A 57,671-nucleotide genomic window follows, 5' to 3' on the forward strand; every position below is an offset into this window, starting at 1 on the left:
GTTTTAGCTGTGTAATTAAGACAACGGGTTTTGATCCGTTACTATGTCGTTGGTTCGAGTCCAGCTACCCCAGCCATTTATAAGAAAAACGCTAAGCATTTGCTTGGCGTTTTTTTGTTTTAGCTGTGCAATTAAAACAACAGGTTTTGATCCGTTACTATTCGTTGGTTCGAGCTCGTTGGTTAGAGTCCAGCTACCCCAGCCCTCTTTTAAAAAAATACTAAGCATCTGCTTGGTATTTTTAGGTTAGTTGTACTTTGGGCTCTAGACATCATTGTTAATAGACGGCAAACTTCCAACACAAATTCAAATACTTGTGAGTTAAACTTTGATTTCCGAAATCGTCGCTTTTATTAATAATATCCTTTGGGGTAACGGCCAAATACTCATTTATATGTTGCTGGCAGCGGGCGTATGGTTTTCCGTAAAGTTGGGCTTTATTCAAATACGCCACTTTGGCCATATGTTTTCGGTTATGAAAGGCAGCAATAAAAGTGACAAAGCCGGTATAAGTTCCTTCCAGGCTTTGTGTACCAGCTTATCTGCCAGAGTTGGCACTGGTAACCTAGCGGGTGTCGCCGTAGCGATCTCGCTAGGTGGTTCAGGGGCAATATTTTGGATGTGGGTGATTGCTATTCTTGGGATGGCTACGGGCTTTGCAGAAAGTGTTTTAGGACAACTTTATAAAGTCAAAGATACCAACGGAGAATATCGCGGGGGTCCTGCCTATTATATTCAACAAGGTCTCAATAAGCGTTGGTTAGCAGTTCTATTTTCACTCTTTTTATTTTTAGGTTACGGCTTTATATTCAGTGCCGTGCAAGCCAATACTATTACCGATGCGCTCAATCATGCCTATGACATCCCTACCCTATACGCTGGTCTAGTGATTATCATTTTAGCTGGCTTGATTGTTATAGGGGGCTTACGGGCGATTGCAAAGTTTGCCGAGTGGGTTGTGCCCTTTATGGCAGTGACTTATGTGTTAGTCACGCTGGCAATCACCTTTTTAAATATACAACTGGTTCCCGCCATGCTGTGGGACATTATAACCTCTGCATTTGGCCTTCAAGAAGCAGGGGCTGGTGCCATTGGTGCTGCATTTAAACATGGCGTGCAGCGTGGCCTCTATTCAAACGAGGCGGGCTCAGGTAGCGTACCTCATGCTGCGGCAAGTGCCACGCCAAACCCAAATCATCCAGTCTCCCAAGGTTATGTACAAATGCTTGGTGTATTTATCGACACGATGATCTTATGTACCTGTTCTGCTGTGGTCATTTTATTAGCTGGCGGAGCGTCAGGTGAAGGCATGGAAGGTATTCGCCTAACACAAGATGCCATGAGTTCGCACTTAGGTGCCGGCGGTGGTGATTTTGTTGCAGCTGCCATCAGTTTGTTTGCATTTACCTCAGTTGTAGCCAATTACGCTTACGGTGAAAGTAATTTACATATGTTTAAACTCGACAATAAATCTGGCCGAGCAGCCTACACAACCGGTTATTTGTTAATGATTTTATGGGGTTCAATGGCCGCGTTACCGGAAGTCTGGGCGATGGCAGACATGGCCTTAGGTTTAATGACAGTGATCAATATTACCGCCTTAGTTTGGATGACTCCCACTATAGTTTCTATCAGTAAGGATTATTTTGCGAAACGAGACAGTGGTAAAAAGATCACTTACAAAGCCGGAGATTGTGAAATTCAGGGTAAATCAGAAGACGGGATTTGGTAAAACATTGCTAACCTAGAAAATCCGCACTTAACAACAGTCTTTCGAGACAAGGTTTTTAAAACGGAAAAGGTGTTTGAGACAGTTAAGTGCGGATCTCATTCGGGTCACAGAGTACACCAATTAAGCCAACCTCAACTCGCTGCGCGTTTTTTGGGGCGCTACCTGTCTTTAAATTGCAGGCAATGGAGGGAGTTCGATGACTGATCATTTAGGTTCTTGTCTGTGCGGAACCGTAAGCTTTGCAATACATGGCGAGTTTGACAGTTTTTATTTGTGCCATTGTCATCACTGCCAAAAGGATACAGGTTCGGCTCATGGGGCAAACCTATTCTCACAGTCCGCCAAATTGGTCTGGCAGTCGGGTTCAGAGGCAGTGACTTCCTTTACACTTCCTGATACTCGTCACAGCAAGAGTTTTTGTAAGCTTTGTGGTTCAGCCCTGCCAAATACTCAAATATCAGGATTGCTCGTTGTCCCTGCAGGCTGTTTGGACACTGAATTATCTATATTGCCAACTGCACAAATTTTTTCATCAAGCAAAGTATCTTGGGGTGTTGAGTTAGAAAGTGTGGCACAGTTCAAGGGCTTGCCGGAGTAAACTCCGTTCTAATATAAATTGGCGTATTAGCGGACGCCCCCTGTCTGTGCCCCCGCAAAGCCATGGGTTAAAAATCTAGTCAATTGTGGAGGTTTCGTGCGAATTTTAATTAAGATTTTAATAGGTTTGTCCCTCATTGTTCTCTCTAATTTAATAATGGCTGAACAATGCAGTAAATCTTGCCAATTGGATCAGGTAAAAGCCTATTTTTCTGCACTAGATAAAGTTGCTAAGAAAGGCTCACTTCCTTCGGATATTGATACCCTTCTAGAGTTAACTCATGATGATGTTAAATATATTCACGTCGAATATCAGGCCAACTTTACCAAAGATACTTGGCGCAAAGCTTTTCTACGAAACCTCAAATTAGGTAGATATCAAAATACTGATAAAAACCAAATTCGTATTTTAAACTCTATAGCGGGTAAAAATCATTTAGCCGTTGAATACTCACACGGACTTATCCAAGAAAATGGTGAATGGGAAAAAACTGACAAGTACTTAGCCATTTTTGGCTTTACTGATGGCAAATTATCGTTAATCAAAGAGCTATGGTAACGATACCTAACACATATCATGGCTGACACGAAAACAAAGCGTGCTATTTATTAAAATCGAGATAAACATGAAATATTTGGGACTACTGGTGATATGGACTCTCTCCGCTAATATTTACGCTGCGAATAAAGAGATAGAAAGCCTTTACAGGGATAACAATGTTAATGGGGCAATTCTCATTGAATCTGCTGATGGCAAGATAAAATATCAACATAACGTTGACGACACAGAAAGCTTTATTCCTGCTTCAACATTTAAAATCCCCAATACTTTAATTATATTAGAGGAGGGCTTGATTAAGGATTCTTCTGATGTCATTGCTTGGGATGGTGTAGCGCGTGAATACGCTCGATGGAACGAAGATCAAACGCTTAAAACAGCCTTTCAGTACTCATGTGTTTGGTGTTATCAACGCTATGCAAAAAAGGTTGGTAATTTGAAATATCACGAATACCTGAGAGATTTTGACTACGGTAACCAATTAACTGGTAGTGAGATCACACAATTTTGGCTTGATGGTGATCTTAGAGTTTCTGTAAAAGACCAAATTGGCTTTTTGCGTAAATTGTATGAGGAGAATCTCCCAATTCAGAAACGACATATTAAAACACTGAAGAATATTATGTTGTCACAAAGCAGCAGCCAACTAAAAATCTGGTCAAAAACAGGTTGGTCCGGCAAGGACGGGTGGTATGTGGGTTATCTTATTGTTAACGAACAAACATGGTTTTTTGCAAACCACATCGAGATAAATCAAAGTTCAGACTTGCCGTTGCGAAAGAAGCTGACAATGGATACATTCAAAGCTCTCAAAATTATTCAACAATAATTGGCATAACAATCGTGTAGTGTCAGATTGGTATGCCGCTACGCTCCTAACTCGCCGCAAACGCGGGCGTTAATGTCAGGTTTAGAGCTGTAGCCCAATCATAAACCGGATATCCCCAATGCCTGATAATCGCACTGCAGCTAATCATAACTAGGACGACTGTCTTTGAGCAGTGTATCCAAGTCTTTTTGTGCTTGTTGGGGATTGGCTAAATCCCCTTGTTGCAACATTTCACATTCATCGTTAATCATCTGTTTAATTGTTACTGGGTAAAATCGGCAGTCTTCCGGACGGTCGTAGTAGATGTCGCAGGTATAGATTGTTTTATCAGGTTGCTGAGAATGTTTCCCTTCTCGCAAAAAAGGGCACAACGACAATTGTTTGCCACTTTGTGGTGAAAACCAAATCAAGCCCTTTTTAACGTATGCGGCAATATCAGGCTTAAACAGCTCCCACATATCGATGTCTTCATCTGATGCAGACAAGTCGCCATTACTGTATTTAATGCAGCACTTTCCACAGGAATTACACTCTTGCATCAGACCACTGCCGCGCTATCATGGTTATTTCCTGCGATTAGATTGTTTTTTCATACGTGCAGACTGCTCTGCCCTGTCGTTTTGACGTTTTTCTTTGCGGTCTTTTTTATCAGGTGTTAATGAGCCTGTTTTAAAACGTGCTTTTCGGTCGACTTTATCCGCCGCCTTTTTAGCCGCGACTTCTGCCATTTCTATGACTTCTTGTTCAATCATAGAGGGTGTTTCTAGGCTAATACGACCGATTTTCCCAGAGCGTAGTTCGTTAATTAATACTTCACATATTTTATGTAGATTAACTCGCCCGCCTGTCATTAAGGCTCCGCGTCGGGCCGCAGCCAGCTCTAGAAACTCTATTTCTGTATTGGGTATATTGTCTAAATCAAAACGCGCTTTGAGCAATTCAGGATAGGCTTTTATTAAGTAATCGGCGGCAAAAAAACCTACATCGTCATATTCCATAGCAGTGTCTTTAATCGCGCCAGTTGAGGCTAATCGATAACCACTGTTTGGGTTCTCTAATTTTGGCCACAATATGCCTGGCGTATCGAACAAGGTAATGCCATTGCCCAAATTGATGCGCTGTTGGGTTTTAGTGACTGCCGCTTCATTGCCTGTTTTGGCGATAACACGATCAGCCAATATGTTGATTAAGGTTGACTTACCTACATTCGGAATACCCACTATCATAGTATGGATAGCTTTTACGCTCGCGTCTTTTTCAGGTAACATTTTTCTGCACAACTCCAAGATTTGTTTCATCTTGGCGGGTTCTTCAGTTGTGGATGCAAAGGTTTTAACTGATCGTTCTTGCTCCAAAAACGCTTGCCATGCCGTTGTAACTTCGGAATCGGCAAGATCCGTTTTACTCAACACCTTGATACAAGGTTTGTCTCCTCGTAACTTTGCAATCATAGGGTTTTCGCTAGAATATGGAATGCGCGCATCCAGCACTTCAATTAGCACATCAACTTGTGGCAATGCTTCTTTAATTTCTTTTTGAGCCTTGTGCATATGCCCGGGATACCAATGAACTGCCATCTAATCTGCCTATTTAATTAATCTAAAAACGGGGAAAATAATAATCTGTGTATGGGTTTTACTCTGCGTAGTGCATCACTAGCTGAATAGTCAGCATTATAACTAATAAAGGTAAGATCCAGCGACCTAACTTACTCATTTGTTCGTTGGACATTCTAAAGTTGGAACGCTCTATTAAAGGAACAATGACCACTAAAGCAATCACCAACACAGCCAAAATAATTAATACCGTCATTTGTTGTTGTCTCTTTTATTAAATATCCATTTTAGGTTATAAACCCATCGCATATTTCATTGCATTCTGTTTTACAGGGCCTGCATGATTTGCCAACTTTAAACCTAGATTACGCAACAATTTAAGTGGTAAAAGATCATTACTAAAGGTGGAATATAACAAATCCATAGCGCTCATCATGATTAAATTATCTTTGCGGCGCGCTACTTGGTATTGATTTAGCCAAAGGCTGCAATGGCCAGGTTGTAAAACGATTGACCGATCATGTTTTGCGATTTGTTCCCGAATAACACTTAGCAGCGCAGCCACATCTTTAAAGCCTAAGTTTACCCCCTGACCCGCCAGCGGATTAATGGTATGGGCTGAATCACCTATTAATACGGTGTTGCCTTTAAAATATTGATTGGCATGCATACGAGTCAAAGGAAAGCTGGCCACATCAATCACCTCAAAATCAACCAATTCCGCCGGAAAATGCTGTAATACATGTTGTTTTAGCTTTGTCTTAGACAGGCTTTTTAAATGCTGTATATCCTTAGCGTTGTGATACCACACTAAGGCTCCGAAACCATCATATAACGGTAAATACGCCATGGGCCCATTTGGTGTGAACTGTTGCCAAGTAATGTCCTGTTGTCCAGCCTTAGTTTTAATTTGAATACCAAGAGCCTGTTGCGAGTACTCCCAACCCTGAGTGCCTATATTGGCCGCTTTTCTCACCGCAGAATGACCACCGTCCGCTCCTATCAAGACTTTCGCTTGAATAACCTGACCATCTTCTAAGGTGACACTCGCACTTTGGTGCGTCGTTATATTGGTTACTTTTAAATTTTTGTAAAAGTTCACTTCAGTTGTAGCTATAACGTTATGCAAACCTAATTGTACAAGGCGGTTTTCTATTATATTGCCGAGGTGTGACTGACCAATGTCGACACAATTAAAATCAGTACGGCACGACGGTTTATCCCAGACTGATAAGCGTTTATATGGGCACAAACGCATGCTCTTAATCTCGTCCCAAGCACCTATTTCTCGAAGCAATTTTTCAGAAGTTAAACTGATAGCAGAAACTCGCATATCAGGCGGTTGTTCAGGTTCGAATGTAGCAGGAATATTAGGCTCTATCATGGCGATCTTAAAGCCCATATTTGCTAATCCAAGAGCCATTGCTGACCCGACCATTCCTCCTCCCACCACACAAAAATCAAACACTTTGACTATCCTTATTTTACACTCAGCAATGATACCAAAAACACCGACGAGTTTACGCTAATACTCACACAATCACCTTAACCATTGCACTATCGATTCTCTACTAATACTGATAGGTACAGCTTTTGTTAAAAATAAAGGGGCGCATATAGTCGCTCTACAAACTAAATAACAAGCCAGGAAATATTGCAAACGCCTCGGTAACACACCCTCAAAAGCTAAATTGATCCACATGTGATTTATACAAGTCGAAACTCGGCTTTGCGACCTTTATCTTTACAGGCCAAAGAGCAACTAGCAAATACAACTGTCATAACGCGATTTCGAGAGTAACTGATTAATTTATCTACTAAAAATCTTGTTTACTGCGACTTTGCATTCTACCCTAGGATACAACTGTTGATACAAACCCATTGAGAAGAACGCCATGAAAAAAATAGCTGTTTTGACTTCAGGTGGTGACGCACCAGGTATGAATGCTTGTATAAGGTCAATTGTACTCACAGCTGAGCATTATGACCTTGAAGTAATAGGTTATAGACATGGGTATAATGGTCTAATTGACCAAGAATACAAACTACTGTCGGCTACCAATGTCACCAATATTATTCAACGTGGAGGCACGATTCTAAAAAGCGGTCGCTGTGACGATTTTCACACTGAAGAAGGTGGCAGAGCAGCAGCTAAAAACCTTCAAGAATTAAGTATCGATGCACTACTCGTGATTGGCGGTAACGGTTCTTTTCGTGGCGCTCACCATTTATGTAAATACTATACCGGCCAAGTAATTGGATTACCTGGAACGATTGATAATGACATTAGCTGCACTGATGCGACTATTGGTTATTACACTGCCATAGAAACCGCACTGGATTCCATCGATAAAGTACGCGATACCGCCGATGCTTTTGAGCGCATATTTTTGGTTGAAGTAATGGGAAGACATGCTGGTTTTATTGCGCTAAATGCAGCCGTGGCGGCAGCGGCTGATAGAGTGTTAGTGCCTGAAGATTGTCATGACATTGATCTTGAAGTGGATAACATTATTGAACATTTACATGCCGTTTATAATCAACGCGGTATTTCGAGTTTTATAGTGGTGACTAGCGAAAACTTGTTACCAGGTGGAGTCATAACCTTAGCCCAAATGATCACCGATAAAACTCAAATAGAGTGTCGCCCTGTCATTTTAGGGCATGTACAAAGAGGGGGTTCACCGGTTAGTCAAGACCGAATTCTAGCCACAAAGTTAGGAGCCTTTGCCGTCGAACAAGCCTTAGCTGGGCAAAACAATATAATGGTGGGTGAACTCAACAGCAAATTAGTCGCTCACCCTATTGAAGAAAGCTGGTTGCAAAAAAAGCCACTTGATAAGTATTTATTAAAGCTTCAGCAACAGTTATTTAATACCAAGTCTTAACCCAACGTCAAAGAAGCTATAGTTTAATCATTTCCTTAACACGATCTCGATGACTACGGCTTACTTTAAGTTCAGTGCCATTGTTCAATATCAGGTGGTATTCACCACTAATATGGCTCACCATTTTTTGTACAAACTTAATATTCACTATCGCAGAACGGTGCGCTCTCACAAATTTTTTCGGATCAAGGTCATTTTCTAACTCTTTCATTGTACGGCGCATAATGTGTGTTTTTTCAGTTGCATGAACACACATATAGTCGCCTGCCGCATCTATCCATTGAATGTCATTTATCGCTACGCGAGTCACCTCTGAACCGTCTTTTATTGCTAAAACGTCGGGGTAAGTGTTGGTGCTGATACTTTCTCCACTAGCAAGTTTTCGCAAAATATCTTCACAATCGTCCCCAGTAAAATCAGCAAGTAAGGTGGCAAGTTTTTGATTGTTACCGTCCTGCTGTTTTTGCTCTAAGGTCATAACCACCTTATCCACCGCATCTTTAAGACGGCTTTCGTCTACTGGTTTTAAAACATAATCTAGGGCGTGAACATCAAACGCCTTAATGGCATAAGAGTCAAAGGCGGTCACAAATACAATCAACGGCATAGGTTGCTTGAGTTCTTGCAGTTTGTTGATGACTTGAAAACCATTCAATCCTGGCATCTGAATATCTAGAAACACTAATTCGGGCCGTAGTTGTGGAATAAGCGTTACAGCTTCTAGCCCATTTTTGCACTCACCTACTATTTCAATATTTTCAAATTCAGCCAAACGCAAAGACAACCCCTTGCGCGCAAGGGGTTCATCGTCAACTATGACGGTGCTAATTCTCAATTTTTGACTCATTTGAGCTCTCACTTATTTCGTATGGAATGCGGATATTGACTTTGACGCCAGTAGGATAATTATGGGAAATAACAAACGAATAGTTATTCACATACAGGGCTTGTAATCGATCTTGGATATTATGTAAGCCCACTCCCCCACTCTTACTAGTCGGCAAATGACCGTTTTTGATTTCCGCTCCGGGACCATTGTCACTGACGTTTAGCATCAGGTCACGACCAAAGGTTTTGGCTGAAATACTGATGCGTCCACCTTCTTCTAATTTAGAGATAGCAAACTTAATAGAGTTTTCGATAATAGGCTGCAATATTAAACTTGGCACCAAAGCACTTTTAGTCTTTTCTTCTATGTCCCACACCACTGTAAGTCGATCTTCAAAGCGTACCTTTTCAATTTCCAAATACAGCTCTAGTGCTTTAATCTCTTGGATAAGAGGCACTCGCCTAATAGGATCTTTATCCAAAGAATACCGTAAAAAATCACTCAAACGACTTACCATAGCTTCGGCTGTTTTGTTCTCTTTCATCAAAATAAGCGTTGAAATCGCATTGAGGGTATTAAATAAAAAATGTGGGTTGAGTTGGTATCTGAGCATTTTAATATGAGCTTGATGCGCCATTGAAGAGGCCTTAAGCACATTTTGCTTTTCTCTAAGTAACATCTGATAGTTTTTGACACCAAAATATCCACCGGTCCAACATCCGATCATAATTAAAGAATTAATAGTGTCTTTGAAATACCAATACCATTCATCTGGCCGATAGCCCTTTTTGTAAATTTCCCAATTATTGACATTTTTGACTAATGTCCAGATTAACGCTGTAAAATACAAACTTGCGCCAATTAGAATAATCATTTTAAGTGGAGATAAAGTAAGGGCTTTACGATACACATACCTAAGAGGGATTGTCAGCAACCAACCTGCGTAGGCGTTAAGTATGATGACAAAAAGCCAAATACTACGCATTTCTTGTAAGAAAGAGCCTATGTAATAAACAATAGCGAAGCCACACCAACCCGCTGTATGTAGTGTCCAAAACAACCGTTCTCGGCTATCGACTAAGTTTTCCCACTTCGGCACATGATTTCCTGAATAATGGATAGAAAGTTAGTATACAAAAAAAAGACCTAGGAAACTCTCCCTTGGTCTTAGATTAGCGGTGTTTTATCGCAACTATTTTTGGATAATAAGGATAAGTTTAATAGTTGATATTTAAACGTTTTAACCAATGTACCCACCACCATGCGGGCCCCACCAGCAAAAATTGCAAATCTTTTAGAAAACTCGGTTTTTTACCTTCAATGTTGTGGCCAACAAATTGCAAAATCCACATCACTACAAACAAAACCAGACTAAACTTCCAAACAGAAATGTCCATCGAAACCAATAACTGAATACCGAAATAAGACAAGATTGATAAAAGTGTCATCGCCGCACCTATCGGCCCTGACAAACGAAAGTAATAATACAAAGTAGGGATCACTAAAACATGTACCCAAGTAACACCAAAATAATCTAAAAATTCAGGTGTGGGAATAGACCAAACCAGCGCCAATGTAACAAAGTAGATTGCGGGAACGGCTATTGCGTGGATTAAGATATTGGTTTTATTTTTATGACTCTCACCATACTCATTTAACAAAAATTCGATTTGGCGCATGCAAACTCCATTAACTATACATTAACTCTAATTTAACAACTTCATTTACTGGCATCAATTAAAACCTAATACACCTAGTCACAAAATCTACCTTTTTACTCGTATCTTACAAACAATTAGACTTTTTAAGGTACCAAATAAAACAGTTACGACTTACATAGGTCGACGAGGTACTGCTCGTGGGAGGGCATAACTTCAACACACCTTTGAGTGGCACGATGCAATTCAGCCATTCGCCTTTCCATCAGGTCATCATCAAGTATATCTGCGAGGGGGTGGTATCTGTTGGGCTCAATATTTTGCCCATTAAATACCGCAAACCAACTGACAGAACTAAATAATTCCAAATCTTCTCGGTACAGTCGAGCATTTTCTTTATATATAGCAATTCGATCTTCGAGGGTTTTAGGAATATCCATAGTGCGACAATAATTCCAAAAAGGGCTATCATTTCGCTCAGTGGCACAATAATGCAAGATCAGAAAATCTCGAACTTGTTCATATTCTGCTTGGGTTTTCCTATTGAAGTAATCAATATCGTGTTGATTAAACAATTTATCGGGCCAATTTGTCATTAGTCTTGCGATCGCGCTTTGAATAAGATGAATTGAAGTTGACTCTAGTGGCTCTAAAAACCCTGCAGCTAATCCTATTGCCACAACATTCTTATTCCATGTTTTTTTACGTACACCTGTTTTAAAACGTAACAATCTTGGTTCTGCAATGGCAGGAGTTTCAAGGTCTTTATTAAGGCTAGCCAATGCTTCATCATCGCTAATAAATTGACTGCAGTAGACGTAGCCATTACCTGTTCTTGATTGCAAGGGAATACGCCATTGCCACCCCGCTTCTTTTGCCGTTGCCCGTGTATATGGAGGAAGATCGTCTAACCTTTCAGTGAGTCTCGCGACGGCTCGGTCGCAGGGCAAATAATGAGTCCAATCCTCGTAACCTGTGTTTAAGGTTTCTTCAATTAACAAACCTTTGAAGCCAGAGCAATCAATAAAAAGGTCACCCGCAACCACAGCGCCATTTTCAAGTTTAAGGCTTTCAATATGACCGTTTTTATCATTTTGTTTAACCTTAACAATTTTACCTTCTATACGCTTTACGCCGCGCCCTTCGGCTACACTACGCATATATTTAGCGTATAATGCAGCATCAAAATGATAAGCATAATCCATACTACTAAACGGCGAAGCTTTTAAATCTGGCCTCGGGTGTTGAAACTTACCCGCTTTAGCGGCAAGCCCTGGCAAACTAAATTCAGCGATAGGCTTTGCCGTACCTTTATGTTTTTGGCGCAACCAAGTATGGTGGAAATGTACCCCTTGCATATCTATACCATAGGGGCCAAATGGATGCACATAGCTGTCACCTAATTTTCCCCAATTTACAAACTCAATGCCCAATTTGAAGGTTGCATTAGTTTGACGTAAAAACTCATTTTCGTCTAAACCGGCTAATCGGTTAAAATATTTAATATGGGGTATGGTCGCTTCCCCTACTCCCACAGTACCTATTTCTTCTGATTCAATTAGTTGAATATTAATATGTTTAGTACCGATCGATTTTGAAAGTGCGGCAGCAGCCATCCACCCAGCGGTACCACCGCCAACAATAACGACATTTTTAATATTATTGAGGTTCAAGAATTTACTCCATTTGCGTATTTGTGAACGAATTCAGCATGGGACGGAAGACGGCTGACCGCATGCTTCATTGCATTATTCATCGAATCTAGACTCCGTTGAATATCGCTTATTGGAATACCGGTCAATATAGGTTCGTTAACTTCTGGTTCAATGTTTTGCCCTAGTAAAACAGCTATCCAACTAGGTTTAGAAAATAATTCTTGATCATCGCGAAATACTCTCCCCGCAGCCCTAAACAACTCTATTTTATGACATAAGCTATCTGGAATAGTCATTGTCCTACAGTAGTTCCAAAAAGGTGTATCCTCTCTCGTTGTGGCGTGATAATGCAAAATGATAAAATCTCTGATTTGAGTAAACTCTCTACTCATCAAACGATTGTATTCGCGCTGCACAACTTCTGAAAAATCACCATCTGGATAAAGTGAAATAAACCGAGCTATTCCTTGCTGGATAAGAAAAATAGAGGTGGATTCTAAAGGCTCTAAAAATCCAGCTGATAAACCTATTCCCACGCAATTTTTAACCCAAAACTTTTCTCTACAACCCGTTTGAAAGTGAATAGTTCGCGCATCGCCAAGGGGTTTTGCATCTAATCCCTCAAGTAAAATCTGATTAGCCTTGTCGTCAGATATAAAATCGCTGCAGTAAATATGCCCATTGCCAGTACGATGCTGAGTCGGAATCCGCCATTGCCAACCAGCTGTTTTTGCAGTAGATATTGTATAAGGTGGCAGTGGTTCAACTCTTTCACTTGCTACTGCTTGAGCACGATTACAAGGAAGCCAGTGGCTCCAATCGTTAAACTTTGTGTCTAGAGTCTTTTCTAGCAGTAGTGCTTTAAAGCCACTGCAATCGATAAAAAAATCTGCAGCAACATTGTGTCCATTTTGCAAAGTAACACTTTGGATATTGCCGGTTTCTTTGTGGGTGTTTACGTTTTCAATCTTACCTTCAATTCTAACGACCCCCCGTTGCTCGGCATAATTTCGTAAAAACGCTGCGTAGGCTGAGGCATCAAAATGGTAGGCATAGCGCAGATGGGAAAGCACCGACTTGGGATTATTGTCAGGTAAGATAAACTTCGTTTGTTTCGCTGCAACTGAGCAAATGCTGTAATCTTCGAGTTTGGCTGTATTTCCGTTTTGTTTGCTGTGTAACCAGTATTGATGAAAGTCGATGCCATTCATATCAACACCGTGCCCCCCAAACGGATGGAAATATCTATCGCCTAGCTTGCCCCAATCACGAAACTCTATACCTAACTTAAACGTACCTTTAGTCGCCACGAGAAATTCTTGCTCATTAATTCCTAACATACGATTAAAATTGGCAATATCAGGAATAGTCGCTTCTCCTACTCCGATTGTTCCAATCTGTTCGGACTCGACTAATTTAACTGATACGTTTTCAGGAAGCAGCATCTTGGAAAGCGCTGCAGCTGTCATCCAACCTGCAGTGCCACCTCCAATAATCGCAATGGTTTTTATATTGGTGTTAGCCATGCTTTTCGCTATTCCTTAAATAGGTGGTGAATTTTTCTAAATACAGATGATGTGCTGGCATGCTCGCTGCCAAGTGTGCGATCCCTGCACGCATTCTGTCTAAGTTTTTTTGAGTTTGCTCGAAATCGACTTGTTCCGCCATTCTGTCATAACGCTTAGGTATTCTTCCAAGACCAGCATGTAATATACTCCAATCTTGCTGGTTGAAGGGTTCAAAGTCATAATTTGCCACAATACCGCGGTGTAGGTATTGAGAGAGCTTTCTATCAAGTTTTTCGGAATCGGGATAACCCACCTCACGTTGCCCTGCATATATTGCTTGATGAAACAGTTCTGCATGTGTGATGTCATCTTGATATCTGCGATTGTATTCTTGCCTTTCTATTTGTGTTTCATAATTGACTGGGAGCAACTCCAAAAACCGCTCAATATCTTTCTTTAAAAGAATATAGGCTGCAGGGGTAATCGGCTCTAGTGCATAAGCAGCATGCCCTATGCCTAAACAATTGCCCTTCCACGCTTCCTTTCGATGCCCCAGTGTAATCAATTGACAACCTTCTTGTTGGTTTTCAATTGAGGACTCGAATAAGGAAACGATTTGGTTTTGCGCACGCAATGGTGTTACCGACCGCCAACCAGATTCACTACCACTAATCAGGCGACAAGCGGGCCCAGTTGCTGAGGTTGTCTGGGTTTCTTTAGTTATGTTGACAGTTCGTTGTTGCACAAAGTCATTTTCTAAGGAGCCAAGTAATTGACTGCTTGTACCACTACAATCAATATACAGGTCAGCCTCTAGCTTAGTGCCATCTTTGAGTTGCACATAATCGATATGATTTAGGCTTTGATTGATTTTTATAGTATCGGCATCTATGACATCAATTCTATTCATATCAATCTGTTTAGCAAACATACCTGACCATTGAGCAGGATCAAAGTGATATCCATATTCGGCACGAGAAAGAGGTGACTGCAAATTGTCGGTGGGAGGATGAGCAAAAGTCCCTTGCAACGCTGCTTGAGAGCTGATTAAAAAATCTCCCAATGATGCACCATGCCTAGTCATAAAATGGTGCAGTTCAACTCCAGCAGTTGCAGCAAAAGGTAAATGAAAACATTGCATCCAATCTCGATTATGGTTACCCCAATGAGTAAAATGGGTTCCGAATGAAAACGTAGTATCAGTTTCTAAAATTAATTGTGGCTCAGTAATCCCAAGAAGCAGATTAAATTGGTACGCCTCTGGTGAAGTAATACCACCATAAAGCACCTCGCTTGGGCAACTAGTGATAGGTTTAACCCATATGATTTTAGTATTTTTTGGAAGGGTTTTACTCAATGCCAGTACTGTCATGCTAGCCGCTAGTGTATTACCCAAGACTAAAAATTGAGCGCTTTTTGGTTCGTACATTATTTAGCTCTTCGTAATTCAGTGTGTGATGCTGCACCAAAAATATCTAAAAAATCAGCATGAGTTGTAGCGTTATTTACAGCACCCGCTATATCGGCTCGCATCGCTTGAGAGCGTTGTTTGACGTGATCAAAATTGCTGTTATCAACTCTAGGATCATAATTTTTAGGAAGTAAGTTTTGTCCCATCATCACTGCGATCCAACTGGGAGGTAAAAAGGCTCCAAATTCGTAGCGCTGGACATAACCTCTGTGCAACCACATGTCTATTTTTTGTTGTAAACTATCTGGCAAGGTCATATTTGTAAAGTATCGCCACATCTCACTATCATCACGCTTAGTTGCAACGTAGTGCAATAGCAAAAAGTCGCGCACTCGCTCAAATTGCAATGACATACGTGTGTTGTATTCTGAAACATCTAGAGGGTCTGCATTTTCGTGTGGAAAAAGTTCAAGCAAGTTTGTGATACCTTCTTGAATCAAATGAATAGATGTCGACTCTAAGGGCTCCAGAAAACCAGCAGATAGTCCTATGGCCACGACATTGTTTTTCCAAAAATGATTACGACGGCCGGTTTTAAAAAAAAGTTGTTTAGGATCGCCCAACGCTGGGCCGTCAAGGTTATTGAGAAGCACTGCGGCCGCTTCATCATCTGAAATAAATTCGTTCCAATACACGTGGCCATTACCGGTTCTATGTTGCAACGGAATACGCCATTGCCACCCCGCTTGTCGCGCAGTAGCCCGAGTATATGGAGGCAAATGTTTTTGACGTTCGCATGGAACCGCTACAGCGCGATTACATGGCAACCAATTTGACCAATCTTGGTAACCAGATTTTAATACTTGTTCAATTAAAACGCCCCGAAAACCAGAACAATCAATAAAAAGATCAGCATCAATTTGTTGGCTGTCATCTAAGGTGATAGAAGTTACATTTCCTGAGTCGTTATTAATTTGAGTATCTACTACTTTACCTTCGATTCTGTGCACACCATGAGTTTCAGAAAACTGTCTCAAATACTTTGCATAGAGGCCGGCATCAAATTGATAGGCATAACCAAAAGCTTGTTGAAGTGAAGTTTTACCTGACCTTGGAAGTTGAAACTTGGCGTTTTTCGCCGCACTTATACCAAAAGAATAATTGTCTAAAACTCCGTAGTCACCATGTCTACTTAATTTAAGTAAATGCTGATAAAGGTCGATACCGTCTATTTTTTGCCCGAAATCACCAAAAGGATGAATATATTTATCGCCTAGACGACCCCAATCACAAAATTCAATGCCTAACTTAAAGGTCGCTTCTGTTTTTTTCATGAAGGCACTTTCATCAATACCTAGGGCTTCATTAAACAACCTGATATGCGGTAAAGTAGCTTCACCAACGCCCACAGTCCCTATAGCTTCAGACTCAACCAAAACAATTGATTTTATTACATTTTTTAGCTTTTTTGAAAGTGCTGACGCTGTCATCCAACCAGCAGTTCCACCACCAAGAATGCATACCCGCATACTTTTAATGTTCCTTTAACGTTCACAGAATTTTTATTGGGTAACTTCAATTTTTAACATACTTTTTGATAAAGAACGTAAAATTGCTAACGTTTACATAAAAAACGTAAACCCTACCATTAGCCTTAAAATCTACCATGTATCCTTACACTTTTGTAAATTTATGTGGTTTTTTATGAAAACGTTTTCTTTTTTGTTACAAGGTTGTTAAGCTTCAATTGTTAGAAAAATAAAAAGGCTATTTTAAGAGGGCTAACAGCTCAGTCCGTCTTATCGCTGCTTAGGACCATTTTGTCGTAAAAGTCGAGCTTTTTAAAACCAATAGCTTAATTTTCCTAACCTAGTAACACCTAGTAGTTAACACATAGAACAAATTAATAACAAAAAACACACTGGAGAGATCATGAACACACAAAAGAAATCGATTCTCGCTTCATCGGTGAAAGTAGCGCTTTATGGTGCTACCGTGCTAATGACGTCGCTTTCTGCACACAATGCAACTGCACAGGAAACGCAGAGCGCCGCGGATGAAAATGCCGAAGAAGTTATTGAAGTTAGAGGTATTCGTGGTGCATTAGCCAATGCAGCAGAGTTAAAACGTGAATCCAGTACATTTATGGATTCTATTACCGCATCAGATGCAAACGCACTGCCAGACTTGTCTGTTGCAGAAGCGCTTTCTCGTGTGCCAGGTGTGACAGTTACAAAATTTGATATAGGTGCAGATGGTGGTGATTTCCCTTCTGCAGAAGGTTCAGGAAACTTAATTCGTGGTCTCGGGCTAATTCGCTCTGAATTGAATGGCCGTGATGCATTTACTTCCGATGGCAGCCGCGCGCTAGATTGGTCAAGTATTCCACCACAAATGATTGAAGGGGTCGATGTTTATAAAAACCAAAGTGCTGACCTTATTGAAGGTGGCATAGGCGGTAGTATTAACCTTAGAACAATAGAACCATTTGACAGAGAAGGTTTTTTTGGCGTGGTATCAGTAGATGGTACTTACAGTGATTTAAGAGAAGAAACGACCCCTACAGTCAGTGCGATTTTTAGTAACCGTTGGGAAACCGATAGTGGAGAATTTGGGCTTTTAGGCTCGTTTTCACGCTCTGAGTTAAAATCACTTTTCAACGGCTACCAGTCTGGCGCTATTACCCCAGTTCCAGTAGGTTCTGTTGCTGGTGATAGGTATCCTGACTTAGATGTAGAAGATTTCACGGGCGATATGATCCCAACTGAAGGGCAAACAGTGGGGATCATTAACGGTTTTCAACTACGAGCAACGGAAGTTGATAGAGAACGCAGTAATGTTTATTTAGCCGGTCAGTGGAGAAGTTCCGACGAATCATTTAAGGCTACAGTTAAGTATGTTCGCGTAGATAACGAAGTATTCGACTTAGAACGAACAACAGAATGGCAAGACGGCGGTGTTGCTTTTGCACTGACTACTGCAGATTCTAATATTATTGCGAACAATGTTTCATTAACGCCATATACATCAACAGGTGTACCTCGTTGCGGTAACGGCGCTGTAGCGGGTGACGACGACGAAGGAAATGCGTTATCACAAGGTTTTTGTAGTGAACTTGTTCCAATTGATGGCGGGTTGTTTGAAGAAGGCCTGATATCTTCCAACGAAAGTAGTTGGTATGGAGCGCCCGGAGCACAAATCGGAAACCTCGGCATAGGTAGAAGTACAGAAACCACCACTGACGACATCAGCGTTAATATCGAATGGGCTGTTGACGATCAATGGTTTGTTGAATTTGACGCTCACCGAACTACCTCTGAATTAACTAAAAGAGATCAATGGATAGGTGCGACCACTCATTTAGATTTCAGAAGTCGACCTAACCTCAATGATCCTGAAATTGAATTCTCTTACAACGACGGTTTTGCCTTTAATCAAGATTTCGTATTGGACGCAGGAAATAACGTTGTTCCCACCGCAGCTCCTACGTCTACCGCTGATCCAGCAGGTTATTTTATGGGGTATGCGGCAGATAGATACCAAGACGGTGAAGGTGATTCGAACGCAGTTAAGGTAGATGCAACATACGACTTTAATCCAGATGGCGACGACTGGTTTCAATCAGTTAAGTTTGGCGTACGCCGAGCAGAACGCGAACAAATTTACCAAGACGCAGGCCTCAACTGGCAAGGTGTTAGCCAAGCATGGGCTGGCGGTATTGCTAGATATAACGCCTTTGATACGGTTGCCCACCAAACTTACGACTTTGCTAATTTCCAACGCGGCGGCGTCGTAGTTGGCGATAATACTGAATTCGTTTATGCACATCCTGATTTTTTAAGAAACCCAGACTCGTTTTATGACTTTTTGGCTAATGAGCCGGATTTGAATACAGGAACTGATCCAGATAACACTCGAACGGGAGACTATAGTCCATTTGCTAATGGTCGTAGGGATGCCAATTATGTCGAGCAATATACTGATGGCCAAACAGCAAACGTTAGCGAGGTTGTCACCAATTTATATATACGCTTTGACATTGCGCAAGACTTTGATAATGGCATGTTTTTAGAAGGAAACTTTGGTGTTCGCTATGTCAAAATGGACATCGATTCGAAAGGTTCATTCCAATACAGTGAGTTTGCAGTGGACGAACAACAAGCGGATCGCCCCGCAGAACTTGAAGCTATTGACAGTATAAGAGACTTCCTACCCGAATCAGCAGCTTATCTTGACCAAGGGGACACAGACAGAACGCTTGGGCTAAATGAAGATTACTATTTGCCTTCATTAAACCTTAAATTAAATTTGGATGATGAATGGCTAGTTAGATTGGGGTTAAGCCAGGGTTTAACACTACCTAATATTTCTGATTACAGTGCATCTCAATCGGTCAGAGCGATAACCTCTATTAGTTTCCCAGAAATTGAGCCAGGAGAACCTGAACCTATCGGAGCCTTAGGTGCTGCTGTTTCAAGACTTTTAGTTACAGGCGGTAACCCTGATCTAGAACCCACCTTAGCAGTGAACTTTGACTTGGCTGTCGAATGGTATGGTGAGGGTGGTAATTACTTCAGTTTGGCATTTTTTAACAAAGATATTAAAGATATAGTCCAAACTGACACTATAGTTCAGGTAGACTCAATTGCACTAGACGGTGCAGATGTCCCTATTTTCTATCAAGGTGCAGTAAACCAGTCGGATGCAACGGTTTCCGGATTTGAAATTTCGGGACAATACTTTTTTGACCAACTAGACGGTATTTGGTCAAACTTCGGGGTTCAGGCCAACTATACCAAACTTGACGTCGATGCGGATTCACCAGAGCGCTCGTTAGATGCCGATGGCGATGGTAATCCTGACAGTTTTGACGGCATTGTGCGTATTGAAACCTTGAATGGTATTATTGGACAATCAGAAAACTTTGCTAATATTGTGGGTATGTATCAAGACGATAGCCTAGAAGTACGTATTGCTTATCAATACCGTGATGAGTTCCTAAACTCATACGAGACTTTTATAACAGGTAACCCCAATATTCAAGACTCAAATTTCTCTTTGGATGCGTCAGTTAAATATCAAATAACCGACAACTTACAGGTCAGCCTTCAAGGCACAAACTTGACGGATGAGCTGCAAACATCAAAAGATATCTTGAATGAAGCTGGTGAAACCTTCCAACGTTCAAGCTTCATGTTTGACCGTAGGTTCCAGTTTGGAGTGCAATACACATTCTAAAATGACGTGTTAAATCTTAATAAAAGCCGCTAAAGTTTACTCTCTAGCGGCTTTTTTATTATTTAAATGTTTGAGGTCAGCATCTGTCGTAGTAAGGCTATAAATAACCTAGCCAGTCGTGCAAAATTGATTAACCAGTTACCAACATAATATCTCGTAGCAACTTATTGACTTCCTCTGCAGGTGTTTCAAACTTTACCCCGTAGTACAAACAAACTTCATCAGATTTACTATTCATAATAGTGCCTTCCAAAAAAGAGTACTTATCTTTAGACGCTGCGAAATACATTTTCACTGATTGCTTTACTTTTGGTTTGATGACACTGCCTTTTTTTATACTCATTCGACATCCATTTACGGATATATCCAACACCACCGAATCACAAACAACCGCATCACTTTGTGCATCCAATATTCTGGTTGCGATTCGGGTGTTAGCTCTGGGTTCAGCTCGTAGATCGTGACTCTGGATAAAAAGAGGAAAACTCGTAAATATCAGATGACTTGGTTTAGTGGTAACTAAGATAATGGATACCTTAAACGCAATGATTTCCCCTGTGTCGTCTTCGAGAATATATCTGGCAATGATTTCCTTGTCTTTAAAGATACCGTCACCTAAAGGTCCCCACTTCCCCTCGTCTGGATATCTGAAAATCATACAACGAGTCCCATCCATGCCTACAAATTCGGTGCGTACCCTTTTCGTAGTGGTAGCGGTTGTCAATTGTAAATCAATGGGGCGACTAGGACGCATGGAGCGAATCTTTTTAAGATCTTCGTTGGTGAGACCAACTTTTTCCTGCAAAATTGCCATTTAATTAAAAATCCTCGGACGGCTTTGATATCATAATTGGAGTTACATCAATTAAGTTGATGTTAAATAAAGTATTTATAAACAACAAGTCACTAACCGATGTTTATGTGCCTAATTATCATTAATCACTAACAAAGTGACATTGTCAAAGAATAGAGAAACACCATGCAGACTTCCCCTCATTCCATTCAATATCAAGTAGGTGTCTCATCTATTGCTGGGCATACCTTTAATGTTAGATTGCGAATTGCAACTCCTGATAAAAATGGGCAAATACTCACACTACCAGCTTGGATCCCTGGAAGCTATATGATCCGAGACTTTGCGAAAAACATTACCAGCATTAACGCCCATGACGATAGCGGAAATAATCTAGACATCGTTAAAATCGACAAACAAACTTGGCAAATCCAAGCAGTTGACTCAGCCATAATTATTACCTACCAGATTTACGCTTTTGACCTTTCAGTACGAGGGGCCTACATCAATGACGAAATCGCTTTCTTCAATGGCACCAATATGTTTTTGGCGGTACAAGGACAAACAGATAACGCTTGCGGGCTAGTTATCGAAAAACCTTCACAAACCAACTTAGCCCATTGGCAAGTTGCGACAACAATGCCAACCGATATGCACAGCAAACACGCATTTGGCGACTATTGGGCCAGTAACTACGAAGAATTAATTGACCACCCAGTGTTAATAGGTGAGTTCGATATTTTCCCTTTTGAGGTAGCAGAAGTGGAGTTTGAGTTGATACTAGCAGGTGGCCATCAAGCAGATACATCTCGTATAACCCAAGATTTAGCCACAATATGCAAACATCATATTGAGTTTTTTGCTGATACCCCCCCTGTCACCAAGTATCAATTTATCACCCTTCTTACGGACAACGCATTTGGTGGGCTTGAGCACATCAGCTCCACCGCATTAATGTACAGTAGAAATGATTTACCAAGGGCATCTGAAGCCGGTAAAATGACGGAGGGATACCAAGTTTTCTTAAGTTTGTGTAGTCATGAGTTTTTTCACACATGGCACGTAAAGAGAATAAAACCTCAAGAATTATTTGCGGCAAATCTAGATGTTGAACAATATACCGAACAATTATGGATTTACGAAGGCTTCACTAGCTATTATGACGATCTTAGTTTATTGAGATGTGGCATCATAACTCAAACTGAATATTTGAAAGTTGTTGCACAAAACCTTACTCGACTTATCCGCAATAAAGGCCGCCTTAAACAAACGATTACTGATTCCAGTTTTGATGCTTGGACTAAGTTTTACAAACAAGATGAAGGCGCTATCAATAACATCGTTAGCTACTATAACAAAGGTGCGATACTCGCTATGTGTTTGGATTTATTGATAAATCAACATAGTGATGGAGAATACAGTCTAGATACTGTAATGAATTTGCTGTGGAACTTACACGGAAAACTCAATATCCCTACCCCCGTTGACGTTATCCAAAAGATTCTTGCCGCTGAAATGAATTTAGACCTAATCGATTTTTTCAAATCAGCTTTGTATTCCACTCAAGAACTACCGTTTAATGAACTATTGGCAACATTTGGAGTTAAGTGCAACTACTCACCAAAACAAAACCTCAATGACAAAGGAGGTGACCCAGCGTTAGCCCCTATAAAAATTGAATTTGGCGCACAAGTAAAAGCGCTAGATATAGGTTTACAAATCACCCAGGTAACAGAACAAACCGCGGCTTATCAGTCTGGGTTACAATTCGGTGACGTGCTAATTGCAATGGATGAATGGGTAGTGAATAAAGAGAACCTACTTCCACAACTCAATAACTGTGCGATTGGTCAATCCATACAACTCAGCGTCATTCGTGACAAAAAACTCAAAAAAATGACTTTTATTGCTGCCGAAGCCCCATGCGACACAATAGCATTAGAAGTGATTAATCAGAAGTTATGCAATAGCTGGTTAGGTTAACCAGCTAAATTACCTATCCTGCCTAATAGTTAGCGACTAAATAGGTTGTTTACATTTAATTTGCTCTCTAAATGTTTGGGGAGCTTCTCAATAATCCACGGCAACACATCCCAACCTAGCTAAAAACCACTCAAACAGAAAACGTTTTCAAAAAAAACAATATGTACGACATAAACGCAATTACTATCGATAATCGCACAAATAACAATCAACAAAGGTAACATTCTTACCAGACAAAACCCAAAAACCCCAAAAATTTAACATTTAATCAACAATAAAGTTGACAAAAACTAACCACACCTTTAAATTATGAAAACGTTTTCAGCACATATTTGTTACTTCGATTACAGTAATTGATAGAAAAACGGACTCTTGGCACAGTTAGCGGATTACTAGGATAAACCGTAAGAGTTCCGTGGGGCACACTCTAATTAGTGGTTGTGAAAAAACGTAAGAGTCAAATTAATATACGGAGTACACACTTTTAATTACCACGCTTATTGTTAAAAGCGCGTTAAATAAAACACTAAAAAATTAACGTGTTATTAGCGTTTTCATGACGTGAGTTTGAGGACGTACTGATAAAAAAATTTCAGCGGCAGACAATTATAAAACTAAGTTTATTGCTAGATGTAAGCCGTTTTTAGTTCAAGTTACTAACAAAATACAGGACACACTATGAGTACCCATAATAAATTTAGAAAGTCACTACTGACCCAAAGTATTTCTTTATTGATTGGTTCAGCGTTCGTTATTCCGACACTTGCTCAAGAAGCAGCAGAAGAAACGGAGGTCATCGAAGTTAGAGGTCTTCGCGGCAGTTTACAGGCCGCTACCGCGATTAAGCGCACATCAATGGGGGTGGTAGATGCGATATCTGCCGAAGATATCGGTAAATTCCCTGACACTAACTTAGCAGAATCGCTACAACGTATTACCGGTGTATCTATTAGCCGAGTCAATGGTGAAGGTTCAGAAGTAACTGTTCGTGGCTTTGCAGGTGGTAATAATATGATTACCCTAAATGGCCGTACTATGCCAGCGGCCACCACCTATGGTGCAGGTAGTGGTGCCGACGGCACCACTCGTGGTGGTAGCACTCGCGCCTTTGATTTTGGGAACTTAGCCTCTGAAAGCGTTAAAGCAGTTGAAGTATACAAGACAGGTAAAGCGAGTATCGCAACAGGTGGGATCGGCGCTACTATCAATATCGTGACGGCTAAACCTCTCGATAGAGAAGGTTTTGTAGCAAGTGCCGGAGTGAAAGCCGCGCACGATACCACTAATCGAACAGGTAGTGATATTACACCAGAGCTATCAGGATTGATGAGCTTTACCAATGACGATTCCACCTTTGGTGTGGGTTTGAGCTTTAGCCATCAAGAACGAGATTCAGGGTATACTGGAGCAACAGTCAACAACTGGAATATAGGCTACTGGGGAGACCTGACAGATCCCGACGGTTTATATAATAACAATACTACAGCAGAATATATCAACCCGCCTGCTGACGGCCAGTTATATGCTCGCCCCAATGATATCCGCTACGCATTTTCCAATACCCAACGGGTAAGAGACAACGCGCAACTCACGTTGCAATTTGCGCCAAGTGATAAATTGACAGGCACATTAGACTATACCTACGCTCAAAATGAAATTAGCGAGCATCGCGGAGAGATCACTAACTGGGTCCAGAATGGTTCGAACGTGGCACGTGTGGAATTTGACGATTCAGTGGTTAAAACTCCATTGTATATCGCTGAAAATTATGGTGGTGCCGTGGATGAAGGTTATGAACAACAATGGCGTGAACAAACCAACACCTTAGATTCACTTGGCCTGAATCTTCAATACCAAGTAAGTGATAACTTGAGCTTAACCTTAGACGCCCATAGTTCAGAAATGGAAAGTGTGGGAACCGGGCCTCGCAACACCGGAGAACTAGCAGTAGGCTTAGGTGCACCAATTGTTACTTCACGGGAGTGGTGGTTTGGTTCAGACCTACCTACTTATCTCAATGTATACGATGATACTATTGAAGGTAAAGGCGCAAATCCAAACGGGCAAGTTGACCCACTAGACGTGGGCTCTTCAATCGCACGTTTACGAAACGCAGGGCAGAAAACAGACGTTACTCAGGTTCAAGTAGGTGGTACGTACGAATTTGATGACGGTCGATTTGATTTTGGAATAGAGAGTCGTGAAATGGAATCTCGCACATTTCAAACCTCTGGTAACAATATTGCTATGGGTAACTGGAACGTAGGTAACCCAGGTGAATTCGGCGATTTGATTCAACCATTTGATTTACCTGGTGAATTTGAAGACTATGATACGAATTCAGGCGGATACGGCTTTATCGCGGATCCTAGAGAATTATATGACGCTGGCGTAGCGCTGTATCCAGGCATTCCTACAGCCTCTGAAACAACACTATCAACCGACAACACAGTGGTAGAAGACATGTTAGCCGCGTATTTTCAGTTTTCTGTTAGCGGCGAAGTTGGCGGTATGCCATTCGATTTACTTGCGGGTCTACGCTATGAAACCACGGATGTAGAATCTACATCCTTAGTAAGTTCAGTTTACTTTAATTGGGAAGACAACAACGACATAAACGCAGTGGTGGATGGTAGTGTCGCTCCCTCCCCCGTCTCGGCGTCGACTAGCTATGACAATATGTTACCAAGCATGGACTTCACCCTACATTTAGATGACGATTTGATTAGCCGTTTCTCGTTTAGTAAAACCATAGCCCGCGCAGGATTAGGTAACTTAGGCGTATCAGCTTCGAACTTTGGTGGCGGCGGTGGTTCTACTTTATTCGGAGCGATTCCTACCGCAAATGCCTCTAACCCGGGTTTGTTACCGCTAGAATCTACCAACTTTGACCTATCTTTAGAATGGTATTATGACGACTATAGCTATGCGTCAGCTGGGATGTTCCAAAAAAATGTTATTAACTTTATTGGCTCACGCCAAGTAGATCAAACCTTGTTAGGCATACAAGACGTCACTGGCGGACCACGTGCACAAGCGGCAGCCCAAGCAGTTCAGGACGGAGGATTCCCGTTAGATGATACCTATTTATACGCGATGATGGTGTTTATGGAGTATAACAACAACCCAATAATCACAGATGAATATGGCGCTAATCCAACCTTTACAGGTGATCAGGCACAAATTGATTTCCTTGCAAATACAGCAGGATTGGATTTAACGGCCAACGCCGATGATCCGCTGGTAACCTTTAGAACTAACACCCCAGACAATAGCCGCGAGGCGAAACTCTATGGTATGGAGTTTGCTGTGCAGCATTTCTTTGGAGAATCAGGATTTGGATTATCGGCCAACTATACGCTAGTACGAGGCGATGTTGGCTTTGACGTTACCGCCAACCCTAATGAATCACAGTTTGCACTTGTGGGCTTAAGTGATACTGCCAACTTGGTAGCCTTGTATGAGAAGGATGGGATCCAAGCTAGGATCGCATACAACTGGCGTGGCGAGTATCTTAAAACCGTTAATAAAGGCAGTTCGAATAACCCAGAGTTCGAAGAAGCCTATGCGCAAATAGATATGAATGTCAGTTATGACATCAATGAGAATTTATCTGTTTTTGTTGAAGCGCTTAACGTTACCGGAGAAGACAGCCGCTCCCATGCTCGAAATGAAACTCAACTATGGTACTTAACCGACTTAGGCGCCCGCTACCAATTAGGCGCGCGATACGTATTCTAATTGACAAAGAGCCAAGTTTGTTGAGAAGAAACAATTAGCAAATGGAATAAGCCGTTGGAAACAACGGCTTATGCTTTTTGTATTCAAGCAGAAAATACGTTTATATACACATACATAATCAAACAGTAATGGGTACCACTTTTATTGAAAGCAACATTTGATAACAGTCCCATAAAGGAAAATTACTTATGCCAAAGCATGTTTTACTCAACAATGTTGATCATCAGGAAGTGAAAGTACTCAGTAAATTTGCAGCTGATTTAGGTGACAATATTGCCAGTGTTGTGGCGTTTCCCACGGAGTTTATAGAATTACAAAAGGAATACACCATTGTTTTTCGCAAGGACGAACAATCAGAGAAATTCAGTGCAGCAGTATTGCTGGGTTTGAAAAAGGGAGAAAACTTGTATCTCGATCCTAAGAGTCACTTAGGATGGGCAGCAAATTATATACCTAGTTCCATTATACGTGGCCCCTTCCTTATTGGGTTTCAACAGCAGCAGGAAAACGGTCAGACTATTTCCACACCTGTGGTTCACTTGGATATTGAGCATCCCAAAGTCAATGTTGATGATGGAGAAGCTTTGTTTCTGGAAAATGGTGGAAATTCGGACTACTTGCAGCAAATTTCTACCCGCTTGATGTCTATTCATCAAGGCATGTTAATGCAAAATACTTTATTTGAGCTGTTGACTGAAATGCAGTTAATCGAAGCGGTCAATATTGACTTTGATCTAGCCAATGGAGAAAAACATCGTTTACTGGGTAACTACACCATCAACGAAGAAAAGTTAGCATCACTAGATATTCACCAGTTAGACAAATTACACAAGTCTGGCATGCTACCGTTAGTGTATGCAGTGATTGCTTCTATTACCAACGTTAAACATTTGATTGACATAAAGAACCAGAGACAAGCATAGTGAACCATTGCCTAAAAACCTATTTCTCAAAATAGCATAATGTTAAATATTGCGAAAAAAACTCAAATAATAGAAATTTATGAACCGGGCCAAATCCCCGAAGACATTTGCACTTATTCCGAGCCAGTGGTGCTCAAGGGTCTGGTAAAAAACTGGGAAATGGTTGAACTGGGGCAACGTTCCGTGCCCAAAACGGTAGAATACCTGAAGTCATTTTACAACGGCACACCAACATTCGCATATTTTGGTTCACCTGAATTGCAAGGGCGTTACGGCTACGACACTGACGTCACTCAATTAAACTACGAATCCAGAGCGGCACAAATAGATGAAGTTTTGGACTTAATTCTTCAACACCTAGACGATAATCAACCACCAAGTTACTACATCGCATCAAATGTTATTGACCTCAGTTTTCCGAAACTTAGGGAGCATAATGATTTGCATATTCCTATCAAACCTAGTGAAGCAATAACTGAACCGCCAATACCCAGCATATGGATAGGCAATAAATCAGTCGCGAGGGGCCACTACGATGCCTCAGACAATATTGCATGTTGTGTAGTAGGAAAACGAAGGTTTATCACTTTTCCACCAGACCAAATTGAGAATTTGTATCCAGGGCCATTATCCCCGACGCCAGGAGGACAAGCCTTAACCATGGTAGATATCCATAACCCTGATTTTGGAAAATATCCCAACTACAAAAAGGCACAAGCAACCGGACAAGTGGCCGAGTTAGAACCTGGAGATGGTATATTTATTCCTAGTATGTGGTGGCATCAAGTTGAGGGCCTAAGCCAATTCAATGTACTGGTTAACTACTGGTGGAGTGATGCGCCAAAATTTATGGGTTCAGCTATGAATGTGTTGTACCACGCCATGTTGAGTTTACGAGATAAACCGCAACATGAAAAAGACGCTTGGAAACACGTGTTCGACTACTATATTTTTGGTGACGGCTCACAATCTGCCGCTCATCTTCCTGAGCATGCTAGAGGCTTCCTCGAGCAAATGGATGAGCGCAAGTCAAAACAACTCAGGTCTATGTTGCTAAACAAACTAAACAGATGAATATAAACTAAAACCTTGTTATTGGAAGCTAACGTGGAAAACTCAAAAATTAAAAAAGTAGTAATAGCTGGCGGGGGCACAGCAGGTTGGATAGCCGCCGCTGCATTATCCAAGAAACTTTCTGGTCTAGTAGAAGTCACGCTGATTGAATCACAAGCCATCGGTACTGTGGGTGTAGGTGAGGCAACCATTCCACCTATTCAGCTTTTCCACAACTTACTAGGAATAGATGAACAGGCTTTTATGCGAGCCACTGAAGCCACGTTTAAGCTGGGGATTTCCTTTGAAAATTGGGGACAAATCGGTGACAGGTATATTCATCCATTTGGGACGACAGGTAAAGGCAGTTTTCTAGCAGAGTTTCAGCACTTCTGGTTACATGGTCTTACTAGAGATGTCACCGAAGGGTACGGCGAGTATTCGTATGAAGTTCAGGCTGCTAAAGCCAATAAATTTGGCAAGTCTGCCAGTTCAGGTATTAATTATGCCTATCATCTCGACGCCACCTTATACGCTGGATTTTTACGTAGCTTTTGCGAAGATTTAGGAGTCAATAGAGTTGAAGGTAAAATTACTCACGTTAAACAACATCAACACAACGGTTACATAGAGTCAGTGACGCTTGAATCAGGTGAAGAAGTTGCTGGAGACCTATTTATTGATTGCACTGGTTTTCATGGTTTATTGATAGAACAAACTCTTAAGACCGGTTATGAATCGTGGCAACATTGGTTACCTTGTGATTCAGCCGTAGCAGTACAAACCGAATCAACGGATACATTACCCCCCTATACCCGCTCTATTGCCCATGAAAGTGGCTGGCAATGGCAAATACCCTTGCAACATAGAGTAGGCAACGGTTTGGTTTACAGTAGTCAATATCTCAGTGATGACCAAGCTAGGGAACGACTTCTAAATAATCTAGATTCAAAACCAATAAATGAACCACGAGTGTTGAGATATAACACAGGTCGACGCAACAAGTTTTGGAATAAAAACTGTGTTGCCCTTGGGTTGTCCAGTGGATTTGTAGAACCTTTAGAATCTACCAGTATTTATATGTTTATGAACGGCATCATTAGGCTTTTACGACTATTCCCGTTTGATGGCGTATCTCAGGCTAAAATTGACGAGTATAATCAACAATCTATTTCAGAAGCGGAAAAAATACGCGATTTTATTATTCTTCACTATCATGTCACCGAACGTGAAGACAGCCCGTTTTGGCACTACTGTAAACACATGCAAATACCTGAATCTTTAGCACACCGTATTGAGTTGTTTAAAGAAAATGCTCATGCGTTTCAAACTGGCGAAGAGTTATTTAGACTCGAATCATGGACCCATGTCATGCTTGGTCAAGGGTTAATACCGCAAAGTTACCACAAAATAATCAGTACCATTCCCGATACCCAACTTAAAGCCCACTTACAAAATATTCGAGCCACTATCACTAAGGCGGTAGACAAACTGCCGGACCATGCCGCGTTTATTCAACGCTATTGTAGTTAGACATATTGAGAAACTGATGCAACTATCTTTAGCTCCAGACATCAAAATTACCAAGAGTCGTTTCGGACACGAACAAGCGCCACTGATAATAATTGATAATTTCATAAAGCAGCCAGAACAGCTAGTTGAACACGCATCGCAACAACACTTTTTAGCCAATTCGCCATACTATCCTGGTGTCCGAGCAAGCGCCCCAATACCCTATCAACAGTTACTTTTGCAGCAGTTGCAAAGTACTCTGATTGATTATTTTGAATTAGAGACCTACGCGCTTTCATTGTCGGTATGTCATTATTCAATTGTAAGCACAGCACCGCAGCGACTAAAATTATTACAACGTATTCCTCACTTTGATTCGTTGGATAAAAACGGTTTAGCAGCAGTGCACTACTTGTTTAAAAAAGACCTAGGCGGAACGTCATTTTATCGGCATAGAAAAACTGGCTTCGAGTACATCAATCAGCGACGTGAATTAGAATATTATCGCTCGTTAGAAAGTGAAAATGATGGAGAAAATATGCCAAGCGCCGGCTATATTAATGGCGACACCGCTTTATTTGAGCGTATTTCTGAAGTCAAAGGATTGTTCAACCGCATCATCATATATAGACGAAACTCGCTGCATTCTGGTTCGATCAGTAAAAGTTTACCTTTAGATCCCACGCCATTGAACGGACGTTTATCGATTAGCACTTTTTTAGATCCTAAGTGATAAAATAATTTAGGCATAAGTCAGGTATGTACAGCCAAGCCCTGATCTCCCCAATTAAAATAAAATATTTACGCCATTTTTACTTACGATAGAGACGATCTTTGGAAAGCCAACTATTGGTTTTTGAGAATAAAAACCAATTCATCATTGAAAACGTTTTCATAATGATTTATTTTGTTAACAACTTATTAATAAACTCGTTATTCAATACAAATCTGTTGTAATGGGTGACAGTCAAATAATTGTGAATTTTGGGATAATAAAAATGTACAAAAAACTCCAATACATGCTACTCCAAGGGAAATACACCTTATGACAAAATTGCCTTTGTACGAAAAAGTCGGATATGCAATGGGCGATGCTGCCGCCAACTTAGTATGGCGAGGTGCCCTCGCTTATTTAGCGGTTTTCTATACAGACACATTCGGCTTAGCAGCCTCAGCGGCAGCCGTTCTATTTTTAGTCGTGAGACTTTCTGATGGTGTCACTGACATTATTATGGGTATGGTCGCTGATCGGACAAATACTTCTTGGGGTAAGTTTCGCCCTTGGATATTGTGGTCTACACCATTTTTATGTCTCTTTATGGTGTTGTGTTTCAGTACCCCAAACTTCTCGGACAGCGGAAAATTAGTCTATGCCTACGTCACTTATATAGGTCTTACTTTAGCTTACACCGTGAACAACGTTCCCTACTCCGCTTTGATGGGAGTAATGACAGATGACGACAATGAACGCACTAGTTTGTCTGGCTTTAGATTCGCGGGGGCCTTTTTGGGTGGCCTTTTTGTTATGGGGTTTTTACCCACTTTGGTCGAAACCTTCGGTAAAGGCAATGATGTCTTGGGTTACCAATATACGATGTACGTGTTTGCAGGCTTATTAATGGCACTAATGGTGATATCCGTCGCCACCACGAAAGAGCGTGTTATTCCGATTCAAAAAACACAGAAAAGTCTTGGCTCTGAACTTCAAGACCTCGGTAAACAGTTACCTTTTATTTTAATGCCTTTGATTGTGATGACGTTGTTTTTCTATTACCGAAACTGGCAAACAGGTATTTTATTTATTGCTGTCATGTCTGTTATGACTTGGTTTGTAAGAAGGTTACTTAAGGCCAACAAGCAAAATACCGCAAAAGAAGGATCAGGTGTTCAACAAGACATGCTGGATCTTATCACCAATAAACCTTGGTTAATTCTGTTAGGTATTGGTTTTCTCACTATGATGTTCAACGGCATAAAATATGGCGTGATTGCCTACTATTTCAAATACTACGTAGGTGATGAATTACTGGTTGGCCAATACTTTATTGCGCTTTTGGTCGTGTCTATTCTCGGTGCTTTATGTACTAGTTTTTTGGCCAATAGACTAGGCAGAAAAACCCTGTTTATCGTTGCGTTATTGTTAAGCAGTATTCTCACCAGTGGCTTCTATTGGTTGCCTGGCTCCGACGTAACGCAAATATTTATTCTTGGATGTAGCGCCGAATTTTTTGCGGCCATGATGCCCACATTGTTCTTTTCTATGCTTGGCGACTCTGCTGATTACAACGAATGGCGTAATGGCAGACGAGCCACTGGCCTCATCTATTCAGCTGGTACCTTCGTTCAGAAAACCGGTAGCGGCTTTGCTGGCGCGCTCATGTTGGTGGTGCTAGCAAGTTATGGATATAACGGAATGGACCCTAGTACAGTAGAAGCATCATTACCCGGAATGACCTTATTAATGAGCTTTATTCCAGCTGCTTTTGGTCTTGCAGCTGCCATTGTGATGTCCTTTTATCCTATCACTGAACAAAAACAAAAACTGATGAATGAAGAATTAATCGCTCGTCGAACTGCAGCCAACTCTGCCATTTAATCATTCGAGAACGAGACTATGTATTTAAAATTTTTTCCAACTATTACCTTAAGAGATAAGTAACCATGTCTAAAAAAACGATGAACAACGAAGAAAAATTTGGTTATTTTGATGATCTGAATCATGAATATGTTATTACGACTCCCTACACGCCTACTCCATGGATAAATTATTTAGGTAACGATGGCTTTTATGGATTGATTTCCAATACCGCTGGCGGATATTGCTTTGATAGAGATCCGAAGTTTCGGCGCTTAACTCGCTATAGGTATAATAGTGTGCCTCTAGATAATGGAGGTCGATACTTCTACATTGGCTGTAACGGTGAATATTGGTCTGCTACTGGACGTCCTGTTAATACGGAGCTTGACGAATACACCTGTCGCCACGGTATGGGATATAGCCGATTTAATGCCAGTAACAATAACATAGCAACTGAAGTGACCAGTTTTATTCCTCTTGGAACCAAGGCAGAAGTGCACCGTTTAGTGGTCACCAATAATTCAGATTCTGAACAGTCAGTTGACGTGTTTTCATTTATTGAATGGTGCCTTTGGAATGCCGAAGATGACGGTGCTAATTTTCAACGTAATTTATCGACTGGTGAAGTTGAGGTTGAAGACAGCATCATTTACCACAAAACCGAATATCGAGAACGCCGAAATCACTATGCATTTTATTCTGTAAATCGCGAATTAGAAGGGTTCGAAACCGATAGAGAGAGTTTTTTAGGCCCTTATAGAGGTTTTGACAGGCCTTTAAGTGTAGAAAAAGGGCAAGCCAACAACTCAATCGCCCGTGGTTGGTCGCCCATTGCGTCACACCACCTCAAGTTGCAACTAGCTGCTGGTGAAAGCCAGTCATTAATGTTCGTGCTTGGCTATTGTGAGCTTGACTCGGACCAAAAATGGGCTGCAACTAATGTGATTAACAAAGCCCCCGCAAAAGCCATGAGTGAGCGCTTCGATAGCGATCTAAAAGTAACTGCTGAATTAAAAAAACTTCATGACTACTGGCATAATTTGCTTGGGAAATTCCAAGTACAAACCCCAGATAAAAAATTTAATCGAGCCGTGAATATTTGGAACCAATACCAAAATATGGTGACATTCAATTTATCTCGAAGTGCTTCATTTTATGAATCGGGCATTGGTCGTGGTATGGGTTTCAGAGATTCAAATCAAGACACTATTGGTTTTACTCATATGGTGCCTGAAAAAGTCAAAGAGCGGATTTTAGATTTATCTGCAACACAAAAAAGCGACGGCTCTGCGTATCATCAATATCAACCTTTAACCAAAAAAGGCAATGCTGATATTGGTGGAAATTTTAATGACGATCCAATGTGGATGGTGTTATCGACAGCCAATTATATAAAAGAAACTGGCGACTTCAGCATCTTAGATGAAGTTGTACCTTTTGATAGTGATATGAGTCACACAGCAAGCCACTTTGAGCATTTAGAACGCGCATTTAATCACGTAGTCAATAATCTTGGTCCTCATGGATTACCTTTAATTGGTCGCGCTGATTGGAATGACTGCCTGAATTTAAATTGTTTCTCTGAAAACCCCAATGAGTCTTATCAAACCACTCAGCGAGGCGCGTCTGACGTTGCCGAGTCTGTGATGATTGCGGGGCAATTTGTATTATACGGTCAAGAATTTGTAGACTTATGTGTGCAAATTGGAAAAGGTCAATTAGCAGAGAGTTGCTTGGCCGAAGTCAATAAAATGCGCCAAACCATTAAACAACATGCATGGGACGGTGAGTGGTTCTTACGAGCCTATGATGCGAACGGTGATAAAGTTGGCAGTAACGACAACGCTGAAGGCAAAATTTTTATTGAATCCCAAGGTTTTTGCGCCATGGCCGGCATAGGATTCGATGATGGAAAAGCTCTGCAAGCCATGAATTCAGTTGAAAAACATTTATCAACGGATTTCGGCATCATGCTTAATCAACCTGCGTTTACTAAATACAACAAATACTTAGGCGAGATCACGTCCTACCCTCCTGGCTATAAAGAAAACGCTGGGATCTTTTGCCACAACAACCCATGGATCACTATCTCAGAAGCCATGTTAGGTCGAGGTGAAAAAGCCTATGAGTATTACAGCAAAATAACACCCGCTTTCTTGCAAGACGTACAGCAATTACATAAGACCGAACCTTATGTTTATAGTCAAATGATTGCGGGAGCTGACTCTGCTCATCCAGGTGAAGCGAAAAACTCATGGTTAACAGGCACAGCAGCGTGGAATTACTACGCAGCAACCCAGTACATATTAGGCATACGCCCAGAGTATGCTGGATTGCGTATTGATCCTTGTATCTTACCAAGCTGGGACAAAGTGACTATGAGTAGAGCGTTTAGGGGGGCGACATACACAATAGAATTGCGCAATCCATTCGGTTTAAGTAAGGGGTTGGTGCAACTTGAAGTGGACGGCCAAAAAATTGCTGGAGATACTTTAGACCCTAACATCTACTCACACCAGCACCATGTTATCGCCACTATTTGTAAAGAGAACTAACCATGAAAACACTATTACTTAGCGCATTTGTCATCACCTTATTGGTAAGCTTTCAAAGTAGCGCAGACACTTCAGAGTCGAAAAAACGCAATAATTGGTGGGGTGAACCCTACCCTAGTCAATTTGATAGCAGTCAATTGAGTAACAAATTAGATTTAATCTCGGTACAAGGCAACAAACTCATTAATGAGTCTGGTAAACAAGTAATTTTTAGAGGGGTAAATATTGCTGATCCCGATAAACTGTTGCGTGAAGGGCAATGGTCTCAAAAATTATTTAAGGAACTGAAAGAATGGGGCGCCAACGTGGTTCGTTTACCTATTCATCCTATTTCTTGGCAAGGACATGGAAAAGAAGCTTACTTTAAGTTAATTGACCAAGCCATCATTTGGGCCAACGCACAGCATATGTATATTATCATTGATTGGCACTCAATTGGTTATTTACCCCACGAGCTGTTTCAACACTCCATGTACGATACCACTATGAAAGAAACGCGCACGTTCTGGAAAGACATTGCGTTTCGATACGCTGGCGTATCAACTGTAGCTGTATACGAGTTGTTTAATGAACCTACCGATCAAGGTGGTCGCTCTGGTAAAGCTAATTGGCTTGAGTGGAAAGCCTTTAACGAAGAGTTAATTGACATTATTTACGCTCACGATGAAAAAGTCATTCCTCTAGTGGCAGGCTTTAACTGGGCTTACGATTTACGACCTATTCAGAAAAACCCAGTCGATCGCAAAGGAATCGCCTATACAGCACACCCCTATCCACAAAAAGCTAAACCTAAAGTTAAAACTAAAGAAAATTTCTTCGTTTTATGGGATGAAGTTTGGGGTTTTGCTTCTAAAGACTATCCACTAATTGCCACAGAAATAGGTTGGGTCAACGCAGATGGCAAAGGGGCACATATACCCGTAATTAACGACGGTTCCTATGGACCACATATTATCGAGTTTATGCAAGATAGAAATATCTCTTGGGTTGCTTGGGTATTCGACCCTGATTGGTCACCTACTATGATCAGTGACTGGGACTTTACCCCCACTCAACAAGGTGCGTTTTTCAAAAAAGAAATGCAAAAATATCAATAACCCCCATTTCCAAGAGCAACCGCTAAAAAGAATAGTCGTTGCTCTTGTGGATTGTACTCGAAGTCATGACAAGCCTTAGCCACTAATTATTGTGGCGCTTTACCTGTACTGCCTCTCTTTTTTATTTCAAACGGCAAGTAACGTCTTCCCGGTTCTACTTCTTGCCCTTTTAATTGTTTCAATAACAGTTCGATACAGGTACTTCCTATTTCATGCAAAGGCTGATGAACAGTTGTCAAAGAAGGAGTCACAAACTTGGCGTAATTAATGTCATCAAACCCCATCACTGAAATATCGTCGGGTACTACAAAGCCCTGCTTTTGCAAAAACTTCATCACACCGATAGCCATGTCGTCGTTGAAACAGAAAATGGCGGTGGGCCTTTGTGGCAGTAATAATAACTGGCTAGCGCAATCCATACCCGATTCTACGACGTAATCACCTTCTAATTGTAATGCGCTATCAAGTTCAATTCCGGCCTCTTTCAGCGCTAATTGATACCCATCTAAGCGCTCATTAGAACTCGCAATATCTCCGGGCCCAGTGATGGCAGCAATCCGTTTATGGCCAAGTGAAATCAAGTAATTGATGGCAGCTTTTGCCGCAGCCACATTATCAACGGCTACCTGCACCATTTCCTCAGAGTCAATTCGTTCATTGCCATTAACCATAGGCGGTAATTGTTCTAGTAAAGGCAAACTAGGATCAGTTTTAAAAGGTATGCGGGAACAAAACAATAAAATACCATCCGCTTGGCCGTGGCTTACTAAATCAGCGTAATGCTGCTCTCTTTCTTCTAATCCTTGAGTATCCCCTAATAAAACCGAATAGCCAGCGCTTTGTGCGCCCTGCTCTATCGCTCTAATGATCCCCGCATTTACTGGGTTGGTGATATCTGGAATAATCGCCACTATGTTCCCACTTTTACGAGTGCGTAAACTTGCTCCCATGCGGTTGGGCCGATACCCCACTTCATCGATGACTTTTTTGACTTTATTTAAGGTTTTTTTAGACACCATATCCGGCGCACTAAATACTCTAGAGACTGTCGCGGGAGAGACGTTTGCCAAAGCAGCAATGTCTTTAATTCCTAAATTTGCCACAAAAAAACCTCCTAAATAAAATCAACATCATAGAGTAACATGTAAATCGATTTCAGTTTACTAAATGGCTTATTTATATAGTATTTATTAAAGGGCTTGGAATGATTCAGAAAAAGTTTGATAGATTTCAATAGTATCCATAAACAGTGACAACCTTGTCATCGTACAATTAATTGTAACAAAGGGTTAAAGCATTGTATTTTATGGAGAATAGTCAAAATGCTGTGACTCGAAAGAAAATGAGCTATTGCCATAAATTGAAAGATTTCAGCAATCGATTTCAATTTACTGCAGTGGCTACAAACCAGACTGTACGAGCTTAAACTAAGCAACGTGAAAGTACGCTAAGTTGCATATCAAACTAAACAAAAAAATGACATTAACTGACAGAAAATAGGCAGTATGGATAATAACCGCAATGCTACTTTTACTTGAGCGAATTGCTATTCGATGGAACCTAACACTTTTAAAGATTTTAGATGTTAAAGGTTTTAATTAAAAAGGGTTGCACTAGATACACCTATCACTTTTCATCCGGTAAGCAGTTCGATTCGAGTCTGTTGAAATAATCATCTCGCCGTTTGCCAGTTCGATAATTTCATCGACTAAAATTAAACCTGAAGGTATTTCGAATTCACCTGAGCTGTCCAAAACAATATTAGTTAATTGCCCGTTTTTAATATTCCAGATACCTTCAATTACAACAGAAGTGGTTTGACAACTCGCATCCTTAAATTGACGATGAATCGCAGTGCCGTCTTTTTTATATTCAGTTATAAACCACTGTTCACCAAAATATTCGTCTTGTTGTCCTGTAATCCAACTTCCAATAATTTCCTTCTGAAGGTCTGAGTCATTACACAAACCAAACGAAGAAAACAGGACTAAAAACAACATTATAAATTTCAAATTGGCTCCGAGTTTTGAATGGAAACTACATTGCCTTATACGTGGCAAAAAACTGCTGCATAAAGTAAGTGAGGATTGGACAAAAGCCAACCTCTTTTTAACTTTTAAGACAACTTTTTGTAACTAAGATCAAAGAAACAGTAAATATCTACACTTTCCAACAACTAGATTACAGCTATAGTAAACATTGGAAGCAGATAGGATTATATTTGAGCATTGCTTTTTTTGATTAGGTTATTGATATTTCATTGCATTAGACATGTTTTACCAATCCCATTAAAAAGTGTTCACTCAGAAAGCTCCAGCCGATTTAGGGCAAGGCCTCGCTGCGCAGGAATGGCCCCCCTTTCAAGTACTTCGGGTCTATAGTTTTTGACTCAAATTTAAGGTATGGAAACTCGTTCGAAGACTACCCCAATCATTTTCGTTCAGCATCAATCCAAGTACTGTTAACATTTTGCTGGTAATCTAACGACACAAAACTCGCCTGATACCCGGGCTTAATATATCCAAATTGGTTATCAAGCCCCATTGCTTTTGCTGGATATAACGACGCCATACGCACAGCTTCCATCCAGTCAATGCGGGCAAATTTCATGGCATTTTTAATCGCGGTATTCATATCTAAGTCAGACCCTGCTAACGAGCCTGCAGCATTGGTACAACGTCCTTCAATGGCGTAAATGGTTTCGCCATCGAGTACAAAGGATTTTTCAGATGCACCCACGGTAGACATAGCATCTGTGACTAAAATTGCTCCGCCAAGTTGTTTTGCTGCCACTGCCACACGAAAAGCAGCAGGATGCATATGAAATCCATCAGCAATAATGCCAAACCAACTATGTTCGTCATTTAGCGCCGCACCAACCATGCCAGGTGCACGACTTTGCAGTGGCGTCATGGCATTGTATAAATGGGTAAAGCCCGTTAGGCCGGCGTCTAACGCCTCACATGTTTGATCGAAGTCAGCGCCTGTATGTCCAGCAGAAATCACCACACCTTTGTCACTAATACGTTTTATCATCGTGGAAGTAGTTAATTCTGGCGCAATAGTGATTAAGGTTTTACCTACTTTTAGCGAGGTAATAATTTCAAAACCTTGTTCGTCGATGAGGCAAAATTTTTCTTCAGCATGAGCACCTTTACGCTCAGGATTAAGAAAAGGACCTTCCAAATGCACCCCCAAAACCCCCGGAACCCCTTCTTGTATAGCCTGAGTAACGGCGGCTATGGCTTGTCGCATAACGTCATAGCTATCAGTAATCAAAGTGGGAAAAAGACCCGTAGTGCCATACTCGCGATGTGCCTTAGCTATGGTTCGTAAGCCCTCGACAGTCGGCACATTATTAAACATTACGCCACCGCCACCATTGACTTGCAGATCAATAAAACCTGGCACCAAATAATTGCCACCTAGGTCAAAGTCAACTTCGATATTTTCTGGCAATTGCTCTTGGGGTAATACCTGTAGTACTTTACCGCCGTCAATAATCACAGCATGGTCTTTGAGTAACGTTTCACCATTAAAGACATGGCCGTTGATAATCGATTTAATCATTTATATTAATAATCCAGATTGTTAATTAATTTTGCACAACTGCGCTATTGGCATTATCTCGCCCAAGGATAGCGGCACCGCGAACACCACTTGAATCACCATACTTTGCAGCCACAACTGAAGGCGCAATGACGCCATTAAAAAAGTACTTTTGCATAACATTAGGAAGACGCGCATAAATCTCGGCAATATTAGATACCCCTCCCCCCAAAACAATAATATCGGGATCATACATAAGGGTTAACTGAGCGAAATAACAACCTAAACAATCGATATAAACGTCCATTACCTCGATGGCTTTTGCTTCATTATTTCTAAAAGCCTCTACTAACATAGGTACTGAAGTATATTTAGTATCAAAATGTGAACACATCCATAACAAGCCAGGGCCTGCTAAATATGCCTCAACACAACCGATTAATCCGCAACCACATTGACGTAAGGGAAACTGGTAACGTTGCTGCAGCACCGCTGGCAGAGAAACATGACCAAATTCACAAGATACATTTTGTTTGCTCTTATAAAGTTGCCCTTGAACACACAAACCACCCGCAACCCCTGTTCCTATCACCACGCCCAAGGCATTATTTTTACTTTGCGCCGCACCGCCACGTACCTCTGACAATGCAAATGCCTTGACATCATTTTCGAACGAAACTGCTCGACCTAACTTTGCACAGGTATCCCTAACAATAAATTGACCGTTAACACTGCCGATATTAGCCGAAACAGAACGCCCTAGGCTATCCAAATAGCCGGGAAAACCTATGCCTACCGTTCCTTTTGTATCAGATTTTTCATCAGCTTCGTTAACCATTTGCGCTATAGCAGATAACAATGCTTGATAGTCTTTTTGAGGGGTTGGCCTACGCCAAGACTCGACCCGCTTGAGTTGCGAATCAAATATCGCCAATTCAATTTTTGTACCGCCAATATCAAGTCCATAATGCATAGCTTCAGAATTCAAGTTTTGACTAACCACGACTCCACTGCCTCAATTTATGACCCTTAACCGCGTAAAAAATAATAAATACATAACAAGGGATCATTATCCAATAAGCACTTTGGGCATTGCCCGAAGCCTCAACTAAAATTCCATAAAACAAAGGCAACAGTGCGCCACCAGAAATTCCCATAATAAGTAATGCTGAAGCAGTACTGGTGTCTTTTTGATTCAAGCCACTTAGTGCTAATGGCCAAATAGCAGGCCACACCAATGCATTAGCTAAACCAAATAGCGCCACATACAGCACTGCATTTGGAATTGCAGGTAATCCTGTCCAAGCAAATACCAAGTCCCATATTCCATTTGAATTCACACTGGCATTCAATAGTAGAATCGTTAATAACACTCCCAAAATGGCAGAAATCGCCAAGGCTTTTCCTTGACTAAGCCAACGAGGAATAACCAACAACCCCAAAATGTACCCCAGCACCATAAACCCCATAGTGTATGAAGTCATCTGTCCAAAATTGCTCACACCTAACTCTTTGCTAAACAAACCAATGGTATCACCAGCTACCACTTCAGCTCCCACATAGAAAAACAACGCGATTGCCCCAAGTATCACCTGAGGTTTTTGTAAAATACTACTTTTACTGTCATCTTCGATAGAGCTTGTATCCTCATCCGAATTGACACTAGGAAGCGGCATCATTTTGATAAAGATGCCAAGTAATAACAACATAATGGCCATCATCAAATAGGGGGTAACCAGCCGTGAAGAGAGTTCAGCAAGCTCCAAAGCTTTTTGTTCTGCACCTAATGATGCTAAGCGCGCTTCAGTAAATTGCGACATGTCGGTTAATATAAATGCGGTAAATACCAAAGGCGCAATGACCCCTGCCCCTTTATTTAAAATGCCCATAATACTGATACGCACGGCTGCCGATTCACGTGGGCCCAGTAGCACAATATAAGGATTCGACGCTGTTTGCAGAATAGTTAACCCCGCCCCCAACATAAACAATGCCACCAAAAATACAGCATACTCTCTGGTATAAGCGGCAGGAATAAAGGTTAAAGCACCAACAACCATTACGAACAATCCGAGTACCATGCCCTCCTTAAAGCCTGTTTTTCGCAGAATATACGACATGGGTAAGGCCATAACCGTGTAGGAAATATAGAAGGCCATAGTCACAAAATAGGCTTCAATATGATCGAGTTCACAGGCAATTTGCAAAAACGGGATCAATGAGCCATTAAGCCAAGTGACGAAACCAAACATGAAGAATAGCGAACCTATAATTAACATAGGCATAAAGGTGGAAGTAGGTTTATTTGTAGTACTCATACGGCATCCAATTTATTGTTATTATTAAAATTTAAATGAAATAGTAAACTGATTAATATCTCTTAGCACAGACCATTTATACCATGCCTTTGGCACAAAGAGTCTGCAGCAAAAATAAATCATATCCCTAACTCTAAAAAAGAGTCACTCAGTCAATATAATGTTATGTAGTAGCGAGTTATAACCTGCTACATCGTCCCATGTATTTTTATTGGCAAATTGAATACTATACTCAGGGCGATTGGCAATAATCCCGTTATTACTAATATCCGCAACATGTAATGACATTGTGTATTCGCCTGCTTTCACTTTACTGGGTAATTGTAAATTTTCCTCAATAATAATGTGTTGTTCAGGCCGCCATTGCCGAACATCAAATCGCGAACGATCTAACGCAACATAGAATGTTTCACCGCTTAATTTATGGGTAAACACAACTCGTAATTCCATTGGAAACATCGGTGAGGTAAAACCTAAGTTTTCAATGTCCAAATAAAATGGAACGGTTTGACCTATCGTTGCAGAGTCTGGTAATCGTGCCTCGAGCATACTTAAACGATAACCTAGGCGAAGCTTAATATCAGCCATACAATTTTCATCTTGCCAGTCATTGTTCACTTTATTGTTATAGGCAGAGTTTAGATAGGTGAAATTGAAGCGATCGATTGTGCCGACCACACCGCCACTACAGTCATTTTGTGGCGAATAATCATCATCATGGCATGTCTCACCGCCAACTAGAGTATACAAACTGTTCTGAGCTTGGTGCTCTTTTAACGTTTGCACGACATTTTCATTATTAATTGGTGCCTTTGAGGATGTACCATAATCAGCATAGGTTCCCCAGTCATCTTCAGTTGCTAAAAAACAATCATTGTACAGACCTATTCTAGACGCATCGCTACCATCAAACGCCTCTTCTTTAGAAAGAGCAGCAGATGTAATAGCTGCGTCCACGCCATGCACAAACTTTTGAATTAATTGCGGTTTGCGCACTTGCACAGGAATATCTTTGGGTACAGAATCTAAAATCGCTTTAACCACTTCGATTCGGTCACGCCAGTTTTCGTCATAAATTGTCCCCTGAGCGTCAAAGTCACCAAAATGATCGGTAAACATCATTTCTCCCCAAGTGCCGATAAATCCAGCCTGCCAAGTTAATAACACATCATGATTGTGACTCAGTACTTTTGACACTTGTTCGATATGAGCCAGCACTATCTTTTTACTCGCATCGCCATAGGGTGGACATATCCACGCACCACAATTACCAGTAGGAGGCACATTGTTATAAGAAAACCGTACGATAATTTTAACACCCGCTTGCCTAGCAATATCAAAATCGCCCTGTAGTTGCTGCAAAAATTCTGACGATATCGTCTCATCAGTCACAAAGGAATCTAAAATATATTGGCGCAGTAAAATAGAATGTTTAACTTCATAATTACCATCTGTTGGCGTAGTAAAATTATTACGAAGATTTAAGGCATCATCTAATTTTAGCGACTCAAAATCACTCGATTTAGTTGCATAGGGATAATAGAAACCTCTTCCTGGATTCACTATATCAACGTTAGATACCGCGTATTTGATGACAGAATTTAGTGATCCCTTTTCACTTTTTTGTACATGATTACTCGCTTCACATCCCAATAAACCTAAAAGAACCAGTAAAATTAACCAAGGACTACTGTAAATTTCCCTGATCATTCTAGAGACTATTTTCAATACCATGAACCCGCCGAAAACAATTTAATTATCAAGCAGTGTATCTATCAATCTGGATACAATCAACCCAAAATGAAAGCAAAACAACAAAATGAAATCATATGAATAGTGGTAAAGTGAAAATATCAAATCTATAAAGTTTGACTTCGACTGCGCTTATTCACTTTTTCCCTTTCAAACTTTATATTAGCTAGCACCTAAATAATCATAAAAACCTCATGAATTAACGTCACATCGGGTAGAATGCATATGATGTTCAATTATTATGAAATCCGCATTTTACTATATACATGCTAATTTTTACGTATTTACAACAAAGCGACAATGCTTCATTATGTTTTGATTGAAACTTATTCGCAAACCATTAATATGGTTTATAAAAATGACTAATCTTAATTCATTTTAATATCTCGATAGGAAACAATCATGCAAAGAAGAGATTTTATGGTTAAAACACTTGCCAGTGCAGCGCTCGCAACTGCGTCGCCGGCAATGACTTTCGCAATGGGAAAAAGCCCAGATAAAATCAGAATAGGATTTATAGGCATAGGGGCCCGGGGGACAGGGCAACTAGCACTGACTTTGAAACGTAACGATATAGTGGTGACCGCGGTCTGCGACATTGATAAAGAACGCGTAACGAATGCTTCACAGATGGTGCAAGACGCAGGCATGCCAAAACCGACAAGTTACGACAACGGCCCTCATGACTATCAAAGATTGCTTACTTCGAACGAAGTAGACGCCGTCATTATTTCTACTCCTTGGGTCTGGCATACCCCTATGGCCATTGATGCCATGGAAGCCAAAAAAGCCGTTGGACTTGAAGTCGCTGGAGCATTCGATATTCAAGAATGCTGGGCATTAGTGGATGCCTATGAAAAAACCGGTACGCCTTTTATGATCCTTGAAAATGTCGCTTATCGCCGAGATATTATGGCGGTCTTGAATATGGTTAGGCAAAACCTCTTTGGTGAAATTATTCACATGCAAGGGGGCTATCAACATGATCTCAGAGAAGTGAAGTTCAATAACGGAAAACAGTTATATGGAGGCGGGGTTGAATTTGGAGAAAAGGCCTATAGCGAAGCAAAATGGAGAACAGAACATTCATTGATGAGAAATGGAGATCTCTACCCTACACATGGTTTAGGCCCTGTGGCCAATTATATTGATAATAATCGCGGCAATAGATTTGTCTATCTGACATCTACCGCATCCAAGGCTAAAGGTCTAAATGAATATATAGTTGAGCATCCCAAGGGCGGCAAAGACCATCCTAATGCAGAATTAGACTTTCTACTTGGGGACGTAGTCACTACTGTTATTAAATGTGCTAAAGGCGAAACAATAGTCCTCACCCACGATACCAACCTCCCTAGACCTTACTCTTTAGGTTTTAGAGTACAAGGCACCGATGGTATATGGATGGATCTGAATGATGGTATTTACATCGAAGGTACAAGCCCTCCCCATGAATGGGAGAAAGATGCCGCTTATATGAAGCAATATGATCACCCGCTATGGAAAAAATATGAATCGGATACACAGGGCGCAGGCCATGGCGGAATGGACTTCTTCGTGATACACGCATTTGTAGAAGCACTTAAGGCAAATGAACCGATGCCAATGGACGTGTATGACTGTGTATCTTGGGCTGCAGTAACCTGCCTTACAGAACAATCTATTGCCAATGGCAGTGAGCCGGTGCAGTTTCCAGACTTTACACGTGGAAAATGGATGACTCGAAAACCAATTTTTGGTTTTGATGACAGGTATTAGTTTTTTACAACCTCGTTGTAAAACCTCCAGAGGCTACTTTGGAGGTTTGCATGGGTGGCATCCCATAGGCATAAATCGCCGGTCAAAAACCATTCGCCATATACGGATATATCACAAACTACAGCAGTCCATGTGCAGCTTTGAACATGTACACAAGCGCTAGCCCGCGGGGTAATTTAGTCTCAGATAAAATATCCCTCACAACGGCTGCAAACATCGACTTTCATATACCTAAATCCCCTGATTAATCAGATGATTTCCCGCTAAAGAACTGCTAAACTTCGCGTCCTTTTTTCAGCCTCTAGATCTTATATTCAAATTCTATGATAACAACTTCCTCTAACAACAATGACACTCGAGACAACAACCAAATAAAAGTGGTGGTAGGTATGTCTGGTGGAGTCGATTCTTCCGTCTCAGCTTATTTGCTCAAAGAGCAAGGTTATCAGGTCGAAGGGTTGTTTATGAAGAACTGGGAAGAAGATGACAATGATGAATATTGTGCCGCAGCGGAAGATCTTAAAGATGCACAAGCGGTATCCGATAAGTTAGGGATCACCTTACACACCATTAACTTTGCCGCCGAGTATTGGGACAATGTTTTCGAATATTTTTTGGCAGAGTACAAAGCGGGGCGAACGCCTAATCCCGATATAATGTGCAACAAAGAAATCAAATTTAAAGCATTTCTAGAATTTGCGGCTGAAGAGTTAAACGCTGATTATATTGCTACAGGACACTACGTGCAGCGCTCGAACGAGACGGGAAACTGGCAGATGCTACGAGGCCTAGATGACAACAAAGATCAAAGCTATTTTCTGTATACCTTAGGCGAACAACATATCGCTCAGACGCTTTTCCCAATTGGTCATTTAGAAAAACCACGGGTACGAGAAATCGCCCTAGAACAAGATTTAGTGACTCACGATAAAAAAGACAGCACAGGTATTTGTTTTATTGGAGAGCGTAAATTCAAAGACTTTTTAGCACAATATTTACCCGCTCAACCTGGAGAAATTGAAACTGCTGAAGGTAAAGTAATCGGAAAGCACGAAGGGTTGATGTACCACACCTTAGGACAGCGTAAAGGCCTGCTGATTGGTGGCATGAAAGAATACGGTGAAGAACCTTGGTACGTAGTAGACAAAGACATTGAACGTAATGTGTTAATAGTAGGTCAAGGTGCAGATCACCCACGACTCTATTCAACTGGATTACTTGCTAATCAGTTACACTGGGTTGATCGCAAAGGTCCTCAGCAGACGATTAAATGTTCCGTGAAAACACGTTACCGACAACAAGATATTGCATGCCAAATAACACCAAATACAGATGGTAGTCTTTTAGTGAAATTCGACGAACCACAAAAAGCCGTGACACCCGGACAATCAGCCGTTTTTTATCAAAACGAAATTTGTTTAGGTGGTGGCATAATAGAGAATTATATCCGTTAATGAGTAACAATAATCATCGTAGATTTTACGAAAGTAATATCGCATTAGCTGGTTTGTGCCAAGCGGCAGCGCTGGTAAAACAAATCGCCCGAACTAACGAATTTGATCAGCAAGCTTTAGCGACATCGTTAAATAGTATCGCTATCACGAATTCAGAGAATACCGAACAGGTATTTGGGGATATCAGTTATCTTGCCCTAGGTTACCAAACATTACTTGACCAGCTTAGTAATCAATCAACTAATAAAGACGTCGAAGTTACTCGGTATATCGCTAATTTGTTATCTATTGAACGCAAGTTAAGTGCTAATAAAAAAACCATGGCTGCCTTAGGTGAGCGTATTTCGAATATACAAAGACAACAGCAGCATTTGGAAATTACCAACACCCAAATGTTGAGTAATCTTGCAAGCATTTATACTGATGTCATCAGCCCAGTATCAAGAAAAATTCAAGTGGCGGGTGATCCGGAAATTCTAAAACGCCCAGACAACCAAAATCGCGTTAGAGCGGCATTGTTGGCAGGCATACGAGCAGCGGTTTTATGGCGGCAACTAGGCGGAAAACGCCGACATATATTATTTAGCCGTCAACAAATTGTTGCTAGCGCGCAAAACACTTTAAACAACATAAACACGCCCAATTAGGAGTATTTCATGAACTTATCTGCACTCACTGCTGTTTCTCCAGTAGATGGCCGTTACGGAAGTAAAACAGTTGAGTTAAGACACATATTTAGTGAATTTGGTTTGCTAAAATACCGCGTGATTGTTGAAGTTCGTTGGTTACAAAAGTTAGCTGCAACTACCGATATTCAAGAAGTGCCGGCCCTAAGCCCACAAGCCAATGCATTTTTAGATAAGATTGTTAGTGAGTTTTCTGAAGCTGATGCACAGCGTATTAAAGACATCGAACGTACCACTAATCACGATGTCAAAGCGGTAGAGTACTTTCTAAAAGAAAAAGTAGCCGACACCCGTGAATTACAAGCCGTAAACGAATTTATTCACTTTGCTTGTACCTCAGAAGATATCAACAACCTGTCTCACGCTTTAATGTTAAGTGAAGCTCGAGATGAAGTGATTTTACCCTACTGCGATAAGTTAATCTCTGAACTAAAACGTTTAGCGATAGAATTAAAATCGGTGCCTATGATGGCTCGCACCCATGGACAACCGGCCTCGCCTACTACTATGGGTAAAGAAATGGCTAATGTGATGATCCGCTTGCAACGTCAACGGGATCAAATCGCACAAGTGCAAATGTTAGGTAAAATTAATGGTGCAGTAGGTAACTACAATGCTCACCTTAGCGCCTATCCTGAAGTAGATTGGCACACCTTTGCCGACGAGTTTGTCAGTAGTTTAGGTGTGACTTTTAATGCCTTCACCACACAAATTGAACCCCACGATTATATTGCAGAATTATTTGATGCTATTGCTCGTTTTAACACTATATTGCTAGATTTTGACCGCGACGTATGGGGCTATATTGCTCTTGGTCACTTTAAACAAAAAACCATAGCCGGTGAAATTGGCTCATCTACCATGCCTCACAAAGTCAATCCTATTGATTTCGAAAACTCTGAAGGTAACTTAGGCCTAGCGAATGCCATGTTTGCTCACTTGGCCAGTAAGTTACCGGTTTCTAGATGGCAGCGAGACTTAACTGACTCGACCGTACTGAGAAACTTAGGTGTTGGTGTAGGTTATGCTGTTATTGCTTATCAGTCTTCTCTAAAAGGCATCAGCAAACTAGAAGTCAATGAACAGAGCCTGCAAAATGAGCTAGACAATAACTGGGAATTATTGGCCGAACCCGTACAAACCGTCATGCGTCGATATGGTATTGAAAAGCCCTACGAAAAACTCAAAGAGTTAACCCGTGGTAAAAAAGTCAACCAACAAATTATGGCTGATTTTATTGATACTTTAGCGCTACCCGACAGCGCCAAGGCACAACTTAAAACACTCACTCCAGCTAACTATATTGGCCGGGCTATTGAATTTGTAGAAGGTTTAGACGAAGAATAAAGTTGAGTATTAATACTCCCTAAAAATCGGTTAAAGACTATACTTAATACCCCGTCGATATTGAGCAGTAAATAACAGCACACAGGTATTAGTTAGTTCGATTTTTAAAAGGAATTTAAAATGCTCAAACGTTTTTTAAGAATGTGGGTATCTGCTGGAATTGCCAGTTACCCACATGAATACTTTACCCCCGTTCGAATCACCAATGTTATTGCCTTTTTGGTTATAGTGGTTTCACTTTGCCAAATTCCCGGCGCTTTATGGTTTTGGGATCAAGCTGGTAATTTTCAATTATTAATCACTGGTTCAACGATCACTTTACTGGTATTTGTTCCTTTCTTAAATCACGCGTCTTGTTATTTACTGGCTAAAACCTGGTTAATTATTGTCTACATATTGAATCTCTTAATCACTTGTTTTTTATGGCAAATGGACTTGTACATCCACTTTTTCTATTTGTTGGCAGTTGTCTGTTGCCCGTTCTTTTTTACCGAACAAGAAACAAAGTTAAAATGGGCATTCTCAATACTGTTTACCGGTTTGTTTTTACTCACAGAAACTTATTATCAACTAAATGTAACGACTCAATACAACAGCGCACAGCAAAGTTTCAAATTTGCGAGTGCCGGCCTATTGGCGTTAGCCAGCTTACTTTGTAGCTTTCATATTCAGAAAAACGTCAACCGCAGCTGGAAAAAACTAGCCCTAGAGAAAAAGCGCTCCGAACAGCTACTGTTAAATATTCTACCCAATAGTATTGCGCAACGCCTAAAAAGCTCCCCTCATTTAATCGCAGACTATTTCGCCCAGGCCAGCATCTTATTTGCGGATATTCAAAACTTCACGCCTATTTGTAGAACACATACACCACAGGAATTAGTAAAGATATTAAATGAGACATTTTGCACCTTCGACGAGTTATCACTCAAGTATGGCTTAGAAAAAATCAAAACCAGCGGTGATGGATACATGGCCGCTGGTGGATTACCCAAAGCCAACTCATTACATGCCATCCAATGCTGTTTTTGTGCATTAGAAATGCAACAGGCATTTCAAAAAATCAGCAAAAAATACGACTTAAAAACAGGACTACGCATTGGTATTGGCTGCGGTGAGGTGATTGCTGGGATAATAGGTAAAAACAAATTCAGCTATGACATGTGGGGTGAAGCAGTTAATCTAGCATCACGCATGGAAAGTCATGGTTTATGCAATAAAATTCAAACCACACAATCTACTTACGAGCTAACAAAAAGTACCTTCGATTACACCAAACGAGGGGAAATAGAAATTAAAGGCTTAGGTTTAGTCAATACCTATTGGTTACTAGGCCGTAAACAACTCATTGGATAAAGATGTACAAATTACAAAATATCGATATTGCAGTTTTTCTTAGAGATTATTGGCAACAAAAACCACTGTTAATTCGGCAAGGATTTAAGGATTTCCAAGATCCCATTGATGAACATGAGCTTGCGGGCTTAACCGAAGAAGAATCGGTAGATTCGCGAATTGTCAATAATCAAGACGGCAAATGGGCGGTCGAACACGGCCCTTATGATGATATAAACAGCCACTGTTTAGGCCAATGGAGTTTACTGGTGCAATCAGTAGACCATTATGTGCCAGACGCCGATAGTTTAATGAACACCTTTGATTTTATTCCTGTGTGGCGTATGGATGATTTAATGGTGAGTTATTCAAACACTGGAGCGGGTGTTGGCCCGCACCTCGACCAGTACGACGTATTTATTATTCAAGGAAAGGGCAGCAGACGCTGGCAGGTAGGCTTACCTAGCCACTACGAAACAATTAGACCCCATCGTGATTTATCTCAGGTGACAGGTTTCGAGCCTATAATAGACGAAGTACTCAGCGCTGGAGATATCATTTATATCCCAGCCAATCATCCACACAATGGCGTAGCACTAGAGCCCTGTATGAATTATTCGGTAGGTTTTAGAGCCCCTTCCCAACAAGAAATGCTGTCGTCCTTTGCTGATTACGCTATTGACCACAACACTTTGACTCAACGTTACAAAGATGAAGCGTTATCCCCCCGCGAATTCACAGGTGAAATCAAACAACAAGAAGTTGCACAATTCAAAGCGTTGTTAATGCAAATGTTGCAGAGCGAGCAATTTGATCAATGGTTACCGGTATTTTTAAGCGACAACAAAAAAGCAGATGATGAGTCAAACCAACAAATCGAAGAGTTTTCCCAACAAGCCATTATCGACATGCTCAATAGCGGCGAATATTTCCATCGTAATTTAGGGGTCAAACCTATATTTGTAGAGCCTACGACTATCGACAAACTTTCTATTCAGACATTTACTTTTTACATAGAAGGTGAGTCTTATTCTGGCCCCGCTGCATCGGCTGATATAGTCAAAAAGTTTTTATCAGAGCCGTTCATTTCTGAAACAGTAGGTGAAATTCAATATAGTCAACACCAAGATTTTACTGCGCTTTTGACCCTACTTGTGAATAATGGTCATTGGTATATAGAAGATTAAGAATCAACACTAACTTAATTGTGCAAAAACAGACACTTATGACTCACAGCCCGACTTCACGGTTATAGCAAATTGCGGTAGAAGAGGATTGACAAGTCATAACACATCATTCCGCTAAAGTGGGAATGATGCGTTGTTCAAGGGAATGTGGAAAGCTTTTGCTTTTGCTTTTGCTTTTGCTTTTAGCTAGCCTCTATTTCCTAGACTCTATCTACTAACCCCGTCCTATCACTTATCAGCAACTGGCAAATTGAGTCTCATCAATGGTTCTAAAGGTTAGGTTCACTCTTGGGGTATTCACTGTTTTGGTGGGCGGTAGTCGATGTAACCAATGGCTTTGTGTTTCGCCTTTCATGACTAATAAGCTGCCGTGTTGTAGCAATAGTGAAACGTTTTTTTGACTGCGTTTATGTTTAAAGGAGAACTTTCGCTGGGCCCCAAGACTTAACGAGCCTATCTCCCCGTTTTTCAATAAGTCCTTTTCAGCATCGCTGTGCCAAGCCATGCCTTCTTCACCACTGTGGTATAAATTGAGTAAACAAGAATTAAAGCTAGCCCCAGTCTTTTCTTCAACAATACTTTTAAGTTCAAGCAATTCATCAATCCAGGGCAATGCTAGTTTTGTCGCGTTAGAATACGTATAGCTAAAAGGCTTATCACCATACCAAGCCACTTTACGCTTGGTTAGGATCTGCTTACCAAAAATATTGGCTTGGTCACTTTTCCATTCAATTTTTTCAAGCAACACATCAAAATAATAATTGGCCTGTACAGCTGGGATAAGCAATCCATGGTATTCCACCAGCCCATCGTAATCGATCACATTGATCGGCGTACATTCAGGCTCATCAAATAGATCCATGTTTTGCAATCTATCCTCCTTATACTTAATTAATTCGATATATTCACAGCACTGCCTGGTGTGAAATCAGCAATAAACCTTTGATTCCGCTCTAACTTAAACTCATCGCCAATATTTGTAACGGATGTTTAGGTTTAAACTTCTCAAACCTTGCCACCTGACTACGGCAAGAATAACCGGTTGCTACTATTTGTTCTGGCTGATATTGACTGACTGCCTGTTGCCAACTTAATTGGTATATTCCGGTGGATTCTTCGATATGACTCGCTTCGTGACCAAATGTCCCCGCCATCCCGCAACAACCAACTGAGACAGCCGTTAGACTAAGGCCTGTTTTCTCGAAAATTTGTTGCCATTGTTGTTCACTAGCTGGCAATGCGGTTTTTTCGCTACAGTGACCAAACAGAGCATAATTTTGACGAGTGTTTGCGTTAACTTTTGGGAGCTCAAGTTGCAACAACCATTCGTGCACGAGTTGCACCTTAAATTCACCCCGAGCGGCGCCCAAAGTTTTAGTATATTCGTCGCGATAACACAGCACCATTGAGGGGTCGACACCTATCATAGGCAGGTCCAGTTCATCTAACTGATTCAACAAATCTGCAGCAGTTTTTGCCGTCTTAGCAAATTGCGTTAAAAACCCTTTTACATGTTGCGGTTTACCGTTTGGCATAAAAGGCAGTAACACGGGTTCGTAACCTAGCTTTGTAATCAGTGAAACTAAAGATTCAATTACGCTTGCATCGTAAAAACTCGTAAAAGGGTCCTGCACAATACACACTTTTTTGGCCAACTGACTTGGGTCTAATTTTTGTAGTGCTTCTAAATTAAATTGCGTGGTTAAGTCACCATTCAATCTTTCACTAAGCGTGGGTTGCGACAAAATAGGCGTATCTAGATAACCAACTGTTTTGCGAATAGTTTGTTTCACCCAATTTTGACGCAAGAAAAAATTAATGAATCCCGGTACTCTTGCCATTAAAGGCACCATGGTTTCAATATTCCCCACTAAGTGGTCTTTGGCTGGGCGCATGTAACGTTGATAATACATACTTAAAAAACGCGACTTAAATCCAGGCACATCCACACTGACAGGGCATTGGCTTGTGCAAGCCTTACACGCCAAACAGCCTTCCATCACCTCTAGTACTTCATGAGAGAAATCATCGGCCACTCTTTTATCAGTGGAATTTCTAAAACGTTCAAACCAACTAGGTGGATCTTCGTTATGCTCTAATGCGTTTACATCTATGTTTTGTTTTGACAAAAGCCTCAACCACTCTCGCACCATACTGGCACGACCTTTAGGGCTATGACGTCTGTCACCGGTGATCTTAAATGACGGGCACATTGGAGAAGTGGTATCGTAATTAAAGCATAATCCGTTGCCATTACAGCTCATGGTTGGTTTAAACGAACTTCTCACCTCTATGGGAATTTGACGGTCAAACTCACCACGTTTTTGATCTGAGACTTTCACCAAAGACTCTGTCGAATCTAATGGAGTGCAAATTTTTCCAGGATTCATTTTGTTAAGAGGGTCAAAAACGCTCTTAATTTTTCTCAGCTCAGTGAATAACTCCTCTCCAAAAAATTGCGGACCATATTCACTGCGGTAACCTTTACCGTGTTCTCCCCACATCAAACCACCATATTTAGCGACTAAGGCCACTACTTGGTCAGAAATTTCCGGCACCATGGCTTCTTGCTCTGGTTCGCATAAGTCCAGCGCTGGACGTACATGTAAGACGCCCGCATCCACATGACCAAACATCCCGTATTTTAAGCCCTTACCATCTAATAACGCCCGAAATTCCATGATAAAATCGGCTAAATTTTCCGGTGGTACGGCGGTGTCCTCAACAAATGCTATCGGTTTTTTAGAACCTTTTATTTTGCCCAATAATCCCACTGACTTTTTACGCATGGCGTAAATTTTCTGAATGTCGGCTTTATCGTAGGTAATTTGATAACCAATGACTCCTAGGTTTTCCGCGGAGTCTAAATTGGCGCTTAATATAGCTATTTTTTGTTCGATATCAGCTTGGTCATTACTGTTGTACTCGACCATGTTTAAACCAAGTACAGTTTTACCCTCGACTTCAGTAATCAAACTATCGACTGAATGCCAAATAATGTCCTGCTTCGCCATATTGAGTACATTACTGTCTACCGTTTCTACTGACGTGGCATTGGCAGCAACCATACTAGGTGCATGTCGCAGTGCGGATTCGAATGAATCATATTTAACATTAACCAATGCTTTAAACTTAGCGATAGGCGTGATATTCACTTTCGCTTCCGCCACAAAAACCAAAGAGCCTTCAGAGCCAGTAATAACTCGGCTCATATCAAATACAGATAAATCCTCATTCAGCGTATTTTCCAAATCATAACCCGTTAAAAAGCGGTTCAAGCGAGGAAATTTATCTATGATTTGCTGGCGTTTTCCCAAACAAGTATCCAATAACTGTTGGGTTACTTTAGCCATAGGCGTGTGTTCTTGGCTCAACACTTTTGCGTCATCAATTGCCATTGGAGCGGTATTTAGAATTGTTCCGTCTGCCATAACTGACGTCAGAGCCAAAATATGATCGCTGGTTTTACCGTATACCAAAGAGCCTTGCCCTGAAGCATCAGTACTGATCATGCCGCCCACAGTAGCTCTATTACTGGTAGACAAGTCAGGCGCAAAAAAGAATCCCAAGGGCTTTAACACTTCATTTAGCTGATCTTTGACCACCCCTGCCTGGACTCTTGCCCATCCTTGCTCAGCATTGACTTCTAAAACTTGATTCATATACCGCGACACATCAACAATGATACCGCTAGTAAGTGATTGGCCATTAGTGCCTGTACCACCACCTCGGGCTGAAAATTTGACTGTTTGATAAGTATTTGCGGTTTGACCTATCAATGACAAATCATCAAGACTTTTGGGAAATACCACTGCTTGAGGCAACTGTTGATAAATTGAATTATCGGTAGACACCGCCAAACGGCTCCCATAGCTATACTCAATATCACCAGAAAATTTGGACTTAGTTAAGTCGGATAAAAAGTCCTGATAGTGGTTTTCAATAAGAGCTTGGGTGTCTAACGCTGGCAGCATAGGGAAAATTCAATCATCGTTGAAAAAATAGAGCATCAATTATACCCAAAATGAACATCAGTGTTCTAGATCTGTTCGGCATTAAATAGTTTGTAACAACTGAAATTTTCAGTAAAAAACAACTTGGTATATGCTTAACCAATCAACTAACCGCATTCAACTAGGGGTAATAAGATGAAGAAGAAATTACGAATCGTATTGGGTAGCCTGCTAGCCTTGTTTGGCGTAGTGTTTTTTATTCTGCCCGGTTCGATGTTTGTGTTGTTATTAGGCTTATTAATGCTCAGTTACGATGTGCCCAAAGCCAGAGATTGGTTAAGGACCTGCCAAAACGGTATGTCTAGATCGGCGCGCAAGTTAGATAAAATGATTTTGGACAGAAAACTTAGAAGTTAGAGAGTATTTCAATAGGGACAAAAAAGCCGCTTGGACGAGTTGTTAAGCGGCTTTTTTGATCAACAGTTATTGGTGTTATCCGTGTTTTTCACCTAAGTACAACCAGGTTTCTACTACAGAATCAGGATTAAGCGAAACACTATCAATACCTTGCTCTACCAACCACTGTGCTAAATCTTCATGATCAGAAGGGCCTTGGCCACAAATCCCGACATACTTACCACGCTTTTTCGCGGCTTGTATTGCCATCGATAACAAAGCTTTTACCGCAGGATTACGCTCATCAAACAGATGGGCGATTAATCCAGAATCACGGTCCAAACCTAGCGTTAGTTGAGTTAAGTCATTAGAGCCAATTGAAAAGCCATCAAACATATCTAAAAATTGGTCAGCCAAAAGAGCATTTGACGGTAGTTCACACATCATTATTACACGTAAGCCGTTTTCACCTTGTACTAAGCCCTCTTCAGCAAGTAGTTCTAGTACTTTAGCCCCCTCTTCTAAGGTACGAACAAAGGGGATCATGATCTCAACATTAGTTAAGTCCATTTTATTGCGAACTCGCTTTATGGCTTCACATTCCAAAGCAAAACATTGTCTAAAATCATCTGAAATATAACGACTGGCGCCACGGAAGCCAAGCATTGGGTTTTCTTCGTCTGGTTCGTACTGATACCCCCCGACTAAATTAAAATATTCATTGGATTTAAAATCAGACATTCTTACAATAACTTTTTCAGGTGAAAACGCCGCTGCAATAGTAGAAATACCTTCAACTAATTTTTCGATATAAAATTCTACTGGTGACGCATAGCCAGCCATCATATCGCTAATTTCTTCTTTTAATTCATCAGGTTGATTATCGAAATCAAGCAGTGCTTTTGGATGCACGCCAATCATACGGTTAATAATAAACTCAAGTCTTGCCAAACCTACGCCAGCATGAGGTAAACGCGCAAAGTCAAAAGCTCTATCGGGATTACCCACATTCATCATCACTTTGAGAGGAATATTAGGCATTGCGTCGATTCTCGAGGTGACCACGTCAAAGTCCAATACATCACCGTATATAAAGCCCGTATCCCCCTCAGCACAAGACACAGTAATTTTGTCACCATTTTCGACAGAAGCTGTCGCATTGCCACAGCCCACTACCGCAGGAATACCTAACTCTCGAGCAATAATGGCCGCATGACAAGTTCGTCCACCACGGTTGGTTACAA

General features: G+C 41.0%; 43 protein-coding genes (1 of these 43 running past the window's edge). 22 read left to right on the plus strand and 21 right to left on the minus strand.

Translation table 11 applies throughout. The annotated features are described in order from the left end of the window. The first annotated feature begins 328 nt into the window (after window positions 1-328). The 4 genes from ABJK37_RS08430 (at window position 329) to ABJK37_RS08445 (ending at window position 3,717) form a co-directional block, all read left to right on the plus strand. On the plus strand, window positions 329-1,732 hold the full coding sequence (locus tag ABJK37_RS08430) for an alanine/glycine:cation symporter family protein (protein ID WP_348352028.1): 1,404 nt from the start codon (window positions 329-331) through the stop codon (window positions 1,730-1,732). A gap of 196 nt (window positions 1,733-1,928) precedes the next feature. After that, the gene (locus tag ABJK37_RS08435) at window positions 1,929-2,330 is read left to right on the plus strand and encodes a GFA family protein (RefSeq protein ID WP_348352030.1); all 402 of its coding nucleotides are present in this window, start codon (window positions 1,929-1,931) and stop codon (window positions 2,328-2,330) included. A 96-nt stretch (window positions 2,331-2,426) separates the two neighbouring features. Further along, window positions 2,427-2,888 (plus strand): hypothetical protein, encoded by a 462-nt coding sequence (locus ABJK37_RS08440; RefSeq protein ID WP_348352032.1) that lies wholly within the window; start codon window positions 2,427-2,429, stop codon window positions 2,886-2,888. Window positions 2,889-2,955: 67 nt separating this feature from the next. Then, on the plus strand, window positions 2,956-3,717 hold the full coding sequence (locus ABJK37_RS08445; protein WP_348352034.1) for a penicillin-binding transpeptidase domain-containing protein: 762 nt from the start codon (window positions 2,956-2,958) through the stop codon (window positions 3,715-3,717). 140 nt (window positions 3,718-3,857) lie between these two features. Here ABJK37_RS08445 and ABJK37_RS08450 read toward each other — a convergent pair whose 3' ends face one another. Genes ABJK37_RS08450 through ABJK37_RS08465 form a run of 4 tightly spaced genes read right to left on the minus strand, consistent with a single transcriptional unit; the run spans window position 3,858 to window position 6,741 of the window. Beyond that, the gene (locus tag ABJK37_RS08450; RefSeq protein ID WP_348352036.1) at window positions 3,858-4,256 is read right to left on the minus strand and encodes a YkgJ family cysteine cluster protein; all 399 of its coding nucleotides are present in this window, start codon (window positions 4,254-4,256) and stop codon (window positions 3,858-3,860) included. A gap of 24 nt (window positions 4,257-4,280) precedes the next feature. Further along, window positions 4,281-5,294 carry a ribosome biogenesis GTPase YlqF gene (ylqF, locus tag ABJK37_RS08455; protein WP_348352038.1) on the minus strand — a complete coding sequence of 338 codons (1,014 nt, stop codon included), beginning with the start codon at window positions 5,292-5,294 and terminating at the stop codon, window positions 4,281-4,283. Between the two features lie 58 nt (window positions 5,295-5,352). Further along, a complete protein-coding gene (locus ABJK37_RS08460) occupies window positions 5,353-5,529 on the minus strand; it encodes a hypothetical protein (protein WP_348352040.1) in 177 nt (58 codons plus the stop codon). A gap of 36 nt (window positions 5,530-5,565) precedes the next feature. Beyond that, window positions 5,566-6,741, minus strand: a complete 1,176-nt coding sequence (locus ABJK37_RS08465) for an FAD-dependent monooxygenase (protein WP_348352042.1) — start codon at window positions 6,739-6,741, stop codon at window positions 5,566-5,568. Between the two features lie 427 nt (window positions 6,742-7,168). Here ABJK37_RS08465 and ABJK37_RS08470 point away from each other — a divergent pair, with 427 nt between their 5' ends. After that, window positions 7,169-8,161 (plus strand): ATP-dependent 6-phosphofructokinase, encoded by a 993-nt coding sequence (locus ABJK37_RS08470; protein ID WP_348352044.1) that lies wholly within the window; start codon window positions 7,169-7,171, stop codon window positions 8,159-8,161. Between the two features lie 16 nt (window positions 8,162-8,177). On the opposite strand, the gene ABJK37_RS08475 is transcribed toward ABJK37_RS08470, so the two are convergent. From ABJK37_RS08475 to ABJK37_RS08505, 7 genes are all read right to left on the minus strand, one after another. Beyond that, complete coding sequence (locus tag ABJK37_RS08475) at window positions 8,178-9,008, minus strand: LytTR family DNA-binding domain-containing protein (RefSeq protein ID WP_348352046.1); 831 nt, start codon at window positions 9,006-9,008, stop codon at window positions 8,178-8,180. Next, the gene (locus ABJK37_RS08480) at window positions 8,986-10,089 is read right to left on the minus strand and encodes a histidine kinase (protein WP_348352048.1); all 1,104 of its coding nucleotides are present in this window, start codon (window positions 10,087-10,089) and stop codon (window positions 8,986-8,988) included. The genes ABJK37_RS08475 and ABJK37_RS08480 overlap by 23 nt, the downstream gene beginning before the upstream one ends. 118 nt (window positions 10,090-10,207) lie before the next feature. Continuing rightward, the gene (locus ABJK37_RS08485; RefSeq protein WP_348352050.1) at window positions 10,208-10,669 is read right to left on the minus strand and encodes an Mpo1-like protein; all 462 of its coding nucleotides are present in this window, start codon (window positions 10,667-10,669) and stop codon (window positions 10,208-10,210) included. A gap of 146 nt (window positions 10,670-10,815) precedes the next feature. Then, window positions 10,816-12,321 carry a tryptophan halogenase family protein gene (locus tag ABJK37_RS08490; protein ID WP_348352051.1) on the minus strand — a complete coding sequence of 502 codons (1,506 nt, stop codon included), beginning with the start codon at window positions 12,319-12,321 and terminating at the stop codon, window positions 10,816-10,818. Then, window positions 12,318-13,829 carry a tryptophan halogenase family protein gene (locus ABJK37_RS08495; RefSeq protein WP_348352053.1) on the minus strand — a complete coding sequence of 504 codons (1,512 nt, stop codon included), beginning with the start codon at window positions 13,827-13,829 and terminating at the stop codon, window positions 12,318-12,320. The genes ABJK37_RS08490 and ABJK37_RS08495 overlap by 4 nt, the downstream gene beginning before the upstream one ends. Beyond that, entirely contained in the window at window positions 13,822-15,240 is a 1,419-nt protein-coding gene (locus ABJK37_RS08500) for a tryptophan 7-halogenase (protein WP_348352055.1), read from the minus strand. Before ABJK37_RS08500 ends, ABJK37_RS08495 begins: the two co-directional genes overlap by 8 nt. Further along, window positions 15,240-16,751, minus strand: coding sequence for a tryptophan halogenase family protein (locus ABJK37_RS08505; RefSeq protein ID WP_348352057.1), 1,512 nt, complete (start codon window positions 16,749-16,751; stop codon window positions 15,240-15,242). The genes ABJK37_RS08500 and ABJK37_RS08505 overlap by 1 nt, the downstream gene beginning before the upstream one ends. 403 nt (window positions 16,752-17,154) lie before the next feature. Between ABJK37_RS08505 and ABJK37_RS08510 the strand changes: the two genes are divergently transcribed. After that, window positions 17,155-20,460 (plus strand): TonB-dependent receptor, encoded by a 3,306-nt coding sequence (locus ABJK37_RS08510; RefSeq protein WP_348352059.1) that lies wholly within the window; start codon window positions 17,155-17,157, stop codon window positions 20,458-20,460. A gap of 130 nt (window positions 20,461-20,590) precedes the next feature. On the opposite strand, the gene ABJK37_RS08515 is transcribed toward ABJK37_RS08510, so the two are convergent. Continuing rightward, window positions 20,591-21,274 carry a flagellar brake protein gene (locus ABJK37_RS08515; RefSeq protein ID WP_348352061.1) on the minus strand — a complete coding sequence of 228 codons (684 nt, stop codon included), beginning with the start codon at window positions 21,272-21,274 and terminating at the stop codon, window positions 20,591-20,593. Window positions 21,275-21,439: 165 nt separating this feature from the next. Between ABJK37_RS08515 and ABJK37_RS08520 the strand changes: the two genes are divergently transcribed. The 9 genes from ABJK37_RS08520 to ABJK37_RS08560 all read left to right on the plus strand — a co-directional run bounded on the left by ABJK37_RS08520 (window position 21,440) and on the right by ABJK37_RS08560 (window position 36,695). Further along, a complete protein-coding gene (locus ABJK37_RS08520; protein ID WP_348352063.1) occupies window positions 21,440-23,236 on the plus strand; it encodes a PDZ domain-containing protein in 1,797 nt (598 codons plus the stop codon). Window positions 23,237-23,914: 678 nt separating this feature from the next. After that, complete coding sequence (locus tag ABJK37_RS08525) at window positions 23,915-26,977, plus strand: TonB-dependent receptor (RefSeq protein WP_348352065.1); 3,063 nt, start codon at window positions 23,915-23,917, stop codon at window positions 26,975-26,977. Between the two features lie 188 nt (window positions 26,978-27,165). Beyond that, window positions 27,166-27,900 carry a SapC family protein gene (locus ABJK37_RS08530; protein WP_348352067.1) on the plus strand — a complete coding sequence of 245 codons (735 nt, stop codon included), beginning with the start codon at window positions 27,166-27,168 and terminating at the stop codon, window positions 27,898-27,900. A 39-nt stretch (window positions 27,901-27,939) separates the two neighbouring features. Next, complete coding sequence (locus ABJK37_RS08535) at window positions 27,940-28,974, plus strand: cupin-like domain-containing protein (protein ID WP_348352069.1); 1,035 nt, start codon at window positions 27,940-27,942, stop codon at window positions 28,972-28,974. 33 nt (window positions 28,975-29,007) lie between these two features. Beyond that, complete coding sequence (locus ABJK37_RS08540; RefSeq protein WP_348352071.1) at window positions 29,008-30,486, plus strand: tryptophan halogenase family protein; 1,479 nt, start codon at window positions 29,008-29,010, stop codon at window positions 30,484-30,486. 16 nt (window positions 30,487-30,502) lie between these two features. Then, window positions 30,503-31,198, plus strand: a complete 696-nt coding sequence (locus ABJK37_RS08545) for a DUF6445 family protein (RefSeq protein WP_348352073.1) — start codon at window positions 30,503-30,505, stop codon at window positions 31,196-31,198. Window positions 31,199-31,510: 312 nt separating this feature from the next. After that, window positions 31,511-33,061, plus strand: a complete 1,551-nt coding sequence (locus ABJK37_RS08550; RefSeq protein ID WP_348352075.1) for an MFS transporter — start codon at window positions 31,511-31,513, stop codon at window positions 33,059-33,061. Window positions 33,062-33,126: 65 nt separating this feature from the next. Next, window positions 33,127-35,598 carry a glycosyl transferase gene (locus tag ABJK37_RS08555; RefSeq protein ID WP_348352077.1) on the plus strand — a complete coding sequence of 824 codons (2,472 nt, stop codon included), beginning with the start codon at window positions 33,127-33,129 and terminating at the stop codon, window positions 35,596-35,598. 2 nt (window positions 35,599-35,600) lie between these two features. Then, window positions 35,601-36,695 carry a glycoside hydrolase family 5 protein gene (locus ABJK37_RS08560; RefSeq protein WP_348352079.1) on the plus strand — a complete coding sequence of 365 codons (1,095 nt, stop codon included), beginning with the start codon at window positions 35,601-35,603 and terminating at the stop codon, window positions 36,693-36,695. Window positions 36,696-36,781: 86 nt separating this feature from the next. On the opposite strand, the gene ABJK37_RS08565 is transcribed toward ABJK37_RS08560, so the two are convergent. The 6 genes from ABJK37_RS08565 to ABJK37_RS08590 all read right to left on the minus strand — a co-directional run bounded on the left by ABJK37_RS08565 (window position 36,782) and on the right by ABJK37_RS08590 (window position 44,296). Further along, on the minus strand, window positions 36,782-37,798 hold the full coding sequence (locus tag ABJK37_RS08565) for a LacI family DNA-binding transcriptional regulator (protein ID WP_348352081.1): 1,017 nt from the start codon (window positions 37,796-37,798) through the stop codon (window positions 36,782-36,784). A 510-nt stretch (window positions 37,799-38,308) separates the two neighbouring features. Beyond that, complete coding sequence (locus ABJK37_RS08570; RefSeq protein ID WP_348352083.1) at window positions 38,309-38,707, minus strand: hypothetical protein; 399 nt, start codon at window positions 38,705-38,707, stop codon at window positions 38,309-38,311. Window positions 38,708-39,125: 418 nt separating this feature from the next. Next, a complete protein-coding gene (nagA, locus tag ABJK37_RS08575) occupies window positions 39,126-40,265 on the minus strand; it encodes an N-acetylglucosamine-6-phosphate deacetylase (RefSeq protein ID WP_348352085.1) in 1,140 nt (379 codons plus the stop codon). Between the two features lie 25 nt (window positions 40,266-40,290). Further along, entirely contained in the window at window positions 40,291-41,247 is a 957-nt protein-coding gene (locus tag ABJK37_RS08580; protein ID WP_348352087.1) for an ROK family protein, read from the minus strand. Next, a complete protein-coding gene (locus ABJK37_RS08585; RefSeq protein ID WP_348352089.1) occupies window positions 41,240-42,562 on the minus strand; it encodes a sugar MFS transporter in 1,323 nt (440 codons plus the stop codon). Before ABJK37_RS08585 ends, ABJK37_RS08580 begins: the two co-directional genes overlap by 8 nt. A 144-nt stretch (window positions 42,563-42,706) precedes the next feature. Further along, window positions 42,707-44,296 (minus strand): DUF4832 domain-containing protein, encoded by a 1,590-nt coding sequence (locus tag ABJK37_RS08590; protein ID WP_348352091.1) that lies wholly within the window; start codon window positions 44,294-44,296, stop codon window positions 42,707-42,709. A 420-nt stretch (window positions 44,297-44,716) separates the two neighbouring features. Here ABJK37_RS08590 and ABJK37_RS08595 point away from each other — a divergent pair, with 420 nt between their 5' ends. The 6 genes from ABJK37_RS08595 (at window position 44,717) to ABJK37_RS08620 (ending at window position 52,078) form a co-directional block, all read left to right on the plus strand. Next, complete coding sequence (locus ABJK37_RS08595; RefSeq protein WP_348352093.1) at window positions 44,717-46,072, plus strand: Gfo/Idh/MocA family oxidoreductase; 1,356 nt, start codon at window positions 44,717-44,719, stop codon at window positions 46,070-46,072. A 323-nt stretch (window positions 46,073-46,395) separates the two neighbouring features. Beyond that, window positions 46,396-47,526 carry a tRNA 2-thiouridine(34) synthase MnmA gene (mnmA, locus tag ABJK37_RS08600; RefSeq protein ID WP_348352095.1) on the plus strand — a complete coding sequence of 377 codons (1,131 nt, stop codon included), beginning with the start codon at window positions 46,396-46,398 and terminating at the stop codon, window positions 47,524-47,526. After that, on the plus strand, window positions 47,526-48,173 hold the full coding sequence (gene hflD / locus ABJK37_RS08605) for a high frequency lysogenization protein HflD (protein ID WP_348352097.1): 648 nt from the start codon (window positions 47,526-47,528) through the stop codon (window positions 48,171-48,173). The genes mnmA and hflD overlap by 1 nt, the downstream gene beginning before the upstream one ends. 9 nt (window positions 48,174-48,182) lie before the next feature. Continuing rightward, complete coding sequence (gene purB / locus ABJK37_RS08610) at window positions 48,183-49,559, plus strand: adenylosuccinate lyase (protein WP_348352099.1); 1,377 nt, start codon at window positions 48,183-48,185, stop codon at window positions 49,557-49,559. Window positions 49,560-49,679: 120 nt separating this feature from the next. Next, window positions 49,680-50,912 (plus strand): adenylate/guanylate cyclase domain-containing protein, encoded by a 1,233-nt coding sequence (locus tag ABJK37_RS08615; RefSeq protein WP_348352101.1) that lies wholly within the window; start codon window positions 49,680-49,682, stop codon window positions 50,910-50,912. A 2-nt stretch (window positions 50,913-50,914) separates the two neighbouring features. Further along, window positions 50,915-52,078, plus strand: a complete 1,164-nt coding sequence (locus ABJK37_RS08620) for a cupin domain-containing protein (protein ID WP_348352103.1) — start codon at window positions 50,915-50,917, stop codon at window positions 52,076-52,078. A 235-nt stretch (window positions 52,079-52,313) separates the two neighbouring features. On the opposite strand, the gene ABJK37_RS08625 is transcribed toward ABJK37_RS08620, so the two are convergent. Together ABJK37_RS08625 and ABJK37_RS08630 are read right to left on the minus strand one after the other, a co-directional pair. Further along, a complete protein-coding gene (locus ABJK37_RS08625; protein WP_348352321.1) occupies window positions 52,314-52,940 on the minus strand; it encodes an alpha-ketoglutarate-dependent dioxygenase AlkB in 627 nt (208 codons plus the stop codon). Window positions 52,941-53,031: 91 nt separating this feature from the next. Further along, window positions 53,032-56,052, minus strand: a complete 3,021-nt coding sequence (locus ABJK37_RS08630) for an FAD-binding and (Fe-S)-binding domain-containing protein (protein ID WP_348352105.1) — start codon at window positions 56,050-56,052, stop codon at window positions 53,032-53,034. Window positions 56,053-56,226: 174 nt separating this feature from the next. Between ABJK37_RS08630 and ABJK37_RS08635 the strand changes: the two genes are divergently transcribed. Next, window positions 56,227-56,448 carry a tellurium resistance protein TerC gene (locus tag ABJK37_RS08635; protein ID WP_348352107.1) on the plus strand — a complete coding sequence of 74 codons (222 nt, stop codon included), beginning with the start codon at window positions 56,227-56,229 and terminating at the stop codon, window positions 56,446-56,448. Between the two features lie 75 nt (window positions 56,449-56,523). Here the strand turns inward: ABJK37_RS08635 and ppsA are convergent, their stop codons facing one another. Next, on the minus strand, window positions 56,524-57,671 hold the 3' end of the coding sequence (ppsA, locus tag ABJK37_RS08640) for a phosphoenolpyruvate synthase (protein WP_348352109.1). The gene runs 1,225 nt beyond the window's last position; the window shows 1,148 of its 2,373 coding nt (coding positions 1,226-2,373); the start codon falls outside the window, past its right edge — the gene reads right to left on this strand; its stop codon occupies window positions 56,524-56,526.

This window comes from Paraglaciecola sp., assembly GCF_039964565.1.
Classification (GTDB): Bacteria; Pseudomonadota; Gammaproteobacteria; order Enterobacterales; family Alteromonadaceae; genus Paraglaciecola.

What these genes read in the sequence shown, in the direction of transcription:
- ABJK37_RS08435 (WP_348352030.1), top strand. Translation starts at nt 1,929, where the DNA reads ATGACTGATCATTTAGGTTCTTGTCTGTGCGGAACCGTAAGCTTTGCA.
- ABJK37_RS08445 (WP_348352034.1), top strand. Translation starts at nt 2,956, where the DNA reads ATGAAATATTTGGGACTACTGGTGATATGGACTCTCTCCGCTAATATT.
- ABJK37_RS08450 (WP_348352036.1), bottom strand. Translation starts at nt 4,256, where the DNA reads ATGCAAGAGTGTAATTCCTGTGGAAAGTGCTGCATTAAATACAGTAAT.
- ylqF (WP_348352038.1), bottom strand. Translation starts at nt 5,294, where the DNA reads ATGGCAGTTCATTGGTATCCCGGGCATATGCACAAGGCTCAAAAAGAA.
- ABJK37_RS08460 (WP_348352040.1), bottom strand. Translation starts at nt 5,529, where the DNA reads ATGACGGTATTAATTATTTTGGCTGTGTTGGTGATTGCTTTAGTGGTC.
- ABJK37_RS08470 (WP_348352044.1), top strand. Translation starts at nt 7,169, where the DNA reads ATGAAAAAAATAGCTGTTTTGACTTCAGGTGGTGACGCACCAGGTATG.
- ABJK37_RS08475 (WP_348352046.1), bottom strand. Translation starts at nt 9,008, where the DNA reads ATGAGTCAAAAATTGAGAATTAGCACCGTCATAGTTGACGATGAACCC.
- ABJK37_RS08485 (WP_348352050.1), bottom strand. Translation starts at nt 10,669, where the DNA reads ATGCGCCAAATCGAATTTTTGTTAAATGAGTATGGTGAGAGTCATAAA.
- ABJK37_RS08495 (WP_348352053.1), bottom strand. Translation starts at nt 13,829, where the DNA reads ATGGCTAACACCAATATAAAAACCATTGCGATTATTGGAGGTGGCACT.
- ABJK37_RS08500 (WP_348352055.1), bottom strand. Translation starts at nt 15,240, where the DNA reads ATGTACGAACCAAAAAGCGCTCAATTTTTAGTCTTGGGTAATACACTA.
- ABJK37_RS08505 (WP_348352057.1), bottom strand. Translation starts at nt 16,751, where the DNA reads ATGCGGGTATGCATTCTTGGTGGTGGAACTGCTGGTTGGATGACAGCG.
- ABJK37_RS08510 (WP_348352059.1), top strand. Translation starts at nt 17,155, where the DNA reads ATGAACACACAAAAGAAATCGATTCTCGCTTCATCGGTGAAAGTAGCG.
- ABJK37_RS08515 (WP_348352061.1), bottom strand. Translation starts at nt 21,274, where the DNA reads ATGGCAATTTTGCAGGAAAAAGTTGGTCTCACCAACGAAGATCTTAAA.
- ABJK37_RS08520 (WP_348352063.1), top strand. Translation starts at nt 21,440, where the DNA reads ATGCAGACTTCCCCTCATTCCATTCAATATCAAGTAGGTGTCTCATCT.
- ABJK37_RS08525 (WP_348352065.1), top strand. Translation starts at nt 23,915, where the DNA reads ATGAGTACCCATAATAAATTTAGAAAGTCACTACTGACCCAAAGTATT.
- ABJK37_RS08530 (WP_348352067.1), top strand. Translation starts at nt 27,166, where the DNA reads ATGCCAAAGCATGTTTTACTCAACAATGTTGATCATCAGGAAGTGAAA.
- ABJK37_RS08535 (WP_348352069.1), top strand. Translation starts at nt 27,940, where the DNA reads ATGTTAAATATTGCGAAAAAAACTCAAATAATAGAAATTTATGAACCG.
- ABJK37_RS08545 (WP_348352073.1), top strand. Translation starts at nt 30,503, where the DNA reads ATGCAACTATCTTTAGCTCCAGACATCAAAATTACCAAGAGTCGTTTC.
- ABJK37_RS08550 (WP_348352075.1), top strand. Translation starts at nt 31,511, where the DNA reads ATGACAAAATTGCCTTTGTACGAAAAAGTCGGATATGCAATGGGCGAT.
- ABJK37_RS08555 (WP_348352077.1), top strand. Translation starts at nt 33,127, where the DNA reads ATGTCTAAAAAAACGATGAACAACGAAGAAAAATTTGGTTATTTTGAT.
- ABJK37_RS08560 (WP_348352079.1), top strand. Translation starts at nt 35,601, where the DNA reads ATGAAAACACTATTACTTAGCGCATTTGTCATCACCTTATTGGTAAGC.
- nagA (WP_348352085.1), bottom strand. Translation starts at nt 40,265, where the DNA reads ATGATTAAATCGATTATCAACGGCCATGTCTTTAATGGTGAAACGTTA.
- ABJK37_RS08585 (WP_348352089.1), bottom strand. Translation starts at nt 42,562, where the DNA reads ATGAGTACTACAAATAAACCTACTTCCACCTTTATGCCTATGTTAATT.
- ABJK37_RS08590 (WP_348352091.1), bottom strand. Translation starts at nt 44,296, where the DNA reads ATGGTATTGAAAATAGTCTCTAGAATGATCAGGGAAATTTACAGTAGT.
- ABJK37_RS08595 (WP_348352093.1), top strand. Translation starts at nt 44,717, where the DNA reads ATGCAAAGAAGAGATTTTATGGTTAAAACACTTGCCAGTGCAGCGCTC.
- mnmA (WP_348352095.1), top strand. Translation starts at nt 46,396, where the DNA reads ATGATAACAACTTCCTCTAACAACAATGACACTCGAGACAACAACCAA.
- hflD (WP_348352097.1), top strand. Translation starts at nt 47,526, where the DNA reads ATGAGTAACAATAATCATCGTAGATTTTACGAAAGTAATATCGCATTA.
- purB (WP_348352099.1), top strand. Translation starts at nt 48,183, where the DNA reads ATGAACTTATCTGCACTCACTGCTGTTTCTCCAGTAGATGGCCGTTAC.
- ABJK37_RS08615 (WP_348352101.1), top strand. Translation starts at nt 49,680, where the DNA reads ATGCTCAAACGTTTTTTAAGAATGTGGGTATCTGCTGGAATTGCCAGT.
- ABJK37_RS08620 (WP_348352103.1), top strand. Translation starts at nt 50,915, where the DNA reads ATGTACAAATTACAAAATATCGATATTGCAGTTTTTCTTAGAGATTAT.
- ABJK37_RS08625 (WP_348352321.1), bottom strand. Translation starts at nt 52,940, where the DNA reads ATGGATCTATTTGATGAGCCTGAATGTACGCCGATCAATGTGATCGAT.
- ABJK37_RS08630 (WP_348352105.1), bottom strand. Translation starts at nt 56,052, where the DNA reads ATGCTGCCAGCGTTAGACACCCAAGCTCTTATTGAAAACCACTATCAG.
- ABJK37_RS08635 (WP_348352107.1), top strand. Translation starts at nt 56,227, where the DNA reads ATGAAGAAGAAATTACGAATCGTATTGGGTAGCCTGCTAGCCTTGTTT.